The organism is Vibrio navarrensis (assembly GCF_015767675.1).
In the GTDB taxonomy this organism is placed as follows: Bacteria; Pseudomonadota; Gammaproteobacteria; order Enterobacterales; family Vibrionaceae; genus Vibrio.
On the sequence record NZ_CP065218.1, the window covers coordinates 57672 to 115342 of the forward strand.

Annotated in this window: 58 protein-coding genes and 1 pseudogene (2 of these 59 cut by a window edge); 19 read left to right on the top strand and 40 right to left on the bottom strand. The window is 46.6% G+C overall.

Annotated features, from left to right (window positions below):
- Positions 1-326 carry the 3' end of an ISAs1 family transposase gene (locus I3X05_RS17075; protein WP_337971135.1) on the top strand. Its footprint begins 802 nt before the window's first position, so 326 of the gene's 1128 nt are visible here — the last part of the coding sequence; its start codon lies off the left edge, out of view; its stop codon occupies positions 324-326.
- Here I3X05_RS17075 and I3X05_RS17080 read toward each other — a convergent pair.
- The 16 genes from I3X05_RS17080 to I3X05_RS17155 form a co-directional block, all read right to left on the bottom strand.
- Positions 309-551, bottom strand: a complete 243-nt coding sequence (locus I3X05_RS17080) for a hypothetical protein (protein ID WP_337971314.1) — start codon at positions 549-551, stop codon at positions 309-311. The genes I3X05_RS17075 and I3X05_RS17080 overlap by 18 nt on opposite strands.
- 93 nt (positions 552-644) lie before the next feature.
- Positions 645-1691, bottom strand: a complete 1047-nt coding sequence (locus tag I3X05_RS17085; protein ID WP_045572273.1) for a hypothetical protein — start codon at positions 1689-1691, stop codon at positions 645-647.
- A 3-nt stretch (positions 1692-1694) separates the two neighbouring features.
- Positions 1695-2450, bottom strand: coding sequence for a hypothetical protein (locus I3X05_RS17090; protein ID WP_045572272.1), 756 nt, complete (start codon positions 2448-2450; stop codon positions 1695-1697).
- Positions 2447-2935, bottom strand: coding sequence for a hypothetical protein (locus tag I3X05_RS17095; RefSeq protein WP_045572271.1), 489 nt, complete (start codon positions 2933-2935; stop codon positions 2447-2449). Before I3X05_RS17095 ends, I3X05_RS17090 begins: the two co-directional genes overlap by 4 nt.
- A gap of 2 nt (positions 2936-2937) precedes the next feature.
- The gene (locus I3X05_RS17100) at positions 2938-3306 is read right to left on the bottom strand and encodes a DNAase (RefSeq protein ID WP_337971315.1); all 369 of its coding nucleotides are present in this window, start codon (positions 3304-3306) and stop codon (positions 2938-2940) included.
- Complete coding sequence (locus tag I3X05_RS17105) at positions 3303-3500, bottom strand: hypothetical protein (RefSeq protein ID WP_045572269.1); 198 nt, start codon at positions 3498-3500, stop codon at positions 3303-3305. Before I3X05_RS17105 ends, I3X05_RS17100 begins: the two co-directional genes overlap by 4 nt.
- Positions 3501-3504: 4 nt before the next feature.
- Positions 3505-3636 carry a hypothetical protein gene (locus I3X05_RS17110; protein ID WP_337971316.1) on the bottom strand — a complete coding sequence of 44 codons (132 nt, stop codon included), beginning with the start codon at positions 3634-3636 and terminating at the stop codon, positions 3505-3507.
- Positions 3636-3926 (bottom strand): hypothetical protein, encoded by a 291-nt coding sequence (locus I3X05_RS17115; protein WP_337971317.1) that lies wholly within the window; start codon positions 3924-3926, stop codon positions 3636-3638. The genes I3X05_RS17110 and I3X05_RS17115 overlap by 1 nt, the downstream gene beginning before the upstream one ends.
- Before the next feature lie 9 nt (positions 3927-3935).
- Positions 3936-4766, bottom strand: a complete 831-nt coding sequence (locus tag I3X05_RS17120) for a major capsid protein P2 (RefSeq protein ID WP_045572267.1) — start codon at positions 4764-4766, stop codon at positions 3936-3938.
- Positions 4767-4775: 9 nt separating this feature from the next.
- Entirely contained in the window at positions 4776-4904 is a 129-nt protein-coding gene (locus I3X05_RS17125; protein WP_045572266.1) for a hypothetical protein, read from the bottom strand.
- 139 nt (positions 4905-5043) lie between these two features.
- Complete coding sequence (locus tag I3X05_RS17130) at positions 5044-5814, bottom strand: hypothetical protein (protein WP_337971318.1); 771 nt, start codon at positions 5812-5814, stop codon at positions 5044-5046.
- Complete coding sequence (locus tag I3X05_RS17135) at positions 5777-6256, bottom strand: hypothetical protein (protein ID WP_337971319.1); 480 nt, start codon at positions 6254-6256, stop codon at positions 5777-5779. The genes I3X05_RS17130 and I3X05_RS17135 overlap by 38 nt, the downstream gene beginning before the upstream one ends.
- Positions 6243-6794, bottom strand: coding sequence for a hypothetical protein (locus tag I3X05_RS17140; RefSeq protein WP_337971320.1), 552 nt, complete (start codon positions 6792-6794; stop codon positions 6243-6245). The genes I3X05_RS17135 and I3X05_RS17140 overlap by 14 nt, the downstream gene beginning before the upstream one ends.
- On the bottom strand, positions 6787-7107 hold the full coding sequence (locus I3X05_RS17145; RefSeq protein ID WP_337971321.1) for a hypothetical protein: 321 nt from the start codon (positions 7105-7107) through the stop codon (positions 6787-6789). Before I3X05_RS17145 ends, I3X05_RS17140 begins: the two co-directional genes overlap by 8 nt.
- A 24-nt stretch (positions 7108-7131) precedes the next feature.
- Positions 7132-7362: a hypothetical protein gene (locus tag I3X05_RS17150; protein WP_045572261.1), complete on the bottom strand. Its 231-nt coding sequence runs from the start codon at positions 7360-7362 to the stop codon at positions 7132-7134.
- A 103-nt stretch (positions 7363-7465) separates the two neighbouring features.
- Positions 7466-8938, bottom strand: coding sequence for a hypothetical protein (locus I3X05_RS17155; RefSeq protein WP_337971322.1), 1473 nt, complete (start codon positions 8936-8938; stop codon positions 7466-7468).
- A 253-nt stretch (positions 8939-9191) separates the two neighbouring features.
- Between I3X05_RS17155 and I3X05_RS17160 the strand changes: the two genes are divergently transcribed.
- Positions 9192-9887, top strand: coding sequence for a hypothetical protein (locus tag I3X05_RS17160; protein ID WP_337971323.1), 696 nt, complete (start codon positions 9192-9194; stop codon positions 9885-9887).
- Positions 9888-10446: 559 nt separating this feature from the next.
- On the opposite strand, the gene I3X05_RS17165 is transcribed toward I3X05_RS17160, so the two are convergent.
- The gene (locus I3X05_RS17165) at positions 10447-11259 is read right to left on the bottom strand and encodes a hypothetical protein (RefSeq protein WP_337971324.1); all 813 of its coding nucleotides are present in this window, start codon (positions 11257-11259) and stop codon (positions 10447-10449) included.
- Positions 11260-11265: 6 nt separating this feature from the next.
- A complete protein-coding gene (locus I3X05_RS17170) occupies positions 11266-11580 on the bottom strand; it encodes a hypothetical protein (protein ID WP_337971325.1) in 315 nt (104 codons plus the stop codon).
- A 240-nt stretch (positions 11581-11820) separates the two neighbouring features.
- Between I3X05_RS17170 and I3X05_RS17175 the strand changes: the two genes are divergently transcribed.
- Entirely contained in the window at positions 11821-12093 is a 273-nt protein-coding gene (locus tag I3X05_RS17175) for a hypothetical protein (RefSeq protein ID WP_061895368.1), read from the top strand.
- A 436-nt stretch (positions 12094-12529) separates the two neighbouring features.
- Here the strand turns inward: I3X05_RS17175 and yciH are convergent, their stop codons facing one another.
- Entirely contained in the window at positions 12530-12841 is a 312-nt protein-coding gene (gene yciH / locus I3X05_RS17180) for a stress response translation initiation inhibitor YciH (RefSeq protein WP_045572255.1), read from the bottom strand.
- A 2-nt stretch (positions 12842-12843) separates the two neighbouring features.
- Positions 12844-13218 carry a DUF3319 domain-containing protein gene (locus tag I3X05_RS17185; protein WP_045572254.1) on the bottom strand — a complete coding sequence of 125 codons (375 nt, stop codon included), beginning with the start codon at positions 13216-13218 and terminating at the stop codon, positions 12844-12846.
- A 102-nt stretch (positions 13219-13320) separates the two neighbouring features.
- Here I3X05_RS17185 and I3X05_RS17190 point away from each other — a divergent pair, with 102 nt between their 5' ends.
- Positions 13321-14277, top strand: a complete 957-nt coding sequence (locus I3X05_RS17190; protein ID WP_337971326.1) for a tyrosine-type recombinase/integrase — start codon at positions 13321-13323, stop codon at positions 14275-14277.
- Here the strand turns inward: I3X05_RS17190 and I3X05_RS17195 are convergent.
- Together I3X05_RS17195 and I3X05_RS17200 are read right to left on the bottom strand one after the other, a co-directional pair.
- Positions 14274-15275: a D-alanine--D-alanine ligase gene (locus tag I3X05_RS17195; RefSeq protein ID WP_337971450.1), complete on the bottom strand. Its 1002-nt coding sequence runs from the start codon at positions 15273-15275 to the stop codon at positions 14274-14276. The genes I3X05_RS17190 and I3X05_RS17195 overlap by 4 nt on opposite strands.
- Before the next feature lie 155 nt (positions 15276-15430).
- Positions 15431-16006, bottom strand: a complete 576-nt coding sequence (locus I3X05_RS17200) for an SPOR domain-containing protein (protein WP_045572252.1) — start codon at positions 16004-16006, stop codon at positions 15431-15433.
- A 225-nt stretch (positions 16007-16231) separates the two neighbouring features.
- Between I3X05_RS17200 and I3X05_RS17205 the strand changes: the two genes are divergently transcribed.
- Positions 16232-18910, top strand: coding sequence for a bifunctional acetate--CoA ligase family protein/GNAT family N-acetyltransferase (locus tag I3X05_RS17205; RefSeq protein ID WP_337971327.1), 2679 nt, complete (start codon positions 16232-16234; stop codon positions 18908-18910).
- 51 nt (positions 18911-18961) lie between these two features.
- On the opposite strand, the gene I3X05_RS17210 is transcribed toward I3X05_RS17205, so the two are convergent.
- Positions 18962-19849, bottom strand: coding sequence for a LysR family transcriptional regulator (locus tag I3X05_RS17210; RefSeq protein ID WP_045572251.1), 888 nt, complete (start codon positions 19847-19849; stop codon positions 18962-18964).
- Between the two features lie 232 nt (positions 19850-20081).
- Here I3X05_RS17210 and I3X05_RS17215 point away from each other — a divergent pair, with 232 nt between their 5' ends.
- Entirely contained in the window at positions 20082-22220 is a 2139-nt protein-coding gene (locus tag I3X05_RS17215; RefSeq protein WP_337971328.1) for a TonB-dependent hemoglobin/transferrin/lactoferrin family receptor, read from the top strand.
- A gap of 304 nt (positions 22221-22524) precedes the next feature.
- Here the strand turns inward: I3X05_RS17215 and I3X05_RS17220 are convergent, their stop codons facing one another.
- Both I3X05_RS17220 and I3X05_RS17225 read right to left on the bottom strand, forming a co-directional pair.
- A complete protein-coding gene (locus I3X05_RS17220; protein WP_337971329.1) occupies positions 22525-24507 on the bottom strand; it encodes a diguanylate cyclase in 1983 nt (660 codons plus the stop codon).
- The gene (locus I3X05_RS17225) at positions 24495-25010 is read right to left on the bottom strand and encodes a YfiR family protein (protein WP_045572248.1); all 516 of its coding nucleotides are present in this window, start codon (positions 25008-25010) and stop codon (positions 24495-24497) included. The genes I3X05_RS17220 and I3X05_RS17225 overlap by 13 nt, the downstream gene beginning before the upstream one ends.
- A gap of 413 nt (positions 25011-25423) precedes the next feature.
- On the opposite strand from I3X05_RS17225, the gene I3X05_RS17230 reads away from it, so the two are divergent.
- From I3X05_RS17230 to I3X05_RS17240, 3 genes are read left to right on the top strand one after another with little or no spacing between them, the layout of a single operon-like run.
- Positions 25424-26131, top strand: a complete 708-nt coding sequence (locus tag I3X05_RS17230; RefSeq protein ID WP_226980255.1) for a 5-oxoprolinase subunit PxpA — start codon at positions 25424-25426, stop codon at positions 26129-26131.
- A gap of 11 nt (positions 26132-26142) precedes the next feature.
- Positions 26143-26826, top strand: coding sequence for a 5-oxoprolinase subunit B family protein (locus I3X05_RS17235; protein WP_045572246.1), 684 nt, complete (start codon positions 26143-26145; stop codon positions 26824-26826).
- Positions 26823-27758, top strand: coding sequence for a biotin-dependent carboxyltransferase family protein (locus tag I3X05_RS17240; RefSeq protein WP_045572245.1), 936 nt, complete (start codon positions 26823-26825; stop codon positions 27756-27758). Before I3X05_RS17235 ends, I3X05_RS17240 begins: the two co-directional genes overlap by 4 nt.
- Before the next feature lie 109 nt (positions 27759-27867).
- On the opposite strand, the gene I3X05_RS17245 is transcribed toward I3X05_RS17240, so the two are convergent.
- The 3 genes from I3X05_RS17245 to I3X05_RS17255 form a co-directional block, all read right to left on the bottom strand.
- Positions 27868-29307, bottom strand: a complete 1440-nt coding sequence (locus I3X05_RS17245) for an FAD-dependent oxidoreductase (RefSeq protein WP_337971330.1) — start codon at positions 29305-29307, stop codon at positions 27868-27870.
- Between the two features lie 319 nt (positions 29308-29626).
- Positions 29627-32068 carry an ABC transporter permease gene (locus tag I3X05_RS17250; protein ID WP_337971331.1) on the bottom strand — a complete coding sequence of 814 codons (2442 nt, stop codon included), beginning with the start codon at positions 32066-32068 and terminating at the stop codon, positions 29627-29629.
- A gap of 1 nt (position 32069) precedes the next feature.
- Positions 32070-32747, bottom strand: coding sequence for an ABC transporter ATP-binding protein (locus tag I3X05_RS17255; RefSeq protein ID WP_039444639.1), 678 nt, complete (start codon positions 32745-32747; stop codon positions 32070-32072).
- Between I3X05_RS17255 and tesA the strand changes: the two genes are divergently transcribed.
- From tesA to I3X05_RS17275, 4 genes are all read left to right on the top strand, one after another.
- The gene (gene tesA, locus I3X05_RS17260; protein WP_045572241.1) at positions 32746-33348 is read left to right on the top strand and encodes a multifunctional acyl-CoA thioesterase I/protease I/lysophospholipase L1; all 603 of its coding nucleotides are present in this window, start codon (positions 32746-32748) and stop codon (positions 33346-33348) included. The two genes, I3X05_RS17255 and tesA, sit on opposite strands and share 2 nt — an antisense overlap.
- An 81-nt stretch (positions 33349-33429) precedes the next feature.
- A complete protein-coding gene (gene fabV / locus I3X05_RS17265) occupies positions 33430-34632 on the top strand; it encodes an enoyl-ACP reductase FabV (protein WP_337971332.1) in 1203 nt (400 codons plus the stop codon).
- Between the two features lie 190 nt (positions 34633-34822).
- Positions 34823-36736, top strand: coding sequence for a bifunctional diguanylate cyclase/phosphodiesterase (locus I3X05_RS17270; protein ID WP_045572239.1), 1914 nt, complete (start codon positions 34823-34825; stop codon positions 36734-36736).
- Between the two features lie 86 nt (positions 36737-36822).
- Entirely contained in the window at positions 36823-38478 is a 1656-nt protein-coding gene (locus tag I3X05_RS17275; RefSeq protein WP_045572302.1) for an ABC-ATPase domain-containing protein, read from the top strand.
- 91 nt (positions 38479-38569) lie between these two features.
- Here the strand turns inward: I3X05_RS17275 and I3X05_RS17280 are convergent, their stop codons facing one another.
- Both I3X05_RS17280 and I3X05_RS17285 read right to left on the bottom strand, forming a co-directional pair.
- Positions 38570-39187 carry a DNA-J related domain-containing protein gene (locus I3X05_RS17280; protein ID WP_045572238.1) on the bottom strand — a complete coding sequence of 206 codons (618 nt, stop codon included), beginning with the start codon at positions 39185-39187 and terminating at the stop codon, positions 38570-38572.
- Between the two features lie 199 nt (positions 39188-39386).
- On the bottom strand, positions 39387-40226 hold the full coding sequence (locus I3X05_RS17285; protein ID WP_337971333.1) for an isopenicillin N synthase family dioxygenase: 840 nt from the start codon (positions 40224-40226) through the stop codon (positions 39387-39389).
- Positions 40227-40449: 223 nt separating this feature from the next.
- On the opposite strand from I3X05_RS17285, the pseudogene I3X05_RS17290 reads away from it, so the two are divergent.
- A pseudogene (locus tag I3X05_RS17290) lies at positions 40450-40638 on the top strand (DUF2238 domain-containing protein); the annotation flags it as partial.
- On the opposite strand, the gene cutA reads toward I3X05_RS17290, so the two are convergent.
- Positions 40638-40973 carry a divalent-cation tolerance protein CutA gene (cutA, locus tag I3X05_RS17295; RefSeq protein ID WP_045572236.1) on the bottom strand — a complete coding sequence of 112 codons (336 nt, stop codon included), beginning with the start codon at positions 40971-40973 and terminating at the stop codon, positions 40638-40640. The pseudogene I3X05_RS17290 and the gene cutA overlap by 1 nt on opposite strands.
- On the bottom strand, positions 40963-41880 hold the full coding sequence (locus I3X05_RS17300) for a LysR family transcriptional regulator (protein WP_193167678.1): 918 nt from the start codon (positions 41878-41880) through the stop codon (positions 40963-40965). The genes cutA and I3X05_RS17300 overlap by 11 nt, the downstream gene beginning before the upstream one ends.
- A 177-nt stretch (positions 41881-42057) precedes the next feature.
- Here I3X05_RS17300 and I3X05_RS17305 point away from each other — a divergent pair, with 177 nt between their 5' ends.
- Positions 42058-43692 (top strand): glycoside hydrolase family 13 protein, encoded by a 1635-nt coding sequence (locus tag I3X05_RS17305; RefSeq protein WP_045572235.1) that lies wholly within the window; start codon positions 42058-42060, stop codon positions 43690-43692.
- Between the two features lie 55 nt (positions 43693-43747).
- Here the strand turns inward: I3X05_RS17305 and I3X05_RS17310 are convergent, their stop codons facing one another.
- The 3 genes from I3X05_RS17310 to I3X05_RS17320 form a co-directional block, all read right to left on the bottom strand.
- Positions 43748-45451 carry an SgrR family transcriptional regulator gene (locus tag I3X05_RS17310; RefSeq protein WP_045572234.1) on the bottom strand — a complete coding sequence of 568 codons (1704 nt, stop codon included), beginning with the start codon at positions 45449-45451 and terminating at the stop codon, positions 43748-43750.
- A 76-nt stretch (positions 45452-45527) separates the two neighbouring features.
- Positions 45528-45761 carry a DUF3389 domain-containing protein gene (locus I3X05_RS17315; RefSeq protein WP_045572233.1) on the bottom strand — a complete coding sequence of 78 codons (234 nt, stop codon included), beginning with the start codon at positions 45759-45761 and terminating at the stop codon, positions 45528-45530.
- A gap of 2 nt (positions 45762-45763) precedes the next feature.
- Positions 45764-46198 (bottom strand): hotdog fold thioesterase, encoded by a 435-nt coding sequence (locus tag I3X05_RS17320; RefSeq protein WP_045572232.1) that lies wholly within the window; start codon positions 46196-46198, stop codon positions 45764-45766.
- 68 nt (positions 46199-46266) lie between these two features.
- Here I3X05_RS17320 and I3X05_RS17325 point away from each other — a divergent pair, with 68 nt between their 5' ends.
- Complete coding sequence (locus tag I3X05_RS17325) at positions 46267-47058, top strand: M48 family metallopeptidase (protein ID WP_139046430.1); 792 nt, start codon at positions 46267-46269, stop codon at positions 47056-47058.
- Positions 47059-47155: 97 nt separating this feature from the next.
- On the opposite strand, the gene I3X05_RS17330 is transcribed toward I3X05_RS17325, so the two are convergent.
- Entirely contained in the window at positions 47156-48238 is a 1083-nt protein-coding gene (locus I3X05_RS17330; RefSeq protein WP_045572299.1) for a site-2 protease family protein, read from the bottom strand.
- Between the two features lie 367 nt (positions 48239-48605).
- Between I3X05_RS17330 and I3X05_RS17335 the strand changes: the two genes are divergently transcribed.
- The 3 genes from I3X05_RS17335 (at position 48606) to I3X05_RS17345 (ending at position 53123) form a co-directional block, all read left to right on the top strand.
- On the top strand, positions 48606-49853 hold the full coding sequence (locus I3X05_RS17335; protein WP_045572230.1) for a porin: 1248 nt from the start codon (positions 48606-48608) through the stop codon (positions 49851-49853).
- A gap of 22 nt (positions 49854-49875) precedes the next feature.
- The gene (locus tag I3X05_RS17340) at positions 49876-52350 is read left to right on the top strand and encodes a VolA/Pla-1 family phospholipase (RefSeq protein WP_045572229.1); all 2475 of its coding nucleotides are present in this window, start codon (positions 49876-49878) and stop codon (positions 52348-52350) included.
- A gap of 215 nt (positions 52351-52565) precedes the next feature.
- Entirely contained in the window at positions 52566-53123 is a 558-nt protein-coding gene (locus tag I3X05_RS17345; RefSeq protein ID WP_045572228.1) for a PhnA domain-containing protein, read from the top strand.
- A gap of 99 nt (positions 53124-53222) precedes the next feature.
- On the opposite strand, the gene I3X05_RS17350 is transcribed toward I3X05_RS17345, so the two are convergent.
- The 4 genes from I3X05_RS17350 to I3X05_RS17365 all read right to left on the bottom strand — a co-directional run.
- On the bottom strand, positions 53223-54125 hold the full coding sequence (locus I3X05_RS17350) for a DMT family transporter (RefSeq protein ID WP_193167676.1): 903 nt from the start codon (positions 54123-54125) through the stop codon (positions 53223-53225).
- Between the two features lie 132 nt (positions 54126-54257).
- Positions 54258-54449, bottom strand: coding sequence for a hypothetical protein (locus I3X05_RS17355; protein ID WP_193187139.1), 192 nt, complete (start codon positions 54447-54449; stop codon positions 54258-54260).
- 277 nt (positions 54450-54726) lie between these two features.
- A complete protein-coding gene (locus I3X05_RS17360) occupies positions 54727-55764 on the bottom strand; it encodes a TerC/Alx family metal homeostasis membrane protein (protein WP_193167674.1) in 1038 nt (345 codons plus the stop codon).
- 464 nt (positions 55765-56228) lie between these two features.
- Positions 56229-57671 carry the 3' portion of a bifunctional metallophosphatase/5'-nucleotidase gene (locus I3X05_RS17365; RefSeq protein ID WP_045572224.1) on the bottom strand. Its footprint extends 318 nt past the window's final position, so the window shows 1443 of its 1761 coding nt (coding positions 319-1761); its start codon lies beyond the right edge, outside the window; its stop codon occupies positions 56229-56231.

Here is a 57671-nt window from a genome sequence, read left to right on the forward strand (position 1 = left end):
AAGGTAAAGCGCCAAAGTTGGAGTACCGCTACTACATAAGTTCAGCAGACCTGACCGCGGAGCAGGCAGGAAATGCCATTCGAGCCCACTGGGGCATAGAGTCAATGCACTGGATTTTAGATGTGAGCATGCGAGAAGACGCTTGTCAGATTTACCGACAAAACGCGGCTGAAAATTTGGCAGGTTTAAGACACATGGCACTTAACATGCTAAGAGCTGAGCCAAGCAAAATTAGTGTGCCAATGAAGCAGAAACGTTGCATGATGAACCCCGGCTTCTTGGAGCAAGTCTTAGTTGCTGGATTTAAGTCAATGACTAAATTCTAACCATTCATGCGGACGCCCTGGCGGTGCCCAACGGTTGATAATACCTTCGAGGGTATTGAGGCCGTGTTTGGTGCGGTAGGTCTGAATGATCCGAGCAATAGCACGGATACCATTTTCAGGCGTATCGAAGATAATAAAACGGCCATCATTACCCATGCGGCCACGCCAAGCGGTGCCGTTGTCCTCGATGTTGCCCGGATTGCGATTTCTGATACCTCTCGGCATGTTAGAATCTCCTTTGATGAATAGAAGGAGTAGGGTTGCTACTCCTATGATTACAAAGCGGAAAGCCATTTTAATACCTAAAAAACATGTCGCTTACACCACTTCAAGCGGTGTTACGTAAGAAAAATAGTTAATCTTTAAGTTAGGCACATTAAAGCCACAAACTATTGAATCCGTTGGACAATTTGCAGGTACATTTAAAACTTGTATTTTCCCATCGGGCGATAGTGAAAAATCAGTTTGTGTTGCTTGTATCGTATACTTCATGGCATCAGGTTTATAAACGGCAAAACAAAGGTGTTTTTCTGGCTTGTAAGTTCCCATTGGTAACGGACAATTAAATGATTTTGATTCAGCAAGCGAATTAGGAATAGAAAACTCTTCGCCTCGGCTTTCTCTCGAAACACTCGGGATTTGATTTGAATTTCCCACATAAAACCCAGCTGAAATAAGTGCTAGAACCGAGTTTTGAGGGATTTCAACGAAGAACGCCAATCTAATAAGCTCCTCTGTTGGTGATGTCTTCCACCAACGCTCAGGCAGCTCAAGCCATTCTTCACGAACTTGATAGTTAAAACTTCTTGCTGTTACCTTTGACGCAATAATTTCCGCAACATTACCGAACTTATCTAGTCTCGCTATCCCAAACCTCGCATGAGATAACCCAGCGGTCTGACAGTATCTTATATAGCACTGGTATCTTTCCAAATTTTCCACTTCATTTGCAAGAATAAGCTCTTGCATTTCAATCTCTTGAAAAATGACCGAGTTACCATAAAACGCACCAAATAGCACATGGGATGCTCCTGCATTCGGATAGTCTTTGTATGGTGCAAAACTACCAAAATCAGCATTACATAGTCTTACTTGTGCTTTATCTTGAACTTCAACAACCCAGCTTGGCGCAATTGGAACCGAACACCCCGCAATGAAATTCATTTTTTTCAGCTCACTTCGTTTTAAACCTGAAGGGTCGTACATTTTTGATATTCTGTATCTTTCGCTAAAAATTGAATTTTTAAGTAAGTTAGTTGGTCGCTCTGAACTGCTCATTTCTGCAATTTGCTGTTCGATAAAGTCAGCAAGAAATTCAATTTTGTTTCGTGGGCTACCGTTTGGTAGCAGTGCTTTCAATGACATGGGTTATATCTCCAAAATGGACACGCCGTCGGTTTCTAAGCCTGTAAACTCAACGGCGGCACGTGTCGCCAGCTCGATTTTCTCGCCGGGGGTAAGGGGATAAACCCCATTAATCAAAACATCTTGTGCGTTGGTTGCTTTGGCCTTGATATACAAGCGTTTTCGCTCACTATTCGCGGCTACGCTAAACGGTAGAAGCGAATCAAATACGCCAAGTTGATCGCTTTCTGTCACCTTCATAGCTTGATTGGCCGCAATGCGCACCACGGGCAAGGAGGTCACTTTGACGCTTTGCTCTGGTGCGAGTTCGACCGCCGGAATTTGTGACACTGCAACGCTTTGGTTAGCGGCTATCTCTACCGCTGGCAATTGATTCACTGTCACGCTTTGGTTTGCTGCAATCTCTACCGCTGGCAGTTGAGATACTTCAACAGGCGGTAAGCTCTCAACCGCGATCGATTGACCGGGCGCGACCTGAATCGCTGGCAGCTCAGAGACTAAAACCGTTTGGCCTTGGATATTTTGCGGCGGGGTATAATCGCCATAACCAAATTCGAGGGTGATTTCTTGGTCAATCGTAGAATGGATAAGCACACGACCAATCATGCTTTGAGATTTCACCACCGCATTTTTACGCAGCGTGACGCGGTCACCGTTTTCACTCTCTAAAGTGATTGGCTGCTCTGCTGCTTCAAGGTGCAGCCATTGACCCGAGATCAAAACGGGTAGAGGCTGATAGGCTTTAACACTGACAATCATCGTTTTTTCACCGCCATCATTGTGATTAGACCAAGCACAATCACGATCACCACCAACAGAAGTAGTTGCTGTTGTCGGTTATTACTTGCGCCGCCGTCTTGTTTAAACTTCGCTAAGTCCATAATCGCGTTCAGGTTGTCAGTGTTCTGTTTTGACTGACTGCCTGATAATCCCGCCAGCATTTGCAGATTTTCGCTGTTACTCGATGCGATGTTGTCGAGCGCTTTCCCCGCAAACTGCATCGAGTCTTTGTTTACTTGGCCTGCAAAGCCGATAGCGCTATCAAAGATTTCCCCGGTCTGATTAATCAACTCACCGCCAAGAGCAAACGCTTTGTCTATTGCGCCGTGGTCGGTAGCGGTGACATTGATTGTTGAGTTATTCACGCCACTAATTGCAGTGCCGAGGTTATCGCCGCTTATTGCGTTTTGGCCGCTGACGTTGGTTGTGGTTGTGGCGTTACTGGATTTCGATTTACCACCCATAATCACACTCTCATTTTCATTAAAGTTATTTCACCGTCTTGTTGCTCTTGGGTATTCAATCGCCGAACCAAACGAGCTAAGGCGGGGAAATAAGTCACCGCGCTGACACTGGATAAACCGGAGCGTCTGACAACCTGAGAAAGTTCTTTGATAGCGGGGATGACGCCGAACCCGGCGACACCCCAGAGAAAATAACTCTCTCCAACCACTTCACCCGCCACGGTGATGTCGTAGCCATCCCCCTGAATCTGGTACAAACTGACGCTGCCAGTTTGCACACTTCGTTTCAGGTCAGCGAAATCGTCAGGACAGGCGCGAAACGCCGTTTCTAACCTTATTAGTGCCTCGGATTGGTTCGCCAAACGGATCATTTCTTTCTCAACATCAAAAAGGCGAGAACGATAACTACACCACCAATCAACCAAGGATTTACCCCGCTAGGGCTTCCCATACTGATGGCGCCTACGCTCTGGCCGCTATTGTTGGTACTGGTCGCAGTGGAAGGCCCGGCGCTACCGCCAGTAAAACCACCACCACCCGTTAAGCTTGTTAAATTACCAAGCATGCTATTACTTTCCTTTTGTCAGCAGGTAAAACACGGCGGCGACAATCAGCAATGTCATCAGCTTGTCCGAACCTCCGGAAAGCTTAAATCCGACATACCCGCCGCCAAGAAACGCCGCTACCAGTAAGTAGGGCATCAGCGTTTACCTTGCACAATGAGAAACACAACCAACATGAACGCGATGAACATCGCCCCAAATACCTTAATGTTGTCCATAGAGGGCTGAATTAAAGCATTGGGCGTTTGCAAGGGCTGGCCGTCGGCGGTTTGCCCATGCACTTCTTTTTTTCGCGCTTCATCCGGGTTGCTTTGCGGTTTCTTATCAAGCGACTGTTCAACCGCACCGTTGAGCCAATTCCCGCTGGCGTCTGTCACCGCGTTTAGCAGTTCGCCGCCAGCATCAGAGAGTTTGTCTAACCAGCTCATACAACCCCCTTACTTGGTGGTTTGTGGGATTGCGACTTGCTCGATGGCTTCAACAATCACCGGCACACTACCCGGCGCGGTTTTCTCCACTTCAAACTGAAGGGAACGCGTTGCAAAGGTGCTGAGTTTTCCTTCCGCACCAAACCCGGTACGCACGAAATCAAGCGAGAACCAGCCCACGTTTTGCTCAAGCTCGGCATCAGCCAAATCAAAGGCGTTATCGACCTTGTTCACGTTCATTTCTTCACGGTCATCACGCAGCACACGAATGCGAGTGATCGAGTCGTCTTTGAAGTGAATGCGCTTGAGGTGCAGGTAAGGGGAACGCTCCGCCCAATCAAACGGGGTGCGACCTTCGGCACTGGCAAACCACGTCAGCGAATAGATACGCGGCATAAAGACGCGCTGTGATTGCGCCTCGGTGATGTGAGCACGAGCGCGAATACTTGGCGCAGCGACGCCCGATTTTGCTTTGAGCTGGATGTAAACAAACCAGATCTCACCCGGTAGCGTCACCAGCTCACCTTGGCGAACGCCCATTTTGGTACGCATCAGCAGATCACAGAACGCAATCATGTAGCGTCCCGGTTCAACGTACTTCTTACGGTGTTCGCGCAAATCAATGATGTCTTGACCAGAGAGAGACACGATCTCTTTGCCGTTGTGAGTGATGCGTACACGTTCAATATCTGCCGGGTCGGTAATGTTCGTCACCAACTCAACATTTTGATAAGTCGGGCCGGAGACAAGGCGTAATGTCGCCTGATTTCCCCATGCAACACCTTCAACCGGATCCAATTCTTTTGGACGAGGGTTAAACAAGGTTTCTAGTAATTCCATGTATCCCCCTTAGAACCAGCCTGAATTGCCGTTAAGCTGCTTTTTCAGCGGCTCAAGCGGTGCGACGTTGTTGATAATGGCGATAATCACCAACGCAACAACCACCGTAAACAGCATGGTTTTGTGTTCTTTCTTCATAGTTAGCCTTTCAATGTGTGGAACAAATAATCAAATTGCCCGGTTATCAAAAGCCAAAAAAAGCGGGGAGGGAATGGGATAGAACCTATAGGTTAAGCGCGTAACCTATAGGTTGAATTGTGAACAAAATCACAGTTAATTAGCGGTAGGAAAGCGCGACTTTCTGGCCGTTCGCACAGTTAAACGCTTGCTTGGAGACATTGCCGATACCATCTTTCACCAGTAGATATTCGGCAATCGGTTTATTGATACGCTCTTTGTTCACTTTGGCTGAAATCAACGTTTCTATCTCTCTGACGTTCAAGCCTTTTTTATCAGCGAGGTATCGAGCATCGGCGACCGAGTTCACCGCGCCAATCCACCATGTAGACGATTGATCAGTGACGGTTTTCGGCACCTCTTGGCCTTTTTGAAACACGCTATGACAGACAAGCCCAAACTGACGGCCACCGCGCCACAGTTCGCCCGCTTTGCCGAGTAATTTACCGGAGCTTTCGACACAGCTTGCGAGTTCTTCAATGACCACATGCAACTTAGGCGCATGGCCGTTACCCATCGACCAAACGACCGAGGAAAAAAACTCTAACTCATCGGCACACGCACCAAACTCAGGCACATAAGCAAGTTTGAACGATTGGCCGCGCTTACGAGCCATCAAAAGCGACTTGAGAAACGCCAGCCGTGAGCTTGTACCGTGGCACTGTTGCCCCTGAAACTTTTGCCCGGCGTAATTACGGTAGGGGTCAAAGAACACCGCTTGCGACGCTTTCGGGACAAAACTCAAATGTTTAACGGCGGAGGTTTTCCCTCCGCCAGTACCCGCCACATAAATAATATGCTCCGCATCGAGCGACGGATTCGAGTTAACCGGATTAGGCAGCTTTAGCGGCGGCTTGGTCTTTTTCACCATTGACGGCCTCCTGTTGTGCTCTTAACAGTTTCAGTTGTGCCACGTGCCGCTTTGAGGTGTAGATAAGCGCGAGAACGGCAAGCAGTAGCGTTGCTTCCTCGATGTAGTTACCAAACATCCCTAATATCGAGCTACCGTGTTTGTTGATCACCGGAATTGCCGCCTTAATTACTTCCGATTTGCCTTTTTCATCAAAGGCGAAATCAATCCCGGAAATGATCGAGGTTGCTTGTTCGGTAACGGTAAACACAACACTAAGCAGCCCCTCAAACGCTTCAGGGCTCACGCTTTCGGTTGCTTCAACGGTTGCCGAGGCTATCGCGTCGGCTTCGCTTTTCTCATGGCTCTCTAACTGAGAAATAACTGTGCTGAAATCGCCCCAATCATCGTTAGCCGCCGCGCCGGGGAAGTTCATCTCTTGTTCGCCTTCAAACATTTGCATTCGGTTGCGCCTCCGGTTGTTTTTTTGGAACGAGTTTCCCAAGCATCCAGACCACGAAAACCAACACACCAAGCACCGTGAGAACACGCTTAACCGTGAACAGTGGCAACGGTTCAACGGGGGCATTAACCGAGCTTTCAACCGTTGCAATCGCGTTGGAAACCGCATCATTGCTGTTGTCGTCACCTTCATCAGCTAACAGCAGTTCAACCGAATCAGCGTTGATTGCCTCCGGTTGAGCGTTGTTTTCTAGCGGTGTAAGGGCGTCGGTTACTTCGGGTGAGACAGCGGTTAAAAGGGCGTTAAGCTGACTTTCATCGCTCACCATGTTTGCAACAATGTAGCTATCAATGGTTTTGCTCATGGCGCTATTGCCACAGTTCGGACAACGATAGTAATGCAAGCCGAGGTTGCGCCCGTTCTTTGTCGGTTCACCTTCGGCAATCAGTTTGCCTTCGCCTACACGATGAACGGTTGAAGGGGTAGCGCAAACCGGGCAGCGAACATGGCCTCTGACCGGGTTAGGGTGCTTACTCATGCTCACCCCCGTTGACGTCTTGCACTTGGCTCAATTCAGCAAGGTTTGTTTGGATGTGTTCGCGGTATTTGCTTCGCGCTACGTTGTTGAGCTTGGCGAGTTGTTCCAGTTGAGCGAAGAAATTCGACGGCAAGCCCAACGCCTCGGGCGAAAGGTTGCCACTGAACAGCGCTTTAGTGGCTTTGGACATCACGTCTTTCATATCCATCGCTTTGAAGCGTTCTATTTCAGCGCTAACGCTGTCTGTGAGTTGATCAGCTGCATCGAGCGCCGCCAATGCGCGCTGACATTCAGTGATAGAGAGTTTATTCATGTTTCCTGCCTCCCGGCGGTAAGGTTATTGAGTAAGTAGCTCGGTATATACGGCATCGTTTGCCGCTTCGAGTTGGGTTAAATGGGTAAGAATGGAGGTATTCAACGCGGTTTGTTCAGCGCATAGCTGACCGCCAATGCGAACAAAGCTGAATATTTCGCTACAGGGTAACAAATTGAAAGGATGGGGCGGAGGCAAAGCCTGACGGTAGAGCGCCAGCTTTGCCATTTGTTGCGAGTAATTTTGTAAAGCCATGCTTATTTCCCTAACTGACGTTTAAGAAACAAGCCGTGAAGTGGTTACGAATCTATCAAGCTGATGTTAGTTCGCGTAAACATTTGTGTAAATAGGAATTGCTTCATTCATCTTTATTTTTATACTGAGATAACATTTTCATAAGCATAGAATGGCTTTCCGTCGAAACTACATCTGGCTTCCGATTAAAAACCCCCATAACTAGTTCTATTTTTGTATTCTTTTGGAAATTACGTATTTCATCCTCATTCATTCCATCCTTAGGAAGTGAACCAGTAATTTGTTCAGCCAAAATGGCAGCCTTTAACATATTCATTTTGTTTTCGCTAACTAAAACAATATTTCGTATAAGATAGAATAAAGCAGCAGAAGTTGTACCTATTATTAGAGTTGTTATTGTCACTAAAGGAAGCCGACTTAGAATTAGATTCCAAGCACTAGTATTAGGGTGCTTGTCAATAAATTCAGAGAAGTCCATTGCATTACTATATATTAGAAAGAAAATCACTGAAAGTAAGAAAATCAGTGAGAGCGTTAGTTTAAAATACAATCCTAACTGAGTTCTGCTTTCTAAAGAAAAACCCTGCATATCCAATGTTGTTATATTGATGTCTGATTTTATTTCAGTTAGTTGTTTCTGCAACGTGGACAATTCTAACATTGCAATCTCATTACTTCCTTTTGTTTGCATTAGAATCTTCTCATGTTCTTCACGCTCATGCTTGATGTTTTTTACACGTTCGGTAAGATCATTAGACTGCTTTTCCAGATTTTTCTTTTCGGCGATTGCCTCCTTTAGATCCTTAGAACTAGCCTCAATGTCATTTCTAATACGAGATAATATTTCACGTTCTGAAGCAATAGATTGGTCGATTCTTTCCTTTTCCTTGTGCAACGATTCTATTTGTTGTTCAGTCGAAATAGACTCAGCTTGTTTGCTAGACAGGTAAGACTCTAAATTCTTTTTCTCATTATCTATTAAATTAATGAACTGGTTTGCTGTCCTAGATACATCATTTACATATTGAGTTAGAGACGAAATTTTATTTTTGTTTGTAAAGAAATCTAATAAGTTGGTAGCCTTGCAGAAGGAGAACTCATAGTCTTTAGGAAGAATAAATCCCCATATGGTTTCATTTACATAATAAGATAGTTTTATATTATTATCTGGCGAAGCCCTTGAAATCATAGTTTTTGAGTGGCTCAAAATAGTTTTATTGTTATACTTATATCCTAAAATCTTTAATTTACCAAAAAATAAAGCCTTCCTCTGGCGAGATGATGTTAGTTGAATTTCTGAGACTAATAGTGGCTTATTAAATAAGCACACGGTATTTCCTTGTAGATGTGATATTTCATAATTTGTGGCGGAAATCCTATTCCGAACATCTAACGTTAAGCTCTCTTGATTAATTTCGTCTAAGAAAGATATATGTTCTGAATTAATGTCAATACTTTCAAACTGAGCCTCAATATTTGTTCTTAACTTATCTAAAGCATCACTAAATTCTGCAGAGTTATCCTTGATTAAGGCTGGCATTGGATCTTTATGTTGTTCTTTGGCCCTAGTGCTCATAGATTAAACCCATCTTATTAACAAATCATTATAACATTACCATAAGATCTTATGCCATATCACACTTATGCACTTACTTGTGATATGAAATAACATTTTTTGACACTATGCCGTGGCTAGGAATCAGATAGTCAGAGAATTCCACGAATTGAGTCGCAAAGCTAACAGCTAACACAAGCTCAACCTTAGCATTTTCCGCCATAATATGCGCCGTCTTTCAGACATTACGTAATGAAAACAAAAGGAATTTCCCATGAAAAAAGCGTTATTGGCGTTGGCAACTTCGGCGGCTCTTGTGGGCTGTGGCGGCGGTGGTAGTGGCTCCGGTGCATCGAGCCAAGACACCACCTACAAAAAAGACGGTATCTACGTTAACAACACGGATTTAGTTGTGATGTTGGTTGATAGCGATTTGCCATTAGGTTCGGTGCTCATCGGTGACTATGTTAACAACGAATTCTTAGTGAATGACACGCACAGCATCAGCGGCAACACATTGACCACCAAAGGCTTAAGTTTTGTTTCCCCAGCATTGACCACGTATAGCGCAGATGTTGAAGCCAAGATTACATTTAGTGAGGTGGGCGCAACGGCCAATGGTGTACTCAACGGAACAAACCTGATTTACTCATTTGACCGCGCCCCGGATAGCGTTGCGCTGACCGATATGCTCGGAACGCACACCAACCCGGTTGACGGCTCAACATGGACGATAGAGCAAGACGGAACCTTTACTATCAACGGCATTTGCACAATTAGCGGCAAACTTACCCGTGTGGATAGCTATTACAGCGCTACCAATGTGAGCGCATCAAACTGTACAGATGCAGGCTTTAACGGTAACGGTTATGGTGCAAGGCTTCTGACTGTTACAAAAGGAGGAACGACCTACATTCTTGGGATAATGGCAAACAATGACCACTTTATCTGGGGAAGCGCGCCACTTTAACCCGTAACAGCCGATTAAGACCACCTTCGGGTGGTTTTTTTTGCTACCACAGAAAAACGGCATATGCCGTTTTCAATGACGTTTTCGATGACATTTTTTTAAATACCGCCAACACGCTCAAATTTGCCTCCTTACCTTGCTAGGCCATCGCGAAGCGATATAAACGGCCAATACATCAAAAGCGATCGCTGAAGCCTTTCGACGTCAGTTGCAGTGGTGCAGCCCCTAAGTGCGCATGTCGCTTGCGACATAGAAGCACGCTTCATTTATCCCTCTTATCGCCGATTTTGAGGTGATAACTTATTATATTTCTACTTACTATTTCTTAATTGATAAGAAAGGTTATGCGCTATTTTTCCCGTGATATGCGCTAAAACCTCAATCCCTGTATGCACTAAAAAAGCAAACATTGGCATTGGTGCGGCTGCCTCTATGGCGAATTTTGAATAATGGGAAAGTATCAGTGAGAAAGTCGGTCTTAAACGGCGTAAATCAGCGTCAGAAAGGGCTAGAAATTAGGAAAGGGATCGCGTTAGGCTCCGGAATCAACCGGATAGCGTTAAGCTGAGAAGCCGCAAGAGCGTAGCCTTGCATTGATTATGCGGTCTAGTTCGAACTCATTGAGTAGAAGATCTTCACCGCGCTTTTTCATGCGCTCGAAAATGATTTGAACGGCTCTTGAACGGTCGGTTATTTTAGCAATCGTACGCTTGAGACAACCCGTTGTAATATTCTTGGTGCGGCGCTCTATTGTCCCTTCCCACAGCGTATTTCTCACCGTGAGCAATCGTTCGTGAAGCTGCCAGCCCGTTTTGAGGAATGCCTTTTGATCTGCATTTTTGAAGGCCATTTCAAGCTTTAACCCGGCAACAGAGCCAGCTAGATAGCCGAAATCATCAAGAACAACATAAACGTTATTGAAAGGTATCCCGTTTTTATCAAAAACCGTTCCAGCGCCTTTTGCGGTTTGGCCATGTTTGCCATGAAAAGCTGGCGCAATGACGCGCATTTTGATCATCAGTTCTAGAAGTCGGGAAACGGTCGATTGATCGACCTCGATTGCCTCTGCAATTTGGCCCTGAGTACCATTGCTTGAGAAAGTTCTGGTTTCCAAGCAAACATTTGCAGCAATCCAGAGACATAACTTAGTAAAATTGTCGCGACGGTTTTGACGCTTAAACGTGTCAATACCATGTTCTTTTGAAATGCGGTTGATAATCGCAGGGTGGGAGAGCGCACCATGTTTCATGAATACGCGGAAAACGTCGGACTTACCTTTGTGTAGATAAACTTGTCTACCTTCGGCCACTGCTTTTGCAGCAGCCTTGTTATACTTGGTAACCAGTTCAAGATAAGACGGTTTGGTGAGCATGGTGTATTATGCCGCCTTCAATTCAACTTCGAGTAAATCAAGGGCGATATTTGCATCAAGAAACCATTTGTTTAGCTGTTCTATAGTCATCCAGCTATGAGCAAACGATAAATCTGAATTTGGGGTTTGAGGTTCAGCAAAGCAGTCACCATTCACAAACCAACGGATACCTAGTTGAACGTGCTCACGGTGGCCTGTTTCTGATTTTCTAAGATTGAATTCAATTGAATGAGGCGTCTTGATGTTTAGCTCAGTGATTCGCTGAATTAGCCTCGCAGTATGAGCTTGGAAGGTAATCAGTTGTTCGGGTGTGGTATGCATGGTTAATGTCCTTGTTTATCTAATCAAAATCCCCGTCCAAATCTGCCGCATCTATCAAGTGTTGGGGTGCCCTTAGTACCGTCAACGTGTTCGACTCACTCAGATAGCTAAGGGCAATTTTGATAGATGTCGGAACCATCACGGCTTGGACGATCACATTTAAGATCATTTCTAAATGGGTGTCGACTGGTTGCTATACAGTGTACAGGCTGTTCTATACTAGGATTTGGAGGGAAATTTATGATAACAACGCTTGATTTACTCAACCGATTACGCATTGAAAAACAATTACTTAGTGATAGGCACGTTGCCAGATTCCTAGAGATTAACCATTCTACAGTTAACAAATGGAGAAATGGCGGCACAATGAGTGATGAAATGGCTTGCGAAATCGCTGAAATGCTTGATTTAGATGTAGATTTGGTTTTGTTGGCAATCATCGCTGAACGCTCCAAGAATCAGCGTGCAATTGGCGCATTTGAGAGGCTAACAGAGAACCAAAAAATAGCATGAAATGGCAGGCAAAAAGTAAAGGTAACGTATTGATTTAATTGCATTAGTTACCTTTCTTTTTTGTCTATCTTGGTGCGTATTATATATGTTATGTTAAATATCCCAGTTTACTTCCTAGGTTCATGAGCAACAATAAATCAATAAGTTACCTTCTCTCACTTTCACTTCACAAAAATCTGTTTTACGTTTACGCTGAGTTCATGAGCTTATGTTCTAGGTTTATTGTTAGGTTCATAAGTCTATTTAACAGTATTCGGATTTACCATAAAATCCATAATATAGAACAAAACAATCTGCGTTTGTTTTGTTCTATATTAAGTTCAAGCGTTTCTGCTAAAGTTCAACGTAGTGGAATGTTTGGATAATATTTTGTTCTGACAAAGAAAAAGGAGCGTTCTGCTCCTTGCGTTTGATTGCTTGTCGAGATAGAAACGTGCTATCCGCCTGCTAGTTTAACTTTCATGCCTTTTTTCTCTAGGTATGCTTTGATTTTCTCTCGAACATCACCCTGCATTTCAATGTTTCCGTCTTTGACTGAGCCGCCACAACCGCAGGTTTTCTTCAACTCTGCAGCAAGTAGCTTAAGAGGCGCATCATCAAGATCGAGTCCTGTAACTACACATACACCTTTGCCTTTCCGGCCTTTGGTTTCACGCTGAATGCGTACAATGCCATCACCTTTGGGGCGTTGTGCTTTAGGCTCATCTTGCTTAATTCGGCCTGTCTCTGTGGAATATACAAGAGTCATAACTATTTCTTCTGTTGCTGTTCTGCTTTCTGTTTTGCAATCAAATAGGCTTCAATGTGGCGTTGAATAGCCGCTTTTGAACCCTTAATGAGTTTACCATTAAAAAAACAATACCAAGCGTTTGGTTCGCCAGTGTCATTTTTAATGGAAAAACCATTAAAATTTTCTGCTTGAGGTGTTCCGGATTCTAGCTTCCTATCTAAAGATGCAAACTCTCGAGGGTCAATGATGGATGCAGTGTCACACCACCAATCAATGCTCTTCTTGACGGCGATCAAGCTCCCCTGAAGAACATGATTCTTTATTCTTACCTGCCAGACACTGGTGTCATTACCAGCAGACTTTAAGTTAAAACCACGGTAATTTGATATAGCCATGTAACTGAATCATCTATTAATTAAGTCTTAGATTAATGATAATTGTAATCAGGCGCTTAGCAAGTATAAAATGCTTATATTAACGTGTTATAGTGCACTAAAATGAAAAAAAACCTTTATGCATATACAGATACCACTGAAGTCAAAGGGCTTATCGAACGATTGAGCCAAAGGCCCGATCTGGAGTTTTTCAATGAGTTTACCCAATTCAAGTATGCCAAAAATTCGTTACTCGCTATACAAAATGATTGGAGTCGGTACCTAGATTTTTGCAACCAAGCAAAAATAACCATACTACCCTGCTCTATCATTGCCATGCGGCGCTTTATTGAAACACAAGCAAGGGAGAGAAAATATTCATCCATTCGGCGCTCATGTGTTCATATCGGCCTAGTTCACCAATTGCTCTCATTGGCCAACCCAACCTCACATCGCACAATTCAACTATCACTGAATGAATTGCGCTTAGCGAAAGGTTCAAACCCAAGTCAGGCTAGTGCGTTTACCAAAGAGCATCTTGCTCAATTGCATTCCACTTTATTGAAAAGCAAGAACAACAAAGACATCCGCGATTGTGCAATCTACTCAATTATGTTTGAGTGCGCAGCAAAACGCTCAGAGTTAAAAGCACTACGCATGGAGTCTGTACGAAAAATTGGCGACACAGCTTCTATTACGATTGGTGATACAGCTTACCAGTTGAGCGAGTTAAGTAGTCTAGCTTGTAAGCGTTGGCTAGAACGCTTACCTGTGGATGCTCATTACCTTTTTGCCGCGATTGACAAACACGGTAACCTGTCATCAAGCCAACTTGATGATTCTTCGATATTTAGAATCATGCAAAATGCAGGGAAACGATTGGGATTGGATAAGACTTTTTCAGGCCAGTCTGCGCGTATTGGTGCGGTAGAGCAACTACGTACTCAAGGAATGAAAATTAGAGAAATACAAGACTTTGGTCGCTGGCTTAGCCCTGCCATGCCTTATCAGTACGCAGGACGTCAAGGCATGGCACAGCAAGAAATGTTGCAGTTTAAAATAATCAGACCGTGGGATTAAGCTGTGATTGAACGCTCAATGCAGTCGGCAAGATAGTCGTGGAATCGATGGCCGTTGTGCTGCAGCATCTTGGGGAACATCGAGATAGGAGTCATACCAGGGAATGTATTCACTTCATTAAGGTAGATCTCTCCCTCTTCTGTTAAAAAGAAGTCAATCCGAGACAGGTGGCGCAGGTTCATTTGTCTAAATACTTTCTCACTGCATTCACGAATGGTATCGAGTTGTTTTTGAGTTAAATTTGTTGCTTCTACTTCGGTCAAAGAATGGCTGCTAGCACTGTATTTCTCATCGTAGCTATAAAATGAACCTGCAGGTGCGATGATTTCACCTGGTTTTGAAATATGCAGTTCACCGTTCATTTCGTAAGCTGCGACCTCAAGCTCACGTGGTTTAACCGCTTTTTCAACGAGAACTTGATGAGAGAAATTAAACGCTTTGTCGATCGCCTCGTCGAGTTCTTCCTGTTTAGTCACGCTGTAACATCCCACAGAAGAGCCCTGTCTCGCCGCTTTAACAAACACCGTTCCCCACTTTGCAAAAGCTTCAGCACTTTTAAAATGGGCAGTCTGATCATTTTTAGTCAAAAAGAGGTACGGAGTATTGGGAATGCCGATGGCATCATACCAAAGCTTTGACGTGATTTTATTAAAGCTATTGCTACTCGCTTCTGGACCACAACCGAAATAAGGAATATTGGCAAGTTCAAACAGAGATTGGATGTCTCCTGTTTCACCAGGATAACCATGGATACAAGGCACGATGAAGTCAATCTTGATGACATCGCTAGCATAGTCACTTTTAATGCTATTGGTGTGGATATCTAGGTAAACAAGATTACCTTGCTGATCAAACCAACCTTCATTTTTAATTTCAACTTTGCAAACGTTCACGCCTTCAATGAGGTTCAATTGCTGCTCAAGAAAGCCGGCTGAAAGCAGCGAAATCTCATGCTCTGATGAGCCTCCGCCACACAGAAGTAGGATGTTTCTCTTCATTTGAATAATCTGATCCGTGATAAAGGACATGCTTACTCAATGATAGCGATATAACGTGAGAGGTACAGTTATTTATCGGCAATAGTTAATGAGACAAGCTTAAGTGCGTATTTGTTAGGCAAAGGAGCCATGTTATGGCTCCTTGAACTCTGACATTAGTTTAATTTATTCAGCGTTGGGTAATCCGAGTTTTTGATCGAGTCGATGCTCTTCACGAAAGGTTTTAGGTCTTTAAACTCTTGAGGAAGATTGGCAATGGCTTTTTTAGCCTCAGTACTGTTGGCGAAATCGCCGTACAAAATAGTAAACCATTTAGTCCCATTGACGACCTTGTAGTTTTCCCAAATCGGTTGTTCATTTTTGGGCAGACGTGAGGCAAAGTAGTCCACCTTCGATTGCGTGCCAACAGCCATCACCTGAATGGTGTAGCCGAAACGTTGTAACTGATCACGCTGTTTTTGGCTCGGCGGAACAATTTTTACCGCTTTGGGGCGTTCGGTTGGCGGGCTGAGTTTGACAACGGCTTTTTCTTCAACCGGAGTTTCAACTTTCACCATTGGCTGCGGCAGATTTGTCTCTTGAACCACATCCTGTTGGGCCATCAAAGGCTCAGGGATGGTATCCATTTTAAACTCTTCACGGTGGCTTTCTGAGGTCACATTGGTGACGTAATCACCGGATGAACAAGCAGAAAGCAACACAGACAAGGTAACGATTGCAACTTTTTTCATGGAATGGCTCAGCTCTATACAAATTTACTGTAAATCATGCCGATAGCGTAGATGAGAATCAAGCGTCTATCTGCATAAACTGGTTGTAACATGTGATTTGCAACACAAAGTGTCTACCGCTTGCCGATTTAGTAAGCATAGTTGTACTTGGGTAAGTTTCACTCAGGTTATTTTTGTTTATCATGCTATTGATCTGGCTTCTTAAGCTTTTTAGGAGAGATTTGGGTGAACAAGCTACAAAAGTTATTTAAACCAACGTCGATTGCAGTTATTGGGGCGTCACAACGTAACTTAAGCGCAGGCAACATCGTCATGAAGAATCTGCTACAAAGTGGCTTCGAAGGTGCAATTATACCAGTGACGCCCAAGTATCGCTCGGTGGCGGGCGTGTTGGCCTACTCTTCAGTGGCTTCGCTGCCATTTGCGGCCGATGTCGCGATTCTCTGTACCCGCTCTGAACGGAACGTGGAAATTTTTAAGCAGTTAGCCGAAGCAGGGACCGAGTTTGTCATTGTCCTCGCTTCAGATACGGATTACCCGCATCATGAAGAGGCATCGGTCGCCGACGCGTGCTTAGCCATCGCCAGAGCACATCAGATGAGAATTCTCGGCCCCAATAGTCTTGGGCTTATCTTACCTTGGCAAAAATTCAACGCGTCTTTTTCTCCATCGACAGCAAAGCCAGGCAAAATTGCCTTTGTTTCTCAATCTGCTGCGGTATGCACGACCGTTCTTGACTGGGCAAATGATAAAGAGATCGGCTTTTCTGCGTTTGTCTCTGTCGGCAATGGATTGGATATCGATTTTGACGAGCTGCTTGATTACTTTAGTACCGACAGTAAAACAGATGCCATTCTGCTCTATTTGGATTCAATCACTGACGCAAGACGCTTTATGTCTGCCGCGCGAGCCGCTTCGCGCAACCGACGCATCCTTGTGCTCAAAGGGGGGCGCTCACCGCATGGCAGACGTGCATTGAATAAACCCAGTGCTGATACGTTAGATATTGTTTACGATTCCGCCATAAGGCGCAGTGGGATGTTGCGCGTACACAATACACATGAACTTTTTGCTGCCGTTGAAACCTTAACGCATTCTGTTCCTTTACGCGGCGAGCGTCTTGCTATCATCACCAACGGCGCTGGTCCTGCTTTGATGGCGGTGGATACGCTGCTTGATCGAGGTGGTCAGTTGGCGACTTTACCTGAAGATATCAATAACTTACTTTCATCCATTCTTCCAACTAGCTGGTCTCATTCCAACCCTATCGATGTGGTGGGCGACGCGGACAAGGTGCGTTATGTCAAAACGATCAATGCCATTTTAGATAGCGACTGCGCTGATGCGCTACTGATCATGCACAGCCCTTCTGCGGTCTCAGATTCCGTCGAGGCAGCCGAAGCGATTATTGCTGCGATCAAAGCACACCCTCGACACAAGCGCTTTAATATTCTAACTAATTGGTCAGGCGAACAGACAGCCAAACCGGCTAGATTACTTTTTACTAAGGCAGGCATCCCAACTTATAGAACGCCAGAAAGTGCCGTGGTCGCATTCATGCACCTCGTCGAATATCGCAGAAACCAGAAGCAACTGATGGAAACGCCTACCACTGCGGAGCCTTTACACATTGCAGACGTAAATACTGCCAAAGAGTGGGTTGAACAACAGCTAAGTGAAAAAACGCAGGTCAGTTTAGACACGCATCAACTCGGAACGCTGCTAAAGCTGTTTAATTTCGACGTACTGCCGACTTGGATTGCAGGAGACAACAGTGAAGCCGTACATATTGCCGAGCAAATTGGTTACCCTGTAGCGGTTAAACTACGCTCTCCTGATATTGCCCATAAATCGGATGTGCAAGGCGTCATGCTCAATCTGCGTAATAGCAAAGAAGTAGCTTCCGCGGCAGACGCCATTTTAGACCGTACCAAGCTCTCCTACCCCGCGGCGAGAATCCACGGTCTGTTGGTGCAAGGCATGGCAAAACTGGCTGGCGGAGAAGAAATTCGCGTCAAAGTGATCACAGATAAAGTCTTTGGCCCGGTTATTTTGCTTGGCCAAGGCGGTTCTGAATGGAGCGAATCGCGTGATGCCTCCGCCGCGCTTCCACCGTTGAACATGAGCTTGGCAAGATACTTGATCGTTCGGGCAATTAAAGAAGGCCATATTCGCTTGCAGAAACTGCCAGAGCCCATGGATGTACTAGGACTGGCGAAATTCTTAGTTAGGATCTCTCAAATGGTGGTTGAACTGCCACAAATAAAAGAGTTGGATATCCATCCCGTTTTGGCAAATGGTGAACACTTTACTATCTTAGACGCCGATTTGACCCTAGAACATCATGCTGGCAATGGGCAGGAACGTCTAGCAATTCGCCCTTTTCCTGCCGAGTTCGTTGAGACGGTGACGCTTAAAGATGGCGAGGTGATTTTACTGCGCCCTATCTTGCCGGAAGATGAACCGCAACATGCGGACTTTATCAGTAAAGTCTCCAAAGAAGACCTTTATAAACGTTTTTTTAGCGATGTCGGAGAGTTCAATCATGAAGCGCTGGCTAACTTAACCCAAATCGACTATGACCGGGAAATGGCCTTTGTCGCTATCTCCTTTAGTGAGGGCGAAGCGAGGATCATTGGCGTATCACGTGCGTTGATCAATCCTGAAAATACCGAAGCGGAATTTGCCATTTTGATCCGCTCGGATCTAAAGGGTAAAGGGCTCGGCAATGTATTGATGACGAAGATCATCGACTATTGCCGTGCGAAAGGCACTCAGCGTATGACAGGCATCACTATGCCAACCAACCGAGGTATGTTGATGCTGGCACAGAAAATGGGCTTTGCGCTTGATGTCCATTTTGAAGATGGCACTGCTGACATGGTGTTGCCACTTAATCCTTAAAAAAACCTTATCACTTAAAGCTTTAGACGGGAGAAAATTTACCTCTCTCGCCTATTTCAACTTCCAGTGCTTTTTCAAATGCTGAATACACCACGACTTAGCTTCCCCCATCTGATTGCGTTTCCAACCTAACACAATATTCATCGTCATTGTTTCACTGCCGGAGATCGCTTTCAGTAAACCTTGTTCAATTAAGGGTATCGCCATGCTGCTGGGTAAAGTTCCAATGCCTAACCCTGCAATCAAGGCATCGATTTTTGCTTGCAGATTGGTTACGGTTAAACGTGGTTGCTTTTGGATCACGTTGACGCTTAGCGCTGGCTGCTCACGGGCCGTATCGGCAATGGCAATGATGCGGTGTTTTTCTCTCACGGTGTCATCAAACTGCCCACTTCGATTGTGAATATAGTGGTTTGCCGCGGCTACCCAAATCATCGACATCTTGCCAATCAATTCGGTTTTTACATCGTGAGGAACCACGTCCAGTGCGGGACAGACTAACAAGTCGGCTCGTCCAGATTGCAAGGCTTCCCAACACCCCGCTAAGATTTCTTCTTGTAACCTGACTCTCGTTTTGCTCACGTTGCCCAACGCTTCGACTAAAGGGAAAAAGTGGTTTACTGAGATAATGCCATCGTAAGCAATCGTGATGTCCAACTCCCATCCGTTCGCCAGTAACGTGGCGTCATTGACTAACTTTTCAGTCGCACCAAGGATCGTTCGCCCTCGCTCCAAGATCAAACGCCCCGCCTCGGTAAAGTTTGCCTTATGACCGGATCGATCAAAGATCATGATGTCCAGCTCTTGCTCCAACTTCTGGATCTGATAGCTGAGCGAGGATGGCGCCCTATCAAGCTCATTGGCCGCGGCGGCAAAACTTCCGCGCCTTTCTATGGCATCAAGGATATGTAGCGCTTCTAACGTTATCGGACTTTGCACAAACACCTCTTTTAAATGTGATCAAAATCAACTTTCTGAGTTTTATAGAATCACACATTAATTCATCTAAAGATCACTCTATTTGTATGATTTAAAAAGAATATTTACCATTTCAGTACTCATTGTAGATAAATAGGCGCTATACTTTAATTATGAGAATGATAGCAATTATCATTAGCATCCAATATTATTGCGCCGTTAAATCGCCTACGATGGATTTTAAGGTAGTAAAATGTATAACAAAACGTTTCTTTCAGCCTCAATACTATTAGCTCTCTCTGCTTCAGTACAAGCAGAAAAATATGGATTATTCGATGAGATTGTTGTTTCTGCTACTAGGACAAATCAAACCATCGACTCAGTGGCGGCTTCTGTCGCCGTAGTAACAGAGGAACAGCTCGAAGAAAATATGGCAAAAAATGTCAGTGATGTCTTCGAGTATGTCCCAGGCGTTACAGTTAACTCATCTCAGCGTCAGGGTGTACAAAATATAAACATCCGCGGTATGGAAGGAAAACGAGTAAAAATTATAGTTGATGGTGCTTCTCAGCCGGGTGTGTTTTCAGGTGGACCATATGAGTTTATCAATTCAAGTGCTGTGACTGTTGAACCTGACATGCTAAAAAGTGTGGAGGTCGTGAAAGGAGCCGCATCAAGTCTTCACGGCAGTGACGCTATTGGTGGTGTCGTCGCATTTGAAACAAAAGATCCCAAAGATTTTTTAAAAGACGGAAAAGACCGTGGCGGCCAAGTCAAAGTAACCTACTCTACCGAAGATAATTCTTTTAGCGAACACGTTGCTGTCGCTAAACGTTTCGAAAGCCTTGAAGCATTAGTGGCTTATACCCGAAGAGATGGCGAGGAACTTGATAACTTTGCCAAAGCGCCTTACACCGATTACGCAGTTGAATCTCAGAATTACGCAAACAATGACCTTCTCATTAAGCTGCAATCACAACTTAGTGATGCTAACCGTATTGAGTTCACTGGAGAAGTAATTTACAACCAAATCGACTCAGATATTGCCAATAAGTCTTACCAAAACTTTAATAGTGAAGATTCCACCAAGCAAAATCGGATCGCTCTGAAGCATATTTGGTTCGCCGACAGTTCCGTGGCTGATACGGTAACGTCCCGCCTAACTTGGCTAAGTAAGAAAGAAAATGGCGTGACCAACCGATTTAAAGCCGCCAGTGCTGGAGTGCCGCCATGGGTTCCACCAAATAACGATAACCAGCAAAAGAAAGATTACAACTATACGGAAGATAAACTTGAGTTTGAAAGTCAGTTAGACAAAGAACTGGGTAAACACTCTTTCGTTTATGGCTTGAGTGCAAAACAGAGCGACATAAGCAACATCAATCGTGAATATAACTCAGATCCAAGCACGGATGATCAAATCTATGTTTATACACCAGATGCTAAAGAGCAAAGTATTGGTCTATTTTTTCAAGATGAAATTTCGTTGCTGAGCGAAAAACTGATTGTTACTCCAGGAATCCGATATGACTATTTCTTAACCGATCCTTCAAGTACGTCAGTAGAGTTCTTCGAGAAATTTAGTGATTCTGCAATTACAGGGCGGGTTGGTGCTACCTATCGTTTAACGGCTCCTGGGACCATTTTTGCCCAAATTAGCCAAGGATTTAGAGCTCCTGCGTTTGACGAGCTCTATTATACTTACGACAATCCAGCTCATGGTTACGTAAATAAACCGAACCCCAATTTGGGCTCTGAGAAGAGTTTATCTTACGAGTTAGGTTATAGACATAACACTACATCTTCTGCGTCCGAAATCGCACTGTATTACAGCGATTATAAAGACTTCATTGAGCAGACATCGTCAGATGTTGGTGGATTGACAGAATATACCAACATAAACATTGATGAAGCACAGATTAAAGGTATTGAAGTCAGTAATACACTTGATTGGTATCAGATCGCGGGGCTTCCTTCTGGGATCTCGACCAAAGTTATAGCGGCCTATACGAAAGGTGAAGATGGAAAAGGCAATCCATTAAATAGTGTTAATCCTTGGAACGCTGTTGCTGCATTCAATTACGATTCTCCTACTTCTGGTTGGGGAACGAGTCTAAAGGTTAACTATACTGCGAGCAAATCACAGAAAGACATCAACTCAAACAGCGCTGAAGGTGGAATTAGTGGACAAGTATCCATTCCAAGCGCAACTGTTGTTGATCTAACCGCTTACTTTAAACCTATGAATGATTTGACACTTCGCGCAGGAGTAATGAATCTGACTAACGAGGAATATTATTCATGGAACGACATTCGTGGGAAAAAGTCATTAACCAAAGATTACACTCAGGCGGAACGCAATTTTAGCCTCAGCGTAAAATACGAGTTTTGATTCACCAGATAAAAAAAGCCAGCAATCGCTGGCTTTTTTACACTCTATTTTTAAAAGAAAGAAAAAAGTTAGGAAAAATAAAGCGTTACTGTTTTGCCATCTCTTTTTTAACCATTACAGCTGATGCAACGATAAAAGCAATGATAAGCGCAAGTTCCATGAAATCCTCAGAGTTGAAATAGTTGAGCAAAAAACAATCCGCCTAAGTCTATCACTCGTCACTCAATAAGCTAGCAATTTGAGCCTCATCTGCGGTTTTTCCGATTGAGATCAAAGTTTATTCCGAAGTCTGAGGAAATGTACTTCACTCACTTGCCTCAGCGCCTATCACAATAGCCTGCCCTTTCCCGGCTTTTTTCGCTCGGTACATCGCGGTATCGGCACTTTTCAGGATGTTATCCATGTCTTTCTCATTTGAACCGATCAGTTTCACTCCGATACTACAGCCGACTTGCAGTGTTTGGTTTTTGTATTCAATCGGTCTACAGATACTTTGCAACAAACGCTCGGTTAACTGAGTAACTGATTGCTGACTGGCAGGTTTGATGAGTAAAACAAACTCATCACCGGACAATCGGGCAACCAGATCGCTACTGCGTACTTCTTGCTGCAAGCGAGTGGAAATAACGCGCAGTACTTCGTCGCCAGCATCATGACCGAAGGTATCATTAACCTGTTTAAAGCCGTCCAAGTCCAGATAAAGTAGCGCTAACTCTTTATTCGAGTATGCAGACGCGCGAAGTTCCTCTTCCAATATTCGATGTAGTTTAGAACGATTGGCAAGCCCCGTTAGTGCATCGTGATGTGCGAGGTACTCTAAACGCTCCATTTCTTTCGCATCAGAAAGATCTGACAAGATGATGACCATGTCATACACCTGTTCCTGATCCACTTTTTTCACTATATGGCTGACTTTGGCAAACATCGGCACTAAGGTGCCATTAAGGTGTTTCTCCCACACTTCCCCTTGCCATTGTCCGTAATGGGACAACGATTCTTGAATGGTTGGCATCAGCGATTGTAGCTGTTTCCAGTGGAACACTTGCAGAAAAGAGCGGCCAACTAAAGTATCACTGCTGTAACCAAGCATCTGCGTGAGCGCTGGGTTACACATAGTAATCACGCCATTGTGATCAAGAACAATCAGGCCATCTTGGCTGTGTTCAAACACCCCAGCGGCAATACGTTGGCGGTTCATCGCCGCCTCTATCTCAGTAACATCTTGAATGGCAAAGAGCGTTGCACCTCGGTTACTTAGAGAACGTGAAGAAATTTGCAGCAGTTGAACACTTTGATCGACTTTTTTACAAGAGAGCAAATAGTCATCCAATACCTGCTTTTGCTCAATGGCCGCGATGAGCACCTCTTTCTCTTCCGTCTGAATCAAGTCGGTTAAAGTGTTGTTTTCCACCGCCGCAAGAGAAATCGGGAAAATCTCTTTACTGGCCGCATTACTGTGCAAAATAACACCATCATGATTCACAACCAGCAACGCATGTTGAACCGTTTCAATCACTTCATTGGCAAAGGCTTTCTCTTTTTCTAAACGATCTAATGTGTAATGGATCTGGCTGTCTCGCTGCGCCAAGCGTTTCACCATGGTATTAAATGCGTCAATGAGTGCGCCAATTTCATCATCCGCTTTGGGTTTGAGGTTGGGCCTTTTAAGGCGGTGTTCCACAAAAGCCTGCATCGAGTCGTGTAAAGAGTAGACCGGCTCCAAAATGAATTTCTGCACGATAAGGTAAAGCAGCGCGCCAGTGGGGAGCAGCATAAAAAAGAACACGATGCTGCTTTCGATCAACTTATTGACGATCTGTTCAAAGGCTTGATTTGACACCGTAATTCTCAGTGAGGCAATTTTGCTTTCATCCATTTCGATCGGCACCAACAGATAGAGGTACTTGCCTGCAACAAGGTGACCTTTCTTCTGCAAAGCGTCTCTTTGCGCTTGATCGGGAATAGGAGCCTCATCAGCTTGCGCTTCATAAATCGAGAACAGTTGCTCATTCAAATCAAATAACTTCACCCGCAAAATAGCCGGATCGGCGTTAAATGCTGATAACACTTCGCTGGCTGCCAATGAGTCATCAAATAGCACTGCTGCTTGCAGGTTAAACGCCACCCCTTTTGCCAAAATGGAGACGCGATCGATTAGGTTCTTCTGTTCATTTTGATAATTGACAAAAAAATGAAAACCCTGAGCGAAGATAAAAATAAAGGTGACAAAAATTAAGATAGGCACCAGCAACTTATGACGAATAGAGAGGTTTTTTAGTGAAGGCATAGTGTAGCCTCCTTGACGCTGGCAAGTCGCAGTAGATTTGCCCCTAGGGTGTAACGCTCACTCACCAAATTCTGCGAACAGATCAGCGGTTTTATCCTGCCCTCGTTCTCTTGCAATGCTATGATCCCTCCATCTCGTAGAAAGTGGCTTTGCGAACTAATTGTGACCGCGTAACCACCAACACTACGCACCCGCTCGCTTGTGAGTGGCTTACCATAATAGACAATGTCACACGGTTTATCCGTTGCGTTTACTAAGACAAGGGCCAAGTCGCGGATAGTTTTTCCTTCAATCACTTTTGCTAAGGTTTGTTTTACTTTGTCATCATCTTGTACACAGAAGTAAATGTGCGTTTTACTCGGTTCTTCATTCCAAAAAACGAAATTGCTGATCTGATAGATATACACCGCCACCACTTCATGTGGTTGAAATTTGTTTGCTTGAGCCAAAAACGGGCAAAGCGATGCTATCAACCCGCAAAGCAGGCGGATTTTAAAATTCATAGTTGAGCCTCAAATGTGTGCTTGTTCACATTGAAATCTCGAGACCATCAGTGTTGCCAACGTGACTAACATGTTGTACGACTACCTTTATACAAAGTGCAAACAATCCATTTTTTATCCATGAGGTGATTGAGAACATATGCTCAACCGAGGGCATTGGATGGGGGCGGCATCAGGCAGATTAGATTGATTAGTGTTGCAATATTTTTCATATCAAGCTCGCCTGAACCTATTATTTTTACTACTGATTATTGCCACAAATCCCAAGCTCTACCGCAGCTAGAAAACGTTTAATTGGCAAAGGATGATGTGGATCACTGTCATAACGGATTTTTTAAGACAACTTACACCAATTAACGGCAAGGACGGTTGAAATTATAGTGAATAAGCAAAGAGTTACTCTAAATTGCGACATGGGCGAAAGCTTTGGGATCTGGCCAATGGGTTCTGATGAATTGGTGATGCCGTGGGTTGACATGGCCAATATCGCTTGTGGATTTCATGCCTCAGACCCTCACGTCATGGCTAAAACGGTCGCCTTAGCAAAGCATTATCACGTCAAAGTCGGCGCACACCCGGGATATCAAGATCTTAGTGGTTTCGGTCGCAGAAGTATACCTCACACCGCCGCGCAAATTACAGAAATCGTCCTTTATCAGGTGGGGGCATTGAAGGCTTTCTGCCAATATCACGATGTGGCGCTCCATTATGTTAAACCACATGGTGCACTCTACAACGACATGATGGCCGATGAAGAGGTGTTTCGCGCCATTGCTGAAGCCGTTTCTGTCTTTGCTCTACCACTGATGATTCTGGCAACCACAGACAATCAGCGCTACCTAGACATTGCGGATGTTTTTGATGTGCCACTGCTGTTTGAAGCATTTGCTGATCGCAGTTATCAAGAAGACGGTCGACTTACCCCGAGATCACAAGCGAATGCGGTCTACCACAATGCCGATGACATCTATAATCAAGCGATGCAAATCGCCACCTATGGTTGCGTCACTACCGTTTCAGGAACAAGAGTGTCATTGGAAGCCGATACCATCTGTGTGCATGGTGATAATCCTGAGTCTATCGCCTTGGTACAAAGGCTAAGCCAAGCATTGGCCAAATAAGAGGAAGAGATTTGAAGAGCAATTGCTACCGAATTCAACCCGTTTCTGAATGCAGCTTGATGGTGTACTTTAACGAGAGTGTCAATGAGCAACAAGTGGGTGAGTTGGCGAATCTGATTCGACAGACTCTACCCAATGCGCTGATGAACGTGGTTCCTGCCTATCGTTCTATCTTGGTGGAATACTTGCCTTTTCGCTTGAGTGAATCACAGTTGTTGCTTCAGCTTGAGCAACTGTTGCAAAGTAGCCAAGTGACCACATCCATTCAGGCCGGATGCAACCATCGCATTCCCGTTTATTATGCCAAGAAGACCGCGCTGGATCTGGAGACGTTTCTTCATCGTGGCTTGTCACTGGATGACGTTGTCGAGCTACACAGTGAAACGCCCTACACCGTTTCGGCGATTGGTTTCACACCAGGCTTTGCGTTTTTGTCTGATGTTGATGAACGCCTCGCCGTTCCTAGGCTGGCTTCGCCACGTGTTTCCGTCCCGGCAGGCAGTGTCGCGATCGCCGAAAGCAAGACGGCCATTTACCCATCCGCCACGCCAGGCGGCTGGAACATCATCGGCCGATGTCCAGTGTCTGTGTATAACCCGAACGAGGTTCCCGTGACCCCATTTACTATTGGTGACACAGTGACTTTTTACCCGATCAGTGAGCAAGAGTATCTCGAATTAGGAGGCGCATTGTGACAACCCACGCGCTAAAAGTCATCAAACCGGGGTCACTCAGCCTGATTCAGGACTTTGGCCGATTCGCCCTTGCCCATCAAGGCATCACGCAAGGCGGACCGGTGGACGACTACGCCTACAGTTGGTCGAACCATTTGCTGGGCAATCCCGTCAATTGCACCTCGTTGGAAATCACCTTAGGTCAAGCGGCAGTCGAAGTGCTCAGTTCGTGTCAACTGGCGATCTGTGGCGGCGATCTCGATGCGCGTCTCAACGGACACCCATTGCACAACTGGAGCGAATTTCGCGCGCACAAAGGTGATATTCTCACTTTTGGCTTAGCAAAAAATGGCCTGCGAGCTTACCTCTCAGTGGTTGGCGGCTTTGACGTAAGTCCGCAGCTTGGCAGCACCAGTACTGTCGTGCGCGATCATCTCGGCGGCCTGAAACAAAACGGCATGCCACTGATTGCTGAACAATTATTACCTTTTACGCCACACCAACCTAGCTCAAATAAAGCCCGCTCGCTGACGTTCCGTTTCAAGCCTGATTACAACTTGCCGTTAAAATTGCGCGTGATTGAAGGTTGTCAAGCCGCGGATTTTGCTGCCGAGGAAATCGCGCTGTTTTATCAAACGCGATTTACCGTGGATCCCAACTCAAATCGCATGGGATACCGACTGGCCGGAGGGACAATTTCGCCTCCCTATCAGGGGATTTTGTCGGAAGGGATTACCTTGGGCGCCATTCAAGTGCCACCGAATGGTCAGCCAATCATTTTGCTAAATGACAGACAAACAATTGGCGGCTATCCCAAACTAGGCTGTGTTGCCCGTATCGACCTTCCAAGACTGGCACAAGCAAAACCGGGACAGGAGGTCCGTTTTGTTAGAGGCGACCGCGAAGGTTTGCAAGATGTTTGGTGCCAATGGGCACGTTTCTTTGGTTATTGATTGCTTTTGGTTACTGATTTCTTTTACTTACTGATTGCTATAGCTAAGAGCAAGCACACTGCTGTGAGAAGTGACCAAGGCGACGTGGATGTCGCCTTGGTTTTTACGCTTATTGATACACCCCTTCACCCACCACTTGAGCTAACGATACTGGGTAACCGCGCTGTTTGGCTAATGTGGTGGCAACCGATTCGATCTCACTGGCGGCCAGTGAACACGTGACCGGGTGTTCTTGTTCGATGTGGGTGGAGATAGGCTTACCAAACCACTGCAAGGCGATTTTCTGCGCCGCCAACAAAGTCGACGAGCCTTTGACAATTTCGATGCAAGCATAATGGTTAGCAGAAAAGGAGACATCTGCCGCGCGCAGTGTTGCATCACGCCCGGGAATTTGCTGCGCGCCAAACAGCGCTTTGCCCGCTGGCTTGGCACTGATAAAGGCCGGCAGTAACTTGGCCGCGTGTTCAATCGCCTTTTGGGTACGCAACTGCAAAACCGATTCATCCCATCCCGAACGGATCTTTTTGACGTATTGCGCTGGCAACTGCGGCTGCGCAGAGCGAGGCGATGCTGCCACCAAACCATCTTCAAATAGCGTGATATCTTCCGTCATACCATGCAGTTGAAAATAACCGTCGGCGTATGGCGTGAGCTGCGCCATACCATCTGGCGTTCCACGTTCGCCATGAAAAATCACTTCTGGCCAAGCCTCATGGCATTCTTGCCACTGAGCGACGTACGCCGCTTTAAACTCGACCATACGTTGCGTGGCCACACCAACCACATCATCTAATTCGCCCGTTTCAAAGCCACAGGCGTTAATCAAATAATCAGCGCAAATAGGTTGAGACAAACCAGCAACATCCAACTGCCATTTGGACCCATCCCACTGCGCGTGTTGCAACTCTCGGTTACACATCACCGTCGAGGCCGGAAAGCGCTCAAGAGCAAGGGTGGCGATGGCAGAAAGACGAAACACACTCCAGCCATATTCGGCCACGATGATCACCGGATATTTAAGCTGCTCGAGATCAGTATTTTTGGCAAATGGAATGCACCACTCGTCAAATGTTTTGGGCTGCTCAGGCTGGGTTAACCTCGCCAAGCGCGCGAGATCAGCTTTGGAATAGAGTTTGAAGTAGTCGTCCGGCTCGCCGAGCACTTGGTTGCGGGCGTCCTCTCGAACTAGGTCTCGATATGCTTCGCGAATGATCGCCAGTCTTGGGAGCAGCTCTTCAGCCTCTCCGGCATCACTGCGCGGTACCGCAATAATGGTGGGGCGAATGTTGATACTGGCCGGAAAGAGTCTGACGCTGTCGATCGATTGTTTCAGCAGGTCAATGCATTGCTGCGTCGAGATCTCACGATAAAGGTTTCCCCCTGCGTGCAGATGACAGATCGGCGGACCATTGACTAAAGAAGGCCCTTTTTCTATCAAGGTTACCGCATAGCCTAATTCTGAAAAATGTATCGCGGCCGTAGCGCCAGCAACACCACCCCCTACAACGGCGATGCGTGTGTTGCCGATGGACGAGTTCAAACCGTTCATTGTTCCACTATGTCTATGAATTCTGGGATTGAATTCTACTCGTGATTGAACGTGAATAAAATCACAAATTCGCTGTGGATTTCTCGGTACAACAGGCGCAAAGCATAAAAATTTTCTACGTAAAGATGGCAATAAAATTATCAAAAAAATACTTGACTGATTTGTCTCGATTTCAGGTTTTCGGCCAAATGTGAATAACCCACTCTGCGCAAGTCCGACACGGCAAAGACTTCGCTCACTTTGCCTTCTTTTTGAGCTTCACTTATCCCAAAAGTTATCCACTGATTTTGTGGATAACTGGGATAAGCCTAGGCGGTGATTAGCCATACGAGTTATTCATAGGTGTCAATAACTGTTTGATTAAACTTGATACAACTAGGAACAATGTCGCCAACGCCAAGGTGGGCAATAGCAGCCACAAATGCGGATGAAGCGTGGCGGATAAGTCAAATCCGAAACGCATCACCGCTGCCACCGTTGCTTCCGCACCGAGAGCAGAAATCGCACTGGCAATCAGCGCCATGATGCCAAATTCCGCCCAAATGGTACGCGTGACCCGTTTTTTCGACGCGCCCAACGTGCGGTACAAGCGGATCTCTTGCTGACGCTGCGCTAAACTCAGGCGCAACAAGGTAAAGATCAACATCACTCCCGCCATCACCCCCATGAGTGCCAAAATCGAAATCGACCACACTATCTGTTCAACCAGATCTTGGATTTTGGTGGCCATGGTGCGAATGTCGAGCACACTGACGGTCGGGTATTGCCGCGACAACTGATTCAGCAAGGATGTTTGGTGCTCTTCAATACGAAAACTGACCAAATAGGATGCAGGAATAGACGCCATAACATCCGGTGTAAAGATGAAATAGAAATTAGGCTTCATATCACGCCACTCGACGTGACGAATGGTGTTCACCGTCGCGTTGAAGGTTTGACTGTTCACCACAAAGGTGAGTGTGTCACCAATCTCGATTCCCATTTCTTCAGCCACTTCAGCTTCAACCGACACGCCTTGCGTTGGCGTCCAACTGCCCGCCGTCACCTGATTATAATCGGGTAAGCTCGCTCCCCATGTGAGGTTTAACTCTCGGCTCACTGCGTCGCTACGCTCTTGGCCATCTGGCTGGTTTTCACTCGCGACATTTTTACCGTTGATGGCAGTAAATCGGCCGCGAATGATCGGATAAGCTGGGGAACGATTCACTTGGTTCTGATCTAAAAACGCCAAATAAGGGTCAAGTTCGAAGTCACTGATATTGAGCGCAAAAACATTGGCGGCATCGGCTGGAAGCGTCCGCTGCCAATCTTTGAGTAGATCGGTGCGCACCAGCCAAATGATCGCCAATAGCATGAGCGACAGCGACAGCGCCCCCAGTTGTAAACCACTACTGAGTGCCGAGCGGTTGATGCGGCTCAGCGCGAGTTTAACGGAGGTAGAAAATGGTAAGCGTGCCAACAGTTTGCTTAGTGCTAAGCCAACAAAGGCAAGCACAATGAATAGCAGCATGATTGCCCCGAGCACAATCCACACCATAACGTTATTGTGGTAAATCGCCAGCATGGGCACTAGTGGCACCCCAATCAGCAACCAGGTTTTCGATGGAATGGTTTTCTGTTGGTTGTCTGTTTGCATCACATTGATCGCTGACGTATGCAACAAAGCCGACAGCGGAATGCCCAAAGCGGGAATCGCAATCAGTAACGCGGTAAACAAAGAGACTAAGTACGGCGTGATGCCATACGAAGGAAGCGGATCCGGCAGCAGATCTTTCAATGGAATGCGCAGCAACTGCTCCAGACCCATGCCAATCAGTACGCCTATCACGGCAGCGCATACAAATAGCAGAGCTAGCTGAATCGCCAACCAACGCGCTATCCACGCTCGGCTTGCACCAATACTTTTTAACATCGCGATGGTTTGCTTTCGCGTGACAACGTAATTTTGGCAAGTCAGCACTAATGTCGTCGCCGCCATAATGATGACAATCGCGACGGTCAGTGACAGATATTGATTGGTGCGCTCAAACACTTCGCTACTGCGACTGGCACTCTCTTGGTCGCGCCAGCGATCACTCGGCGTCAGCTCAACGCTCTCTTTGACCTTCGCAATCACTTGATCACTGCCGACGATAAACAGACGATACTGCACACGGCTACCAACTTGAATCGCGCCAGTACGCGCCACATCCGTGTCGTGAATATACGCCGCTGGCATCTGTTGAAACGGGTTGAAGCTTAATCCGGGTTCGCTCTCAATCACGCCAGAAACAATAAAATCTGCGTCGCCAATCGTGACATTGTCACCTTGCGTAACCTCCATCCTCTCCATAATCCGGCTATCTAACCACAGTTCCCCCGGGTTCACATGCTGAGCGCGTGTTGTGTCGCTACGTAGGCTCAGTTCACCAAGCAACGGATAGCTCGATTGCACCGCTTTGACGGTGACTAACTGCATCCCCGTGTCACTAAAGGCCATGGTGGCAAAACGGGTCATTTTTGAGGTGGTAAGCGCTTCACTCTTGGCCGCATCGAGCAAGGTTTGTGGCAGAGGATTGGCAGAAATGAAGAGCGTATCGGCGGTGAGTGCATCTTTGCCCTGCTTGACAATCACCTGTTCCATACGCGTAGCCAGCGCCGATAGAGCAAACACGGCAGAGATGATCAGCACCAGCGCGACACTGATTGGCCAGAGGTTGCCATGGCGTATCTCTTCCAGACTCCAGGCAGTAAGCCTGCGATTTAATCCATTTGACGCCATACTAACTTGCCTCCGACAATTGACCTGCATCCATGCTAAACACGCGTTGGCAGCGCTGAGCAAGCTTCATATCGTGCGTCACCAGCACTAACGTCGTGCCATGGTGTTGATTGAGTTCAAACAGCAGCTCGATGATTTTTTCTGCCGTGTGTTGATCGAGATTGCCGGTCGGTTCATCGGCAAACAAAATCTTCGGCTGCGTCATAAACGCGCGTGCCAAGGCCACCCGTTGCTGCTCGCCACCCGACAATTGGCTCGGGAGGTGATCCACTCGCGAGGCCAAACCCACCGAGGCAAGCAGCGCTTTACCTCGCTCGTTATCCTCCTCTTCCCCTTTGAGCAGACACGGTAAAGTGACATTTTGCAGTGCGGTCAGGCTTGGAATGAGCAAAAAACTTTGGAAAACAAAGCCAATCGATTCACTGCGTAATGCGGCACGCGCTTCATCGTCCAAACGAGACAAAGGTTGATCGAGCAGATAAACTTCGCCGGATGAGGCGACATCAAGGCCAGCTAAGAGTGTCATCAGGGTTGACTTTCCTGCACCGGAGGTGCCTACAATAGCCACACTTTCTCCCTCTGCGACTTCAAGATTGACATCGCTTAGGATAATTAACTTCTCATTGCTTGTAGACACTTGTTTACTAACGGATTTTGCTTTAATTACTGGAGATTGCATGGTCAGATTGTTTTCCTTAATGCTGATGTTAATCCTGTCAGGGGCGGCAACGGCGGCTGAAAAAATTCTCATACTTGGCGATAGTTTAAGTGCAGGATACAACATGCCAGCGCAGCAGGCATGGCCAAGTTTGTTACCAGACGTACTAAAAACCTACGGGAAAGACGTGCAAGTGATCAACGCCAGTATTTCAGGCGACACCACAGGCAACGGTTTGGCGCGCCTGCCAGACCTGTTAACCACCCACTCCCCCGATTGGGTGTTAATTGAACTGGGTGCCAACGATGGCCTCAGAGGTTTTCCGCCCAAAACCATCGCCGCCAATCTGTCACGGATGATCCAAATGACAAAAGCGTCGGGCGCGAAACCTGCTTTAATGCAAATACGCGTTCCACCTAATTACGGCAAGCGTTACTCGCAAGCGTTTTTCGATCTTTACCCTACTTTGGCGGAGCATCAACAAGTGCCATTGTTGCCGTTCTTCCTTGAGCAGGTGATCACTAAGCCAGAATGGATGATGCAAGATGGCCTGCATCCCACCGCCGACGCGCAACCTTGGATCGCTGAATTTGTTGCCGAAATGTTTAGCAAACATCTCTGATTTTAATGCCCTAGCTCAAATCATTATACGTTTCTTTACGTTAGCCTAAATGCCTCTTTGTCCCCCAATCAGGAAAATGGCATGCGCATAGAACCACAAATTGATGGCGTTGTTGCCCGCTCAGCTCATCCTTATGGCTGTGAAGCTGCAATTAAACAACAAATAGAGTACGTAAAACGTGCGCGCCAGATCACTCAAGGCCCAAAACGGGTACTGATCCTTGGCGCTTCTTCTGGATTTGGTCTTGCTGCTCGCATCGCACTGACGTTTGGCGGAGCCAAAGCAGACACCATCGGCGTCTCGTTCGAACGTGGTCCAAGCGAAAAAGGCACTGGCAGTGCGGGTTGGTACAACAACATTTTTTTTAAAGCACAGGCTCAAAAAGAAGGCCGTACCGCGATCAACATCGTCGGAGACGCCTTTGCCAAAGAGACGCGCGAGCAAGTGATTGAAGCGATAGAGACCTATTTCGATGGCGAAGTTGACCTAATTATCTATAGTCTGGCGACTGGCATACGGCCCGTTCCGGGCAAACCCGGTGAGTTTTGGCGTAGCGTGATCAAACCCTATGGTCGGCCTGTCACGGGCGCCTCCATCGATTTACAGCATGACCGTTGGATTGAAACCACGCTTGAGCCTGCCAGTGATGAGGAAGCTGAGCACACTATCAAAGTGATGGGCGGTGAAGATTGGCAAAGTTGGGTGGATGCGCTTATCAACACCGAATCCATCGCTGAAGGTTGTAAAACCGTCGCCTTTTCTTACATCGGGCCGGAAGTCACTCACCCGATTTATCTTGACGGCACGCTAGGCCGGGCGAAAATCGATCTGCACCAAACCAGCCATGCGCTCAATTTGGAAATGGCCAATTTCAATGGCAGCGCCTACGCCACCGTCTGTAAAGCCTTGGTGACCAAAGCGAGCGTGTTTATTCCCGCGTTGTCTCCCTATCTGCTTGCCTTGTATAAAGTGATGAAAGCCGAGCAATGCCATGAAACCTGCATTGAACAGATGCAACGTTTATTCAGCACTAAACTGTATGGCCAAGCGAAAGTCGACGTTGACGGTGAACGGCTGATCCGGATTGATGAGTTGGAACTGGCTCCGCATATTCAGCAAGAAGTTCAAGACCTTTTGTCTGAGATGAACGGTAATAACTTTAAGCAACTTGGCGATTACGAAGGGTATAAAGACGAATTCTTGAAATTAAACGGCTTTGGTTTTGAGTCAGTTGACTACACTCAAGAGATTGATCTCGCGGCTTTGAAAAAATTGCGCCCCTAAGTCGCCTTAGTGAACGTCTTAAACCTGAGAATCCGCTTTCGACTGATGAAGTCCTGACCACATTTCGGGACTTTTTTTCATCTTGCCCTGCTGAACTCCTATACTTAGACCCAAGCGCCCTCACTTTGCACCAAAGGCGTATCATGTGATCACAGGATGTAATCACAACGAGGATAAGGACTGCCAAGTCATGACGAAATTCAAAACGCTTGATTATCAAATTCCTGAACCAATGCAGCACGGTTGGCAACGGATCGTCAATTTACTTGCCGATATCGTCGGCGTGCCCGCCGCGTTGGTGATGCGTATTCATCCGCAGCACATCGAGGTGTGCCGCACCAGCGAGACACCGTTAAACCCATACAAATTAGGCGATTCGGAAACGTTAGGTCACGGCTTGTATTGCGAAAGTGTCATTAATTCGAATGCAGAGCTGATGATTCCCAACGCCCTGAGCGACCCGCTATGGGACAAAAATCCAGACATAAAATTGGGCATGATCTCCTATTGCGGTCTGCCGCTTCTGTGGCCAAATGGCGAGGCGTTTGGCACCATCTGTCTATTGGACGAAAGAGAAAATCATTTCAGCGACACTTATCGAGAATTACTGCGCTGTTTTCGCAGCTCCATCGAAGCGCAATTAGCGGTTGTCTATCAACACGAAAAACTGCTGAGGCTGAACAAAGAGCTGCAACATCGCGTCGAAAGCCGAACCAGTAACTTGGCTCAGTTGAGCTTTTCACTGAGTCAGGAAAGAGACAAACGTCTTGCTGCCGAGCAAGATGCCGATTATCAGCGACAACATGATCATGGCACTGGCTTTTTGAATCTGAGCGCGCTGGAAAACCAGTTGCAGAGACAGTTAGAACAATCCAATCCCACCAACCTCGCCGTGATCCATATCGGCTTTACCAATGCGCGCACCATTCAAGCCAAGTATGGTTTCGCCCTGTTTGAGGAGCTCTTGGTAGCGTATCGCCACCAAATTAGCATACCAGACGCGATGTTCACGTTAACCGGCCGCCCGGCTTCTCATGATTTGGTCATCGTCATCCAATCAGAGAGAATCGGCCAAATTCTAGAAGCCTTGCTCTATCGGATTGTTGGTGTGGGTCAAAGCACCTTCAACATTGATAACAATGAGGTCCATCTGCACGCGTTTATCGGTGTCGCACTCTCTGATACGCAGACAAACAGCGCTGAAGAACTGCTCAGCCACGCCAATCAAGCCATGGTGGTCAGCAAAGAATCAGGGCAGCGCTACACCTACTTCTCCTCAGCGCACGCCGACGCGTTGTTGTATCACAACCAGATTGAAAGTTATCTATTGCAAGCGGTACGCAATGACGACCTCACGCTCTATTTTCAGCCTAAAGTGTGCCCCAACACCCACAAATGGATTGGTGCTGAAGCGCTGCTGCGCTGGAGCCATCCGGTATTGGGGGATGTATCCAACGAAGCGCTGATCCATATGGCAGAGCAGAATGGGCTGATTTTTGAGGTCGGTGCGTTTGTGCTGCGCGTGGCAATCGAAAAAGCCAAACAGTGGTCCGAAGTGGTTGAAAATTTCCGCGTAGCGGTCAATATCAGTGGTATTCAGTTGAAAAATCCACTGTTTGCGGAACAAGTGCAGGATCTGTTGGAAGCTTACCAACTCCCTTCTCATTATCTAGAACTAGAGGTGACAGAAAGCGGTTTAATCTCCGATGAACTGATGGCAAAAGCGACATTGAGCCGCTTACATGAACTCGGCGTGACATTGTCACTCGATGACTTTGGCACAGGATACTCTTCCTTCAGCTATCTGAAGAAATTCCCGTTTGACGCGATCAAAATCGACAAAAGTTTTGTCCAGCAAATTGAGCACTCAGAGCAAGACGAAGAGATCATTCGCTCTATCATTCATGTGGCAAAAAAACTCGATCTCGAAGTGGTGATGGAAGGTATCGAGACGGATTCGCAAGAAGCGTTTTTGATCCGTGAAGGCTGCGACATCGGCCAGGGCTTCTTATATGGCAAACCGATGCCGAGTAACGAGTTCGAGCAAGGTTTGTTCAACCAGAATTTCCTCGGAACCGCTTCTTTTGCCTACCATACGTCATGATGTCGGGCAAAGACCCGAATTGGCTTTACTCTTCCTCTGGCGATTCCTATAATCGCCGCTTTTGTGTTTCTAAAAGGCTGATTGTTATGGACCTGTTGACTGCAAAACTCAAAAAGCTCGAAAAGCAAAACTATCGTGCTTACCAGCAGATAAAAGGACAATACAACTTTGGCGATTTCGACCTTTACATCGATTATGTTCAGTCGGATCCCTTTGCTTCTGCGTCCCGATTCCGCGCTTTCCGTGCTTGGTCTTTAACTGGCCTTTCTTGGCTGCGTGATGAGTCGCCCGCCTATCAACTCGCTGCGCGTGATTTCATCGCCCGTAGCTTTGCTGAGTTTGCTAAGCAAGAATCCAGCGTTTCTATTGCTCTTCATGGTCAAACCGTCCTTGATAGCACTGCCGTTCTGTTTACAGAAGACGGCATTGAACTGCGCTTTAGAGTCAATCTTCCGGCGGAAGGGCGCGATATTCTGGCGAAGAAGGCGCTGAATATTCTCACCTTCCACCTGCCCAAATTTATCCGCCGCGCGACCATCGAGCGAGAGCTCGACAAACAGGCGCTGATCAAACATTGTCAAACCGTCGAAGACCAAGAGTCGCTGCGCGAACAGTTAGCCAGTCACGGCTTGGTTGCTTTCGTCGCCAATGGAAGCCGTTTGCCACGCGTAGCGGGTAACTGTGATTTGCCAATGAAAGAGGCGGTGGAGTTTCAAGCGCCAGCCTCATTGCAAGTAACACTGCATACGCCGAATCGCGGTTTTGTCAGCGGTTTAGGCATTCCCAAAGGCATTACCTTGATTGTCGGTGGTGGTTTCCATGGAAAGTCGACGCTGCTGAGCGCCATTGAACGCTCCATTTACAACCACATCCCGGGTGATGGTCGTGAGTACAGTGTGACAGACATCAATGCGATGAAGATACGAGCGGAAGATGGTCGCTGCGTGCATCACCTAAATCTGTCGAACTACATCAACCATTTACCAATGGGAAAAGAGACGGCCGATTTTACCACTCAGGATGCCTCTGGCTCGACATCACAAGCGGCTTGGTTACAGGAGTCGGTTGAAAGTGGCGTGAGCACTTTGCTGATTGATGAAGACACCTCAGCCACCAACTTTATGATCCGTGATGAGCGTATGCAGGCATTGGTTGCCAAAGGCGACGAACCTATCACACCATTGGTTGACCGAATTGGCCAATTGCGTGACGAGTTGGACATCTCTACCATTATTGTCATGGGTGGCTCAGGCGATTATCTGGACGTCGCCGATACTGTGATTCAAATGCACGATTACCAAGCGGTTGATGTGACAGAAAAAGCCAAACAAGTGATTGCACTGCACCCGACCCAGCGCCACAACGAATCTGAATCACCTTTGGTCACATTTCCGCCTCGCGCGTTAAACTGTCAGGCGCTGATGAACATTCTCACCGATGGCAAGTTCCGCGTTTCCGCCAAAGGAAAAGAGTCGCTGCGCTTTGGTAAAGAGTTTGCGGATATCTCGGCGTTAGAGCAGTTGGAATCATCTGACGAGGTGAATGCCATTGGTTGGGTTTGGTATCAGTTGGCACAAATGCCCGGTTGGTGTAACAACCCGGCCAAAGCCATTACCGAACTACTGCAAGGCGCATGGTTTGAGAAGATGCCCCAGCAGGGCGACCTCGCCAAGCCTCGCCCACTCGATGTGATGGCCGCGCTTAACCGCATGCGTAAGTCCCAGTTTCGCAATAACAACTAATTTTTCTGCTTGATGAAAAACGCCCTGCACAATGCAGGGCGTTTTTTTACTTGGTAGACTTAATCGATGGTGAACTTCATAGATGGTGAGCTTAGTGACGCAAAACGTTCCATGCTTCGCAAAGAATACGAAAGCGCTCTGCATTGCCATTGTCGCGATCGGGGTGCCAACGTAGTGCTAATCGACGCCAACGTTTGCGAATGTCAGCGGCGCTGGCGTGTTGATCCAGTTCAAAAAGCTGCAACGCCTTATTTCTATCGATATCATCACCTTCGTGGTGCCCCACAAAACGGCGGTAACGGGTCCAGAACTCATTCAGCAGCCGTTTCACTTCCCCTTCATTGGCTTCGTAGTTTTGCCACTGCACATAATACTCACGCAGCGGATCATCAACATCAATGGTATGGCCAGCGCAGGCGTGGCTTGACATCAGCACGATATCCATCGCTTCCACTTGCAACCAATTGTCTGGATAAAGCGTTTCTTGCAACTGATAGAGCGCGTTCATGATGAGAAAGTTGCGTTTGAATAAATCTTTTTCTGGCAGAGGGTCAAGCGCATAAATAAAGCCCTGCTCACCTAAATGAGCGGCTAAAGTATGTACTTTCCATCCACTGGGCTGCTTACGAAGAACCTCCAATATTGGCCACAACAGCGGGTTTTCCATGTACGTCTGAAACGTACTCGCCAGATTGGTCTGCTCCTGCATTGTCTTACGCCTTTAATACTATTTGCTCAGATAAAGTTAAGTATGAACGGTAGGTTTACCTTGTTTCCTTTTTTCATTCAAAGCCAACCCCGTCAATTTGTCGAGCAAGATTTCGTTTTGAATGTCAGTTCGTGAAGCAATGTACAAAAAAAGAGACAGCCGCTTGGCTGTCTCGTTCAGATTTACGCAAAAGATGGGCTTAAATCACACCAAGCTCACGCAGACGCTCCATCAAGTAACTGTGCGCTGTGTAACGCTGTGAAAGCACTACCTCCGGTTTTGGATGAAGGAAAAGCGGCAGGGAAATGCGAGATTGTTCCTGACGCTCACCCGTTGGGTTGATCACGCGGTGGGTGGTGGATGGAAAATAACCGCCGGAAGCTTCCTGCAACATATCACCAATGTTGATGATGAGGTTGCCAAAATCACAAGGCACATTGATCCAAGAGCCATCTTTGGCTTTCACCTGTAAACCCGGCTCGTTTGAGGCAGGTAAAACCGTCAAGAGGTTGATATCTTCGTGGGCCGCGGCGCGAATTGCTCCCGGCTCTTCATCCCCTTTCATTGGTGGGTAATGCAGCACACGCAGCAACGTTTTTTCGCTACCGTTGATCATCTCAGACAGCGCGATTGAGAACTTCTCTTGCACCTCTTTTGGCGCGTGCTCTTCAACCCAGCCCAACAGCTCAGACGCGAACGCATTAGCGCGCTGGTAATAGTCTAGAATCTCTTCTTTCAGCTGAGCAGGAATTTGCCCCCAAGGGTAAACGTGAAAGTACTCTTTAATGTCTTTGACGCTGTGACCTTTAGCCACTTCAGAGACCGATGGGGGAAAGTAACCATCTTGGGTTTCAACGTTAAAGTGGAAATCGTGTTTCTCTTCAGTGCAAAAGAATTCGTACCAATTTTTATAAATCGATTCGACCAACTCTTTCGGGATAGGATGATTTTTTAAAACGCCAAAGCCTGTTTCGCGCAGGGACTTAACAAATTGCTCAGCGGCATCTTCAGCGAGATAATCGACGGTTTCCAGTTTCATGACTTTACTTCTGATTGTTGTTATTCAATTTGAGAGACGGATTTTATCGCTCGAATCAAATGTAAATCAAACTTTAATGAAGTGTTTTAATGCAAACGATCAAATGTTGCACGAGCTACCTCACATTCAACACCTTTTGTAAGCGTCTCTCCAACGACAGAGCAATTGAGCAATGTTCATTATACTGTCATCATTCGCGTGAATATTAACAAGGAACTGCTGGATGAAATTGAACCGCACGCTGCTGCTTTTTGCCATTGCTTACCCGTCCATTTTTCTTTTTTCTGCTATTGCGCCGAGTTCACGCGCGGTTTGGATTGCAGAAATCATTCCCGCAGTGGCGATTTTCACTGCGATCTTGTGGCTTAGTCGTTCATTTCAATTTAGCCAAACGGCCTATCTACTGATGTTTTATTGCAACTCCAGCGTATTGGCCGTAATCCAGCTTAAGTAGGGATTAAAGCCATCTTGGATCTCCAGTTGCACAATTTGCGGCACTTCGTAATTGTGTAACTGGCTGATTTGGTCTTCAACTTGTGGATATAACTCTTTGCGCGTTTTGATCACCAGCAAGGTTTCCACGTCCTGACACACCTCACCCTGCCAAACGTAATGGCTGTTTATCGCCATTTCTTGGATACAGGCCGCCAGTTTTTGCATCAATAATGCTTTGATTATCTGATTTTTGTTGGCTTCGTTATTGGTTGTCGTCAACACGACACAGAAGGCTTGCTTGTTATCGACCATGGCTTTCCCTTAGTAACTGAACGAAATGGTGCGTTTTTTCATCATCCACACCTTTTTTAGTATAGACACCGATATTGCCGCGTTGCTCTTGATTCACCACCAGCGTTTCGATTTGATGCTCAGCCATCCACAGGCACATTTTGTCGGTGTATGGCATCACGGCATCGCTGGCTTTGAGCAGATCAAGGCTGGCCGAGAGCGAGTCCACATCGTAAATCGCCCGTCCTTGAAAACGCTGGTTGGCTAAATCAAACGGTGAGCTCATGTGCTCAGCCAACACCGAGCGATGCCTTGCATGATCAGGCGTAACACGCAGGAGCGCAAAGTCGTTTTGCGCTATCAAACGCTTACTGGTGTCGGTTTTGTATTTCTGCAGCAAAGGATGTCCGCGGCGAACAAACAGCGCCTCGTAATCACGAAACAGAGGTATAAAGTTCACTTGGCAGCGTTCATGCAGCCCATGCACTTCATGGCCAATAAAGAGATCAATCTCCCCCTGTACCAAGTGGTGCATCAACGAGAGGTTGTTCCCAAACTCGAGATGCAGTGAGCAATTGGGCACTTGTCGCTGGTATCGGGCGATCGCTTCACGCACAAACAGCTCCCACCACGCCTCTCCTGTCCCCACTTTCAGCTTGCCAGAATGGCGCTGTTGCATGTCCATCATCTGGTGGATTAGCTGAGAGTGTTTTTCTTGCTGCTCTTCGACGTAGTTTCTAAACAGACGACCATATTCGGTCAGCTCCACCCCTTTAGAGCGGCGATGAAACAGCGCGACGCCCATATCGCTTTCGAGTTTTTTAATCGCTGTGGTGAGCGAAGGCTGGCTGATATTGAGCTTTTCAGCGGCTTGTTTGATGTTGGATTCGCGTGCCACCATCAGAAAATATCGATAGGTTCTATTCATAGCATTCAGATAAAAGTCACATTTTCCACGCTGCATTCCTGTTCAATTTCACGCAGCAGGCTGAGTATACGCAATGATATAGCCATTATCTATATCAAGAGGCATGCATTCTATTTTATCTGCCGCCCACTTCTCACTATAGTTAGGCATAAAATGTGAGTTTAGAAGGCAGAACAAATGGAAACAAAATGGTGGCATGACGCGGTGGTTTATCAGATTTACCCGCGCAGTTTTTGTGACTCAAATAACGATGGCATTGGCGATATCAATGGCATCATTAGTAAGCTTGATTATCTCCACCAGCTTGGTGTTAACGTGCTGTGGCTCTCTCCGGTGTATAAGTCACCGATGGACGACAACGGTTACGACATCTCCGATTACCAAGATATCGCGGCTGAATTTGGCACCATGGATGAGATGAAAACGCTGCTGGCCAAAGCCAAACAGCGTGATATCAAGATCGTGATGGATTTGGTGGTTAACCACACTTCCGATGAACATCCTTGGTTTATTGAAGCGAAAAAGTCCAAAGACAATCCCTATCGCGATTACTATATCTGGCGAGATGCCAAACCCGATGGCGGTGCGCCAGATGATCAGGGCTCGATTTTCGGTGGCAGTGCTTGGCAGTGGGATGAAAACACACAGCAGTACTATTTCCACCTCTTTTCCAAACGCCAACCGGATCTGAACTGGGAAAATCCTAAAGTTCAACAAGAAGTACACCAAATGATGAACTGGTGGATTGAGCAAGGTATCGGCGGTTTTCGTTTGGATGTGATCGATTTGATTGGTAAAGAGATCGACAAAGGCATCACGGGTAATGGACCAAGGTTACACCCGCTGCTGCAAGAGATGAATCGTGCCACCTTTGGCGACAAAGATCTGCTCACTGTGGGCGAAACTTGGGGTGCAACACCGGAGATCGCCAAACTCTACAGCGATCCAGAGCGCCACGAGCTTTCTATGGTGTTCCAGTTTGAACACATTGCGCTCACTTGGCAACATGGCGATAAGTGGAACCCGATTCCGTTGGATCTAAAACAGTTCAAACAAGTGCTGACTAAATGGCAAACCGAACTGGCTGATCAGGGCTGGAATTCACTGTTCTGGAACAATCACGATTTACCACGTGTGGTGTCCAAATACGGCAATGATAGAGAATTGCGGGTAGAGTCCGCCAAAATGCTCGCAACGGCGCTCCATTTCCTCAAAGGTACGCCTTACATCTACCAAGGGGAAGAGATTGGGATGACCAATGTCGCCTTTGATTCATTGCAGCAGTACAAAGACATTGAAACGCTCAATTTCTACCAAGTAAAAACGCAGTCTGGCGTCTCACACGAGCATATGATGCAAGCGATCCATGAAAACAGCCGAGACAACGCCCGTACCCCGATGCAGTGGTCAAATGCACCTCATGCTGGTTTTAGCCAAGTGGAACCGTGGATTGAAACCAATCCAAATTATGGGGCGATTAACGTTGAGCAAGCGTTAGCCGACCAGAATTCCATTTTCTATCACTACCAGAAGTTGATTCAGTTGCGTAAAGCTCACCCAGCGATTGTGTATGGTGATTTCACCCCGCTGTTTGAAGACCACGACTGCGTGTTTGCTTACTTGCGCAGACATCAGGATGAAACTTTGCTGGTGATTAACAACTTTAGCGAGACGGCGCTGAGTGTTGATCTGCCCGAAGCATTAAGAAACCAGTCGGTGGAATGTTTGATTTGCAACTATGAAGCGAAGCAGCATCTTGACGTGACATTGTCACTCAAACCATATGAATCTTTAGCGTTTAAACTCAATTAAACCATTCGAATACGCAGAGGCCCGATATTGGGCCTCTTTTCTAACTCGCATATCTTCAATTTTCGTTTTCAAGCTGCAGATCCGGCTTAACCCAGACTTGGCTAAAATCAAACCAGCCTAGCGCATTGCATTTGGCGTTTTGCAGCGCACCACTGTGATCTTTGTTGACGCCGAGCCAGCAGTGGAACATTGGGATCACCTGGAAGCTTTTCACCAACTGCTTACCAATCTCTCTGGCAGGAAAATCGTTTAGCACGCCACTGCGCCAACTCTCCACCAGCGCAAGCCAACGCTGGAAATCGTAGTCTGTGCTCATGGATTCAATATTGCTGTAATCAAGCAGCCACCCTGCCAACGCATCTTCCCGGTTGGTGGCAATGCCCATTGCTTTGAGCCAAATGTCGACCTTTTCAGGTGTTTCTAAAGCGCAATCGTATTTGACAAAATCAACCTCGATTCGATAGCGCTTTAAGATGGTTTTGATGGTTTTGGCTATCACGGGAAACATCGGGTGCTTGGCTTGATAAGCGACCGAAATGCGTTCCAACTCGCCCGGCGGCTGGGCGTTTGGATTGGGATAAAGATCAATCCAACCCGGTTTGATGCCGTACGCTTGCAGCAAGCCAAGCTCAATCACTTTGTCTTGCGGCACATGGTTAAACAGTTGATAACCATTGAGCACTGCAGAGAAAAACTCCGCCCAGCGCGGATCTTTCGCCACACCGCTGCGCTTATTGAGCAGTAAAAAGGTACAACCGGGGTCGAGTTCAACCTCATCAGAGCGCGACGAAGCGTTCATCATCGGTTTACTTAAACTTGGATAGACCATTGAGGAGTACGATTCATCGATCACCCACACCTCAACTTGGTCGAGCAGTGGACGAAATCCGAAGTAGCCATCGAACGCTCTTAAAATCAGTCGCTTATCGTCATTCGATTGCACCATGTATGGGCCCGTACCCACTGGGCGAATATGATAGTCTTCACTGCGCAGTCGCAGGGGCAAGAGAATTTTCGCCTGCGATTCACTTAGGGCCAGCGGCAAGTAGAGATCGTCTTTAAACAGCCGAATATCCACTACCCAAGGACTGGGCGAGCTCACCGATTGCACATGGGCAAAAAGGTTGAGGTGATGTAACTCTCGCAGGCTTTCAATCACCATTTCGGTGGTCAACAGCTCACCATTGTGAAAGCGCACTCCCGGACGAAGATAGAATCGCCAATGCGCTTTTGAGAGCATTTCCCACGTATGGGCCAGATCTGGCTGCAGCATATCGTTGTCGTCTAGCTTGGTTAAACCACTAAAAATTTGCCGAGCGATATGAATTTCGGTGCGGCGCATTTGCAGATGCGGGTTGAGCATCGACAGCGGACGATAATAAGGCAGACGCACCACCTGCTCGCCTTCGCGATGTGAGACACCAAGATAGCCTTGGATCACTTGCGTCAGCTTCGCCGCGTCACTGTCGAGCACTTCGAGCGCCTGACCAATTTTCCCTTCTTCGAGATACCGTCTGGCGAGATTTTCACTGACGTCGGCTTTGCTGCGCTTAAAGATCAGCGTCGAGAGCTTACCCCGCCCTGCCGCCGGATGCCATTCGATCCAACCTTCTTCTTCCAGCTTGTTAAGGACAATGCGGGCATTTCGGCGGGTACAGAAGAGAATGTCGGTGATCTCTTCCAGTTGCACTCCGCTGTTTTTGCCATCGAAGTGCTGAAAAAGGGTTTCGAATTGAACTCTAAGACGCGGGCTACTCATAAAAAGGGAAATCAAGTCATCAATTTTCGTGACTACCAGTTTCCCTATTTTTCAAAGTGAGTGCAAACGATTTTCTCTATTCGATAGCGATGCCAATTTGCGCTGAAATTTCAGCGAGTTGGCTTTCATCATCCAGTTTTACCGACCATTTACATTCCGCACCATTGGCAACGATAACATTCGCACCACGGCCAATTAACTGCAACGCGTCTACCTGAGCTTGTAGAGTGATACCGGAGTGGCAAGCCAATTTGATCACCACTTCGTGCAGCGTTGCAATAATCTTCCCTTGGCTAAATTCGACCACCATCGCTATACGCCCCGCTCTTTATGCTGTTTGACCGCAATCGTTAAACGGCTGGTGCACACCAATCTTTCCCGTTCATCGCTGATGTTAATTTGCCAAACTTGAGTCGAAACGCCTAAGTGCAACGGTGAAGCGGTACCGATCACCAAACCACTGCGCATCGGCCTTATGTGGTTGGCGTTAATATCTAGGCCGACACAGTAGTGCCCCGGACCAACACTGAAATTGGCCGCCAGTGATCCTAAGGTTTCGGCCAACACCACCGACGCACCGCCATGCAGCATGCCAAGTGGCTGATGAGTGAAACTGCATACGGGCATCGTCGCCGTGAGTGTTTGATCGGAAAAATCGGTATATCGAATTTGCAAGTGCTCGATCAAGGTGTTCTTAGAGGTCGCGTTTAAGGTTTCAAGATCAATCGGTTTTTTCCAGATACTCATCGTTTTACCTGATTTTGGTTATAATCGGCGCTAGTATATACCCAAAGTTCGATGATATGGAGATGGTGATGTCGACACGATTAAAAGCTGCCGCCCTGCTTGCTGTCGCTGGCCTTACAGCTTGCAGCTCTTCCCCGACCGGCCGTAATCAACTACTGATGTTTTCTGATGCGGAAATGTCTAACCTCGGGGCAAACTCTTTTGAGCAGATGAAAAAAGAGACGCCGATTAGCCAAGACAAAGCCCTCAACCAATATGTCCAGTGCGTGGCAAAAGCGATCACCAATACGATTCCGCCTCAGCCCAGTTTCAAAGAGTGGGAAGTGGTGGTGTTTGACAGTGAGCAAGTGAACGCGTTTGCTCTGCCCGGCGGGAAAATCGGTGTTTATACCGGGCTGCTCAATGTCGCGGTCAATCAAGATCAATTAGCCACTGTGATTGGTCATGAAGTCGCCCACGTGTTGGCAGAGCACAGTAATGAACGTCTCTCACAAAGCCAGATAGCGAATGCTGGCTTGCAACTGGCGAACGTTGCCATCGGCGCATCGGAATACAAAGAATATCAGAAGGTGACGATGGCCGCGCTCGGCGTAGGTGTGCAGTACGGCGTGATTCTGCCTTATGGCCGCACCCAAGAATCGGAAGCGGATTTGGTCGGTTTGGAGTACATGTCCAAAGCGGGATTTGATCCAAACCAGAGCATTGAACTTTGGAAAAACATGGCCAAAGCGTCTGGGGGTAAACAGCCACCAGAACTGCTTTCTACTCACCCTTCACACAACACGCGGATAAAAGATCTGCAAACCAAGATAAGCCAGCTCCCCAAAAGCAGCGTGGCTGCACCAAAATGCAAAGTGTAAGCTAATCGCAGCGCAGATAGACAAAGAGCTCCAAACTCGGAGCTCTTTGTTTTTGCATGCAATGTTTTTTGCAAGCCATGTTTTTTGCAGACATTGTTTAACTGCCGAGAATCAGCAGTGGCAGGCGCATCAACTCATCCCCAGTAGACGCAAAATGCCAAATGATGGCGACAAAACTCATTACCGACACAACATACCAAGTAAAAGCTATCGTCTGACCATAGCGCGTTAAGGGTAAAAGATGACTGTTATGCCGGCCTCGCCACTCAAGCACGATCTCCAACATCCCCATAACCAACAAAAAACCAAACAGGGTTAAGCCGAAAGTGTACGAAAGATAAACGCCAGCCGCCGCCGTCAGTACGCCCCCCGCCAAGCCGACCCAACTGTTCATCGAAAAAGTGATGCTCTTGAGCACATGTCCTCCATCCAAGGGTAAAATTGGCAGCAAGTTGAACAGGTTTAGCAAGGCGTTAAACATGGCTAAAGCGGCAAAAAACATCTCTCCGGTCAACCAATAGATCAACGTCAGCAGCACACTCAATATTAAGCCAAAGAACGGCCCCATGATGGAGATAACGACATCCTGCCAGCGAGTGTTAATTTTCTCATCACTGAGCGCCATGCCACCAAAAAATGGGATCAAATAAAACCCTTTGGTTTTCATGCCGAAATATTTCATCGCTCGCACGTGACCGTACTCATGGATCACCAAACAGGCAATCAATGCTAAGGCAAACTGAAAAGAGAACAGCCAAGAGTACGCCGCCAAACTCATCGACGCTAACGCCACTTTAATCAGCTTGGCACTCTTTAGCGCTTTCATTCCCAGCGAAACCAAGCCGATCAGGCTGAACTTACGCGGCTCTTGCCTTGGGGTAAGGGGCGTTTGCTGCTCGATGTCCTTTTCTGTCCGAATACCTTGAGCGCTTGTCTCGCCATTGACCAAGCAATGATAGTGAAACTCAAATGGCTGCCAATGTAACTCTCCCTTCACTTCACAACGCAGCTCCGCTTCACCCGCCATTAACACGAACTGGTGATGGAAAGCGGCATCTTGCCCTTGCGTCGCATCGATTTGAGACACTAATGCGTTATCCCAAAAAAGTTGCTGCCACCCAGCCATTGACCCTTCTAAACGTAAAGGACGGCCAAGAAATTCAATATGTAGTAGTTCCAAAATTAGACCTGAGATAAGCGAAGTCAATGGCTGGCATTATGCCTTTGTGCAGCAGAGGTGAAAAGAGATGAAATTGGCATAAACGCCTCTCTGTCTGATGATTCTTATAAAAAAGCGCTAAACAATTCTGGTCGTACCATTCCTAGAAAAAAAATCTACATAATACAGCCCCTTATAAAATGTCATTTGACCTATGCATCAAATCTAATGCTTAAAAGAGCAGCAAACTTTGACAAGTTTATAAACATTCACTTAACATTACATTTACATTGCAGGTGCATAGACGCACTCTTTGTATCTGCACTATACAACAAACAACAATTACAAGGACTTCGGTCCACGATTATGAACCCTAGGAGGGTCAAGGATGAACAAGAAGCACTGCTCTCTGCTTGCAATCTCCGTATTGTTTGCGTGTCATGCTAATTCCGCCGGCTTCCAAGTTGCGGAGCATTCAGCATCAGGCCTTGGCAGAGCATTTTCCGGTGAAGGCGCCGTTGCCGACAATGCCTCTGTACTCGCTCGCAACCCAGCAGCGATGACTCTTTTCGACGTAGCGCAGTTTTCTGGCGCTATCTCTATCGTTGACCCTGAAGTCAACGTCTATGACAAAACCAGCAAAGAGCAGTCTGACGACGTGGCTCCGCTACAGGTTGTACCAGCGGCGTACTACATCAGCCCAATAAACGAGAAATGGGCATGGGGTATTGGCCTGTTTACTAACTATGGCGTGGCAACCGACTACCCAGACGATATTTCAGCAGGAGATATGGCGGGTGACACGGCACTGGTTTCTGTTGGTCTCAATCCCAATATCGCCTATCGCGTCAACGAAGCATTGAGCGTCGGTGCTGGTGTTAACTTCGTTTATGCCCACGCGGAGCTGACACGCCATAAAGGTTCACTTGCTCCTCTATTTGGTTCTAATGATAAATCTGAAAACTTGATTGGTATGACTGGCACAACTTTTGGCTATGGCTGGAACGTTGGCGCGCTGTATGAACTCGGCGAAAGTACTCGTTTTGGTTTCGGTTACCGTTCTAAAGTCGATCTTGATTTCGATGATGGTGAATTTAGCAGCTACGATTCTGGCATTGCCACTTCCGCTAAAGTCGATGGGCGTTTGCAAATCAGTCTGCCAGCGATTATGGAACTCTCCGCTTATCATCAGCTAAACGATCAGTGGGCGATGCATTTAGGCTGGCAGCAAACCGATTGGAGCACGTTTACCGAGCTCAAAGCGACCTCACCAGACTGTAATGATGGTACACCTGGTCAATGCTTCTACAAGCCGGAAAAATACGAAGATAACAACCGTTACTCTATCGGCACTACCTATGTGATGAATGAAACTTGGACCTTCCGAGTGGGTTTTGCCTTTGACGAACAAGCGGGTAAAGCCACCTTGAGTATTCCTGATAGTGACCGTACATGGTACAGCGCAGGCCTGACTTACAACATGAGCAAAAACATGACGCTGGATGCGGGTTTTGCGTTAGTGAAAAGTAAATCAGGCCCATTTGAAGAGACCAACGCGGCGGATAGAAAATTTGAGTTCGACGCAGAAGGCACCGCGTACATCAGCGCGATTCAAATGAACTACACCTTTAACTAATCAGGATTGACGGAGTAACACAATGAAACACACATTTAAGCTATCACTGCTATGTTCGGCAATCCTGCTCGCTGGTTGTGGTGATAACACTGAAAGCTCAGGAACTACAGGAAAGGTTACTTTTGAACCAAACGTACAAACACTTCTGGGGCGTGACGCTTCAGTCAAATTCGTTCTAAAGGGTTCTTCAGCAGATGTGCCTTTGCCTTCCTTTTTACTTTTTGACACTAATGATCACACTTTGAACATACCTATAAGTGCTGGCAAATCTAGCAGCTTAGATAACCCCGAAGTCGCGATGGGTGAATCGGATGGTTGGAGTACCATCATGCCATTCAGCATCAACTTCAACTTCGCTGATGGTGTGACGTTACTGAACGATACCGTTGTGATCAATGGCTCGCCATTTAGCCAAAATCTCAATGCGGGAATTCGAGTTGCAAAGGTTGATGTTGACCTAGCGACTGGAGCAATGACTAACTTTACTGCACTAACTCCTGGTGTTGATTTTCTTGCCGTCACTACCGATTTGAAGAGCATTAAAGTCCTTCCTCTCAAAGGTCTAGATCCTGCATCAAACTACATCTATGCACTTACAGATTCGATCAAAGATAGCAACAACAACCCGTTGGGTACATCCAGTTCATATGCAAGCTTGAAAACTTCAACAGCTCAATCTGGATTATTGGCGGCACCACAAAAAATTATCTGGAACATTGAAAAAACCTTCGAAGATAACGATCAAGTCACCAGCAAAGATGAAATTGTTTACTCTTCTTGGTTTACGACTGCATCAGCAGGCAATGTAATGCAAGGAACAAAAGCAGCGATTGCCGCCTCAGTGAATCCTGCTGTTAAGCCTTCTGGTGTTTGGAAAGGAAGCGCGAACCCAAACAACCTCTCAGTTGACGAGCTCAACTCGCTTTACAGCATTGACGCAGACGATGCTGGTGCCGATTTCGGCGCAGCAGTCACCAATGATCCACTTTTCAAAGCGGCATTTGGTGATGACAAGGCCAACGCACTAAAAAACAGTTACGATGCGTTAGCAGCTGCCGCACCGACACTAGATTCCATTCAAGTTTTTCGTGGTACGGTCAAACTGCCCTACTTCTTGAGTGATCAAGTCAATGGTAAAGAGTGGAAAACACAACCTTGGCGCAGTGGTATGCCAAGTGTGTTTAAGATCCTAAAGACCTTGAGTTCAGGCTCTAACGCTGATAAAGCAGCGATTAGCCAGCAGTTAATCGATTTAGGTTTTACGGATCTGCCAGCTCAGCTCTACTCTGTTCAGCATCAAGCACTTCTTGTTGGTGCGAAACTGACATTGGCCGATGGCACTCAACTGGATACTGATCGAATTATGACCAGATACAGCGCGGTTCCACAAATTCGTGCAGTGAAAGAGGTTCCTTTCATCATGTTTGTTCCCAAGGGAACGGGTGCAGATAACGTACCACTACTGCAATATCAGCACGGAATCACCAACCTAAAGGAAAGCGCTTATGCATTAGCACTGAGCCACATCAGTACCGCTATTCAAACGGGCAAAACACCTTATGCGTTAATTGCTATTGATCAACCATTGCATGGACAACGTGCCTTGTCTGATGGCACCGTAACAACGCCAAGTACGCCTACAGTCTTTATGAATCTTGAATACTTGCCAGTGGCAAGAGACAACATTCGCCAAGGTGCTATTGACGGATTAGGGCTACGTTACGCATTAAACTACGTAGATCCAACGGAATTGGCTTTCCAAACGGTAAACCAAGCCAATGTTTCTCTTATTGGCCACTCTATCGGCGGCATTACTGGTATTAGTAGCTATGCTGTTGCTAATACATCAGTTAATCCAGCGATTGATTCAATGTTTAGTTACCAGACAGCAACATTAGCCAATCCGGGTGGCGGTATTGCACCGTTCTTGCTTGAATCAGGGTCATTCTCGCCAATCATCAAGCACAGTATCACGGCTACGGCAGTACCAAGTTACTTAAATTACTACGCGAATACATGTCCGACCAAAGATGACCCAGGCGCTTGTTTCAACAGCTTCTATAGCGATGCGGATGCCGAAACGAAAAGTGACATCGATAGTATATTGACCTCATTTACTTACGCGGCACAGACCGTGTTAGACAACGTTGACCCATTCAATATCGCTTCTCAAGTGAGCGGGTCCCTGTTGGGTATTCAATCCAATGGTGATGCGACTATTCCCAATAAGGTGTCGAACATTCCTACAGCGGGTACAGAGCCACTCTTTAAGAAACTAGGATTAGTGAATACGGCTACTGATGCCACTGGTACACGTGTCGCTTCGTACTTTGATGAGTCATCCAATGCAACCCACTCTACGGTAGTTGCTCCAGGATCGGGGGAAGAACTCGCTCATGGTGAAATGAGCTCTCAGATTGTTCAGTTCACACGCACCGAAGGAAACGGTGACGGTTCGTTAACTGTTAACGCAGGTTTGCTAGACGCGAGCAAGTAATCCAAAGATTACCGTGTTGAGTCAATGCCCAGTGTTCTCTATGACACTGGGCATTTTATTGGAGGATATATAAGTTGAGCATTTGTTACTTAACCCAATCCTCTTTTTAGATTGGAAAATCTGTAAAATACTCACTTTAATTTTCTAAACCCTTTTAATTCTCAGGATAAAGTGGATAATACCGCCTCAAATTAATACTACTAAGGTGAGTTCTCATGTCTATCGAAGCAACTCTGCTGGATCGTTGCCAGTCTAAATGTGAATTGTGTTGTTCTGATTCTTCGCTATCGGCCTACCCTGTACCACCGCACACTCACGTGACTGTGGATACTGCGATTATGGTCTGTGACAAGTGTTTGAGCGAAATCGATGAGCCAAAAGACATTAACCACTGGCGTTGCCTAAGCGACAGCATGTGGAGCCAAGTGCCAGCCGTTCAAGTGACAGCATGGCGCCAACTGACTCGCCTCAACACCGAAACTTGGGCTCAAGATGCACTCGACATGATGTACATGGAAGAAGAGCAAAAAACTTGGGCGATGAAAGGAATGTCTGCAGACGACAAAACCGTTGACTGTAATGGCGCTGAACTGAAAAAAGGCGACGATGTTACGGTTATCAAAGATCTGCCAATCAAAGGCACTAACCAAGTTATCAAACAAGGTACCGTTATCCGCGGCATTAGCCTAAGTGACGATCCTAAATTGGTTTCTGGTAAAGTGAATGGCGGTCAGTCAATGTACGTGATCGCAGAATACTGCCGTAAGAAATAAGCCTTGCTCGTTTCGAAAATCAGGCGTCTCAATGAGGCGCCTTTTTTTGTTTTTCGTTAGATGGCATAGCCCCAAATCGCCTCTTCGAGCAAGATCAGGTTACCGAGCACGTTGCCAAAAACCGCTCAATTTAGGCCCAAAAACATTAATTAGCGCACCGAACACAATCAATGCCCCGCCAAGAAAAGTCCAAAAAGAAGGGATTTCGTTAAATAGCCATACCCCCAGCAACGCAGAAAAGACAATTTGCACATAAGAGTAGGCAGACGCTTTCCCAGCGGTTTGCGTTTGCATTGCCTTAGTTAAACCAAACTGGCCAATTTGAGTAAAAATACCGACCAAAACCAGGGCAAAAACTAACCAGAGATCCGGAAGAACAAAGTCATCACCAATTAAAAGCGACGCTGTCGGCAAGGCGACCAGAGGAAAGTAAAAGATGATCACCGAACTGTCTTCGGTGCGGCTTAACTTTCTCACTATCACATACGCTATTGAGCTACCGAACGCACCAAGCAAAGCGATAGCAACACTGAACATCGGTAACTCGCTTACCGCATGCTGACCAAGTGTTGGGTAGACCATGCAAAAAAGGCCGAGTAAGCACAGTCCAATGCAGGCAAGAGTGGATATCTGAACCCGCTCTTGTAAAAAGAGGACCGCCAAAAGCGCAGTAAACAACGGATGAACGTATTGCAAAATGGTGGCTTCAGCCAAGGGCAAGGTGGTCACTGAGTAGTAAACGCACATCAGTGCGACGGTACCGACCGTGCCACGGGCGAATAGCAGTCCTTTATTGTTGCCCCAAATCGAGATGCGTTTTCTTTTGACATCCGCGTAACTGAGGATGAGAGATACCAACGCACGTGCGGCGACAATCTCAAACAACGGAATACCATGCACACTGACGTATTTCACGCTGGCTGACATAAGCGCAAAGCCCAACGCAGACAAAAGCATATAACGCACACCAATGGGCAGCCAAGATTCGAGTTTTGTAGACATAGGAGGAAGGAGTAAGAATAATTTGCATTACTGTATCACAGCGGGTTAGCCGCAAACTACGTATTTACCGCATCGGGAGCAGAAAAAATAAAAGCCGACATTGGCGTCGGCTTTTGTTTTCTTTGCGCGAGATTAGCGGTACATACCGATATCTCGTTGCAGATGTAGTGGCAACTCTTCTGTGTAATAACTGCGCTGAGCACTGTTATCGACGAGAAGAATATCCAATAGGTGAGCAATCAATCCTTTGAAGTTAACCGAATAGGTTCTCTTATCCATAGAGGTTGGTAAAGCTACATTGTTGATGTGCATCGCTTGTGCCATGATTGCCTCTCTTAAAATCTTTCAACGTTCTCGTTTCGTTGGCTGAATAATAGGGCTTTTTTCCATGGTCAAAAAATGACTATTTTTAACAATTCAGATTATTTTTTCTAATAAAACAAACCATTAACACACCCTAAGACTAACCAATACTCTTTTATGCATTAAAATTCACAAATTAGCCAAAATAGCTGCATAAACTCAAAATCAGCACCTAGTCAAACGGACGAATTTCACATATTTTTCACATTAAATATTTTTAACTTCACTTTCAACACCATCACTTCTCACTATTTTGATTAGTTATATTAAGGCTAATAAGCGCTTGCTTAGCCCTCTTTTGATTTACCTTGAGAGAAGCCACAATGGCTGATGTCATGACAAACAACAGAAAACTCAGCGACCACAATGTTGGGATCTCATACGCAGAACCGACAAGCAGCATTTTCACACCTATAAACACCATGATGATCGACAAAGCGGGTTTTAGGTAAACGAACTTATCCATCATGGCTTGCAGTACAAAATAGAGTGGGCGTAGCCCCAGCAGAGCAAACACATTCGCCGCAAGGACAAGAAACGGCTCTTGGGTGACAGCGAAAATAGCCGGAATAGAGTCCAAAGCGAACATCACATCCATCACGGCAATCACAGCGATGACAATCAGCATCGGCGTGGCAAACCACTGCCCTGCGCGTTTCACGATCAGCGATTGACCATGAAAGGTGTCAGTGACTTTGAAATAGCGTCGGAGCAAACGTTCTGGCAACGGGTTGAGCGACGTTTGTTCATCTTTCTCCCGAGCAAGTTGAATGCCCGTCCAAATCAAAAATGCCGCAAACAGATACAAAATCCAATGGTACTGTGCAAGAAGTTGCGCGCCGACGGCAATCATGATGGCTCGCAGTATTAATGCGCCGATCACGCCCCAGAGCAAAGCACGTGGACGCAGCGACTCTGGCACTTGGTACTGTGTAAAAATAATCGCAAAAACAAACAGATTATCGACACTTAACGATTTTTCCAGTAGGTAACCCGTTAAGAAAGCCATCGTCGCTTCTTGGTGACTATACGAACTGTTGGGAACGTAACTGTCCCAGCAAAGAAAAATGGTCGCGGCAAAGACAAACGCCAAGAGAAACCACATTAAGCTCCAGCCCAGTGCGCGGCGCATCGAAATAGAACCGCCGCGAGTTTGCCAAATATCAAGAGAGACTAAAACAAGGGTGAGCAATGCAAAGCTGCCATACATAGCAGCACTGCTGGTAAAAAACGGCGTAGATTCAGCCAATAGCGAAGTAGATACAATCGGGGACATGGTTTCCTCCAAAGCAGAAGGAACCTCATCGTTCGGGACCTTCCGCAAACAACAAATCTCGCCAAAGCCTTGGGCTTTGACACTCTGTGCATGCGTTGGTCTCGTTAAAGTGACTATCACAGTCGCAAGCCGATTGGCTCAACTGGATAAACACCTTTAATTGCCGGAAAGGCCTTAGCCTAACGGGATGACGACAAATAAACTTACGCTAACTACTCCCCAAACTCAGCTATTTTATTCCACTCTTGTTAGTGGATCCAGAATGAATCTCTAAATAATCTTCTTGGCCTAAAACAAAAGAGAGCCGAAGCTCTCTTGATCTGTTTTGGCTACATGCCGCCTAGCGGAACTAGGTATACCAGCGTTGACCATATTGCGACCCAACAGACGACCACGGCCGTGTCCATCCAATCTTTATTCCACATATCTGTTTCCCCCATTTTCCGCAGGAAACACAGCAAACTCTATACCAGTTTTAACCTGTTGGACGAAACACTCACTGACTCATTTAGCACATTCGGTACATCTTGTAGGTATTCAATAAAACAGTCCGCCATCGATAGCGTACTGACAAAACCATCGCCTTTCATCTTACCCAACGCTTCGTAGCCCTCTTTGCCTTTCATGGTGTAGGCTGACGATGTGCCGCGATACCACACATCCGCCTCGACATTCTGCCAATGACCCGAGTTCAAGATTTGTAGATTTTCAATCCGTTGTCCCATCGGGTTATGCGGCTGATAATCAAAGCGCAAGCCGTAAGTGTATGGATAGCTTCCAGACCCCGTACCTTCAACACCATTATTGATGGCGTTATTAATCGCGCCCTCAATAGCCGCGGCAATCGTCTTCCCCTGTACATCATAAAAACCGACAGGAACGGCAAAAGGCAGCAGTTTTCCGGCCACATCGGCCACCGAGACTTCTCCGGGATTTAGCGAGTTTCTTACGCCACCGGCGTTATGTAGCGCAAACTGAACGTTATGACGTCGCTTATTCAGTGCATGGACAAAAGACGCGGCCACGAGTGGCGCTAAGGAGCTCGGACCTTCGTCATCAGGAATTCGTACGTGACGTAACTTTTGCTCTGCGTTGGCGATGATCGACTGCTGCAGCTTTCTCACTCGAGGAATGTATTTGTTGTGCATAATATCTTGGATTTGTTCATCCTTTTTGCACACCACCACATTGAGCTGCCCATCAATAAAATCAGCCGCTTGATTATACCAATCGCAAGTCCCTTGTTGGTTAAGGCCAGGATCGAGGAACATACGCCGACCAATCAGCAGCTCATTGCGCCCCTGGAAGTTACTCACTCGACCATCGGCTTCAAACTGGATTTCACAGTGGCCCATGGTCATCGAGTGGTAACCTGCTTGCACAATGAATGTCTCGTTAATTTTCAAACCATAGTCGTCATCTTTTCCGAGTCCGACTGCGCTAAAGTCACCCTGTAACCTGTGGCTGTGTCCACCGATAATAAGCGCGATGCCATCCACCTGACGTGCCAGTTCAATATCGCCTTCATAGCCAAGGTGACTAAGCAAGATGATTTTATTGATGCCACGATGCTGCAACAGTTCAACCGTATTTCGCGCAGTATCTATTGAATTTTCAAACGGCGTATCCGGGTCGGGGTTGGCAATGTCGGCCATTTTATCCAGCGACAGGCCAAAAATGGCTACGGGTTCACCGTCGATCTCTTTGATGATGTAGTCTGCGGTGTGCGTTTCGCTTTGAAAACTCTTCACGTTGTCCGCATCACGTAGTGTTAATGCTTTGTCTTGCCGTTCATGACTCAAATTCCAGTTACCAGCGAGCAGAGGAAACCGAACCCGACGGACAAACTCCGCGACCGGCTCATTGCCCATATCCAGCTCGTGATTTCCCAACGCCATCGCATCAAT

Bases quoted from the DNA above. Each gene is read 5' to 3' on its own strand.
- tesA (WP_045572241.1), top strand. From the start codon at position 32,746: ATGGTCAGATTGTTTTCCTTAATGCTGATGTTAATCCTGTCAGGGGCG.
- cutA (WP_045572236.1), bottom strand. From the start codon at position 40,973: ATGGTCGATAACAAGCAAGCCTTCTGTGTCGTGTTGACGACAACCAAT.
- I3X05_RS17095 (WP_045572271.1), bottom strand. From the start codon at position 2,935: ATGGGTGGTAAATCGAAATCCAGTAACGCCACAACCACAACCAACGTC.
- I3X05_RS17325 (WP_139046430.1), top strand. From the start codon at position 46,267: ATGTCGACACGATTAAAAGCTGCCGCCCTGCTTGCTGTCGCTGGCCTT.
- I3X05_RS17105 (WP_045572269.1), bottom strand. From the start codon at position 3,500: ATGCTTGGTAATTTAACAAGCTTAACGGGTGGTGGTGGTTTTACTGGC.
- I3X05_RS17165 (WP_337971324.1), bottom strand. From the start codon at position 11,259: ATGCTCACCAAACCGTCTTATCTTGAACTGGTTACCAAGTATAACAAG.
- I3X05_RS17310 (WP_045572234.1), bottom strand. From the start codon at position 45,451: ATGAGTAGCCCGCGTCTTAGAGTTCAATTCGAAACCCTTTTTCAGCAC.
- I3X05_RS17300 (WP_193167678.1), bottom strand. From the start codon at position 41,880: ATGAATAGAACCTATCGATATTTTCTGATGGTGGCACGCGAATCCAAC.
- I3X05_RS17130 (WP_337971318.1), bottom strand. From the start codon at position 5,814: ATGGTGAAAAAGACCAAGCCGCCGCTAAAGCTGCCTAATCCGGTTAAC.
- I3X05_RS17195 (WP_337971450.1), bottom strand. From the start codon at position 15,275: ATGAAGAGAAACATCCTACTTCTGTGTGGCGGAGGCTCATCAGAGCAT.
- I3X05_RS17335 (WP_045572230.1), top strand. From the start codon at position 48,606: ATGAACAAGAAGCACTGCTCTCTGCTTGCAATCTCCGTATTGTTTGCG.
- I3X05_RS17085 (WP_045572273.1), bottom strand. From the start codon at position 1,691: ATGTCATTGAAAGCACTGCTACCAAACGGTAGCCCACGAAACAAAATT.
- I3X05_RS17080 (WP_337971314.1), bottom strand. From the start codon at position 551: ATGCCGAGAGGTATCAGAAATCGCAATCCGGGCAACATCGAGGACAAC.
- I3X05_RS17230 (WP_226980255.1), top strand. From the start codon at position 25,424: ATGGGCGAAAGCTTTGGGATCTGGCCAATGGGTTCTGATGAATTGGTG.
- I3X05_RS17250 (WP_337971331.1), bottom strand. From the start codon at position 32,068: ATGGCGTCAAATGGATTAAATCGCAGGCTTACTGCCTGGAGTCTGGAA.
- I3X05_RS17340 (WP_045572229.1), top strand. From the start codon at position 49,876: ATGAAACACACATTTAAGCTATCACTGCTATGTTCGGCAATCCTGCTC.
- I3X05_RS17215 (WP_337971328.1), top strand. From the start codon at position 20,082: ATGTATAACAAAACGTTTCTTTCAGCCTCAATACTATTAGCTCTCTCT.
- I3X05_RS17110 (WP_337971316.1), bottom strand. From the start codon at position 3,636: ATGCCCTACTTACTGGTAGCGGCGTTTCTTGGCGGCGGGTATGTCGGA.
- I3X05_RS17350 (WP_193167676.1), bottom strand. From the start codon at position 54,125: ATGTCTACAAAACTCGAATCTTGGCTGCCCATTGGTGTGCGTTATATG.
- I3X05_RS17090 (WP_045572272.1), bottom strand. From the start codon at position 2,450: ATGATTGTCAGTGTTAAAGCCTATCAGCCTCTACCCGTTTTGATCTCG.
- I3X05_RS17120 (WP_045572267.1), bottom strand. From the start codon at position 4,766: ATGGAATTACTAGAAACCTTGTTTAACCCTCGTCCAAAAGAATTGGAT.
- I3X05_RS17345 (WP_045572228.1), top strand. From the start codon at position 52,566: ATGTCTATCGAAGCAACTCTGCTGGATCGTTGCCAGTCTAAATGTGAA.
- I3X05_RS17200 (WP_045572252.1), bottom strand. From the start codon at position 16,006: ATGAAAAAAGTTGCAATCGTTACCTTGTCTGTGTTGCTTTCTGCTTGT.
- I3X05_RS17245 (WP_337971330.1), bottom strand. From the start codon at position 29,307: ATGAACGGTTTGAACTCGTCCATCGGCAACACACGCATCGCCGTTGTA.
- I3X05_RS17140 (WP_337971320.1), bottom strand. From the start codon at position 6,794: ATGAGTAAGCACCCTAACCCGGTCAGAGGCCATGTTCGCTGCCCGGTT.
- I3X05_RS17305 (WP_045572235.1), top strand. From the start codon at position 42,058: ATGGAAACAAAATGGTGGCATGACGCGGTGGTTTATCAGATTTACCCG.
- I3X05_RS17320 (WP_045572232.1), bottom strand. From the start codon at position 46,198: ATGAGTATCTGGAAAAAACCGATTGATCTTGAAACCTTAAACGCGACC.
- I3X05_RS17115 (WP_337971317.1), bottom strand. From the start codon at position 3,926: ATGAGCTGGTTAGACAAACTCTCTGATGCTGGCGGCGAACTGCTAAAC.
- I3X05_RS17185 (WP_045572254.1), bottom strand. From the start codon at position 13,218: ATGGCTATATCAAATTACCGTGGTTTTAACTTAAAGTCTGCTGGTAAT.
- I3X05_RS17285 (WP_337971333.1), bottom strand. From the start codon at position 40,226: ATGAAACTGGAAACCGTCGATTATCTCGCTGAAGATGCCGCTGAGCAA.
- I3X05_RS17315 (WP_045572233.1), bottom strand. From the start codon at position 45,761: ATGGTGGTCGAATTTAGCCAAGGGAAGATTATTGCAACGCTGCACGAA.
- I3X05_RS17360 (WP_193167674.1), bottom strand. From the start codon at position 55,764: ATGTCCCCGATTGTATCTACTTCGCTATTGGCTGAATCTACGCCGTTT.
- I3X05_RS17220 (WP_337971329.1), bottom strand. From the start codon at position 24,507: ATGCCTTCACTAAAAAACCTCTCTATTCGTCATAAGTTGCTGGTGCCT.
- I3X05_RS17225 (WP_045572248.1), bottom strand. From the start codon at position 25,010: ATGAATTTTAAAATCCGCCTGCTTTGCGGGTTGATAGCATCGCTTTGC.
- I3X05_RS17280 (WP_045572238.1), bottom strand. From the start codon at position 39,187: ATGCAGGAGCAGACCAATCTGGCGAGTACGTTTCAGACGTACATGGAA.
- I3X05_RS17255 (WP_039444639.1), bottom strand. From the start codon at position 32,747: ATGCAATCTCCAGTAATTAAAGCAAAATCCGTTAGTAAACAAGTGTCT.
- I3X05_RS17190 (WP_337971326.1), top strand. From the start codon at position 13,321: ATGAAAAAAAACCTTTATGCATATACAGATACCACTGAAGTCAAAGGG.
- I3X05_RS17160 (WP_337971323.1), top strand. From the start codon at position 9,192: ATGAAAAAAGCGTTATTGGCGTTGGCAACTTCGGCGGCTCTTGTGGGC.
- I3X05_RS17355 (WP_193187139.1), bottom strand. From the start codon at position 54,449: ATGGCACAAGCGATGCACATCAACAATGTAGCTTTACCAACCTCTATG.
- I3X05_RS17170 (WP_337971325.1), bottom strand. From the start codon at position 11,580: ATGCATACCACACCCGAACAACTGATTACCTTCCAAGCTCATACTGCG.
- I3X05_RS17100 (WP_337971315.1), bottom strand. From the start codon at position 3,306: ATGATCCGTTTGGCGAACCAATCCGAGGCACTAATAAGGTTAGAAACG.
- I3X05_RS17135 (WP_337971319.1), bottom strand. From the start codon at position 6,256: ATGCAAATGTTTGAAGGCGAACAAGAGATGAACTTCCCCGGCGCGGCG.
- I3X05_RS17145 (WP_337971321.1), bottom strand. From the start codon at position 7,107: ATGAATAAACTCTCTATCACTGAATGTCAGCGCGCATTGGCGGCGCTC.
- I3X05_RS17155 (WP_337971322.1), bottom strand. From the start codon at position 8,938: ATGAGCACTAGGGCCAAAGAACAACATAAAGATCCAATGCCAGCCTTA.
- I3X05_RS17125 (WP_045572266.1), bottom strand. From the start codon at position 4,904: ATGAAGAAAGAACACAAAACCATGCTGTTTACGGTGGTTGTTGCGTTG.
- I3X05_RS17175 (WP_061895368.1), top strand. From the start codon at position 11,821: ATGATAACAACGCTTGATTTACTCAACCGATTACGCATTGAAAAACAA.
- I3X05_RS17150 (WP_045572261.1), bottom strand. From the start codon at position 7,362: ATGGCTTTACAAAATTACTCGCAACAAATGGCAAAGCTGGCGCTCTAC.
- I3X05_RS17270 (WP_045572239.1), top strand. From the start codon at position 34,823: ATGACGAAATTCAAAACGCTTGATTATCAAATTCCTGAACCAATGCAG.
- I3X05_RS17275 (WP_045572302.1), top strand. From the start codon at position 36,823: ATGGACCTGTTGACTGCAAAACTCAAAAAGCTCGAAAAGCAAAACTAT.
- fabV (WP_337971332.1), top strand. From the start codon at position 33,430: ATGCGCATAGAACCACAAATTGATGGCGTTGTTGCCCGCTCAGCTCAT.
- yciH (WP_045572255.1), bottom strand. From the start codon at position 12,841: ATGACTCTTGTATATTCCACAGAGACAGGCCGAATTAAGCAAGATGAG.